Source organism: Streptococcus sp. 2_1_36FAA, from assembly GCF_000161955.2.
In the GTDB taxonomy this organism is placed as follows: domain Bacteria; phylum Bacillota; class Bacilli; order Lactobacillales; family Streptococcaceae; genus Streptococcus; species Streptococcus gordonii.
The window spans coordinates 512,883-568,307 of sequence record NZ_KI391974.1 but is presented as its reverse complement, the minus strand read 5'-3'; the positions used below and the strand labels follow the sequence as shown (position 1 = coordinate 568,307).

The 55,425-nt window shown below is 42.0% G+C and carries 60 protein-coding genes, 2 pseudogenes and 1 other annotated feature (2 of these 63 running past the window's edge); of the genes and pseudogenes, 48 read left to right on the top strand and 14 right to left on the bottom strand.

What is annotated here, in order from left to right:
* On the top strand, nt 1–1,216 hold the 3' portion of the coding sequence (gene rlmD / locus HMPREF0847_RS05225) for a 23S rRNA (uracil(1939)-C(5))-methyltransferase RlmD (RefSeq protein ID WP_020992689.1). Its footprint begins 155 nt before the window's first position; the window shows 1,216 of its 1,371 coding nt (coding positions 156–1,371); the start codon falls outside the window, past its left edge; the stop codon is at nt 1,214–1,216.
* A 184-nt stretch (nt 1,217–1,400) separates the two neighbouring features.
* Here the strand turns inward: rlmD and HMPREF0847_RS05220 are convergent, their stop codons facing one another.
* From HMPREF0847_RS05220 to HMPREF0847_RS05205, 4 genes are all read right to left on the bottom strand, one after another.
* Nucleotides 1,401–2,105: an MIP/aquaporin family protein gene (locus HMPREF0847_RS05220; protein WP_008809147.1), complete on the bottom strand. Its 705-nt coding sequence runs from the start codon at nt 2,103–2,105 to the stop codon at nt 1,401–1,403.
* Nucleotides 2,106–2,172: 67 nt separating this feature from the next.
* Complete coding sequence (glpO, locus tag HMPREF0847_RS05215) at nt 2,173–3,999, bottom strand: type 1 glycerol-3-phosphate oxidase (protein WP_008809146.1); 1,827 nt, start codon at nt 3,997–3,999, stop codon at nt 2,173–2,175.
* Nucleotides 4,000–4,040: 41 nt separating this feature from the next.
* Complete coding sequence (gene glpK, locus HMPREF0847_RS05210; protein ID WP_002896985.1) at nt 4,041–5,549, bottom strand: glycerol kinase GlpK; 1,509 nt, start codon at nt 5,547–5,549, stop codon at nt 4,041–4,043.
* Between the two features lie 157 nt (nt 5,550–5,706).
* Nucleotides 5,707–7,134 carry a helix-turn-helix domain-containing protein gene (locus tag HMPREF0847_RS05205; protein WP_008809145.1) on the bottom strand — a complete coding sequence of 476 codons (1,428 nt, stop codon included), beginning with the start codon at nt 7,132–7,134 and terminating at the stop codon, nt 5,707–5,709.
* A gap of 255 nt (nt 7,135–7,389) precedes the next feature.
* On the opposite strand from HMPREF0847_RS05205, the gene HMPREF0847_RS05200 reads away from it, so the two are divergent.
* The 11 genes from HMPREF0847_RS05200 to HMPREF0847_RS05150 all read left to right on the top strand — a co-directional run bounded on the left by HMPREF0847_RS05200 (nt 7,390) and on the right by HMPREF0847_RS05150 (nt 16,636).
* A complete protein-coding gene (locus HMPREF0847_RS05200) occupies nt 7,390–7,620 on the top strand; it encodes a DUF1858 domain-containing protein (RefSeq protein ID WP_008809144.1) in 231 nt (76 codons plus the stop codon).
* Nucleotides 7,621–7,622: 2 nt separating this feature from the next.
* A complete protein-coding gene (locus HMPREF0847_RS05195; protein WP_008809143.1) occupies nt 7,623–8,984 on the top strand; it encodes a DUF438 domain-containing protein in 1,362 nt (453 codons plus the stop codon).
* Between the two features lie 26 nt (nt 8,985–9,010).
* Nucleotides 9,011–9,265, top strand: a complete 255-nt coding sequence (locus tag HMPREF0847_RS05190) for a DUF1912 family protein (protein WP_002899692.1) — start codon at nt 9,011–9,013, stop codon at nt 9,263–9,265.
* Between the two features lie 244 nt (nt 9,266–9,509).
* Nucleotides 9,510–10,097 (top strand): flavin reductase family protein, encoded by a 588-nt coding sequence (locus HMPREF0847_RS05185; RefSeq protein WP_008809142.1) that lies wholly within the window; start codon nt 9,510–9,512, stop codon nt 10,095–10,097.
* Nucleotides 10,075–10,638, top strand: a complete 564-nt coding sequence (locus tag HMPREF0847_RS05180) for a GNAT family N-acetyltransferase (protein WP_020992688.1) — start codon at nt 10,075–10,077, stop codon at nt 10,636–10,638. Before HMPREF0847_RS05185 ends, HMPREF0847_RS05180 begins: the two co-directional genes overlap by 23 nt.
* A gap of 59 nt (nt 10,639–10,697) precedes the next feature.
* Nucleotides 10,698–11,999: a hypothetical protein gene (locus HMPREF0847_RS05175; RefSeq protein ID WP_008809140.1), complete on the top strand. Its 1,302-nt coding sequence runs from the start codon at nt 10,698–10,700 to the stop codon at nt 11,997–11,999.
* Nucleotides 11,999–14,647: a valine--tRNA ligase gene (locus HMPREF0847_RS05170; RefSeq protein WP_008809139.1), complete on the top strand. Its 2,649-nt coding sequence runs from the start codon at nt 11,999–12,001 to the stop codon at nt 14,645–14,647. Before HMPREF0847_RS05175 ends, HMPREF0847_RS05170 begins: the two co-directional genes overlap by 1 nt.
* A 70-nt stretch (nt 14,648–14,717) precedes the next feature.
* A complete protein-coding gene (locus HMPREF0847_RS05165) occupies nt 14,718–15,473 on the top strand; it encodes a DUF3883 domain-containing protein (RefSeq protein ID WP_008809138.1) in 756 nt (251 codons plus the stop codon).
* Nucleotides 15,474–15,508: 35 nt separating this feature from the next.
* The gene (locus HMPREF0847_RS05160) at nt 15,509–15,895 is read left to right on the top strand and encodes a hypothetical protein (RefSeq protein WP_008809137.1); all 387 of its coding nucleotides are present in this window, start codon (nt 15,509–15,511) and stop codon (nt 15,893–15,895) included.
* Nucleotides 15,896–16,134: 239 nt separating this feature from the next.
* Nucleotides 16,135–16,359 carry a type II toxin-antitoxin system RelB family antitoxin gene (relB, locus tag HMPREF0847_RS05155; protein WP_008809136.1) on the top strand — a complete coding sequence of 75 codons (225 nt, stop codon included), beginning with the start codon at nt 16,135–16,137 and terminating at the stop codon, nt 16,357–16,359.
* Nucleotides 16,352–16,636 (top strand): type II toxin-antitoxin system RelE family toxin, encoded by a 285-nt coding sequence (locus HMPREF0847_RS05150; protein ID WP_008809135.1) that lies wholly within the window; start codon nt 16,352–16,354, stop codon nt 16,634–16,636. The genes relB and HMPREF0847_RS05150 overlap by 8 nt, the downstream gene beginning before the upstream one ends.
* An 81-nt stretch (nt 16,637–16,717) precedes the next feature.
* Here HMPREF0847_RS05150 and HMPREF0847_RS05145 read toward each other — a convergent pair whose 3' ends face one another.
* From HMPREF0847_RS05145 to HMPREF0847_RS05130, 4 genes are read right to left on the bottom strand one after another with little or no spacing between them, the layout of a single operon-like run.
* The gene (locus tag HMPREF0847_RS05145) at nt 16,718–17,011 is read right to left on the bottom strand and encodes a DUF5960 family protein (RefSeq protein ID WP_008809134.1); all 294 of its coding nucleotides are present in this window, start codon (nt 17,009–17,011) and stop codon (nt 16,718–16,720) included.
* On the bottom strand, nt 16,989–17,363 hold the full coding sequence (locus HMPREF0847_RS05140) for a hypothetical protein (protein WP_008809133.1): 375 nt from the start codon (nt 17,361–17,363) through the stop codon (nt 16,989–16,991). Before HMPREF0847_RS05140 ends, HMPREF0847_RS05145 begins: the two co-directional genes overlap by 23 nt.
* On the bottom strand, nt 17,360–18,775 hold the full coding sequence (locus HMPREF0847_RS05135; RefSeq protein ID WP_008809132.1) for a Y-family DNA polymerase: 1,416 nt from the start codon (nt 18,773–18,775) through the stop codon (nt 17,360–17,362). Before HMPREF0847_RS05135 ends, HMPREF0847_RS05140 begins: the two co-directional genes overlap by 4 nt.
* Nucleotides 18,776–18,778: 3 nt before the next feature.
* Nucleotides 18,779–19,456, bottom strand: coding sequence for a helix-turn-helix domain-containing protein (locus HMPREF0847_RS05130; protein WP_008809131.1), 678 nt, complete (start codon nt 19,454–19,456; stop codon nt 18,779–18,781).
* Nucleotides 19,457–19,639: 183 nt separating this feature from the next.
* Between HMPREF0847_RS05130 and HMPREF0847_RS05125 the strand changes: the two genes are divergently transcribed.
* The 16 genes from HMPREF0847_RS05125 (at nt 19,640) to trpA (ending at nt 33,027) form a co-directional block, all read left to right on the top strand.
* Nucleotides 19,640–20,128, top strand: coding sequence for a YcxB family protein (locus HMPREF0847_RS05125; RefSeq protein ID WP_008809130.1), 489 nt, complete (start codon nt 19,640–19,642; stop codon nt 20,126–20,128).
* A gap of 72 nt (nt 20,129–20,200) precedes the next feature.
* Nucleotides 20,201–20,749, top strand: coding sequence for a 16S rRNA (guanine(966)-N(2))-methyltransferase RsmD (gene rsmD, locus HMPREF0847_RS05120; protein ID WP_172858974.1), 549 nt, complete (start codon nt 20,201–20,203; stop codon nt 20,747–20,749).
* Nucleotides 20,739–21,233, top strand: coding sequence for a pantetheine-phosphate adenylyltransferase (coaD, locus tag HMPREF0847_RS05115; protein ID WP_008809128.1), 495 nt, complete (start codon nt 20,739–20,741; stop codon nt 21,231–21,233). Before rsmD ends, coaD begins: the two co-directional genes overlap by 11 nt.
* Nucleotides 21,220–22,263, top strand: coding sequence for a SepM family pheromone-processing serine protease (locus tag HMPREF0847_RS05110; protein ID WP_008809127.1), 1,044 nt, complete (start codon nt 21,220–21,222; stop codon nt 22,261–22,263). The genes coaD and HMPREF0847_RS05110 overlap by 14 nt, the downstream gene beginning before the upstream one ends.
* 167 nt (nt 22,264–22,430) lie before the next feature.
* Nucleotides 22,431–22,967 (top strand): YutD family protein, encoded by a 537-nt coding sequence (locus HMPREF0847_RS05105; RefSeq protein WP_020992687.1) that lies wholly within the window; start codon nt 22,431–22,433, stop codon nt 22,965–22,967.
* Nucleotides 22,968–22,976: 9 nt separating this feature from the next.
* The gene (rlmN, locus tag HMPREF0847_RS05100) at nt 22,977–24,065 is read left to right on the top strand and encodes a 23S rRNA (adenine(2503)-C(2))-methyltransferase RlmN (RefSeq protein ID WP_002911938.1); all 1,089 of its coding nucleotides are present in this window, start codon (nt 22,977–22,979) and stop codon (nt 24,063–24,065) included.
* Nucleotides 24,052–24,591 carry a VanZ family protein gene (locus tag HMPREF0847_RS05095; RefSeq protein WP_008809125.1) on the top strand — a complete coding sequence of 180 codons (540 nt, stop codon included), beginning with the start codon at nt 24,052–24,054 and terminating at the stop codon, nt 24,589–24,591. The genes rlmN and HMPREF0847_RS05095 overlap by 14 nt, the downstream gene beginning before the upstream one ends.
* Before the next feature lie 75 nt (nt 24,592–24,666).
* Nucleotides 24,667–24,896 (top strand) — a binding site (T-box leader).
* Nucleotides 24,897–24,958: 62 nt separating this feature from the next.
* Nucleotides 24,959–26,140, top strand: a complete 1,182-nt coding sequence (gene trpB / locus HMPREF0847_RS05090) for a tryptophan synthase subunit beta (RefSeq protein WP_008809124.1) — start codon at nt 24,959–24,961, stop codon at nt 26,138–26,140.
* Between the two features lie 307 nt (nt 26,141–26,447).
* On the top strand, nt 26,448–26,759 hold the full coding sequence (locus HMPREF0847_RS05085; RefSeq protein ID WP_011074524.1) for a chorismate mutase: 312 nt from the start codon (nt 26,448–26,450) through the stop codon (nt 26,757–26,759).
* 8 nt (nt 26,760–26,767) lie between these two features.
* Nucleotides 26,768–28,129, top strand: a complete 1,362-nt coding sequence (trpE, locus tag HMPREF0847_RS05080; protein WP_008809123.1) for an anthranilate synthase component I — start codon at nt 26,768–26,770, stop codon at nt 28,127–28,129.
* A complete protein-coding gene (locus HMPREF0847_RS05075; protein WP_008809122.1) occupies nt 28,126–28,689 on the top strand; it encodes an aminodeoxychorismate/anthranilate synthase component II in 564 nt (187 codons plus the stop codon). Before trpE ends, HMPREF0847_RS05075 begins: the two co-directional genes overlap by 4 nt.
* A gap of 10 nt (nt 28,690–28,699) precedes the next feature.
* A complete protein-coding gene (gene trpD, locus HMPREF0847_RS05070) occupies nt 28,700–29,704 on the top strand; it encodes an anthranilate phosphoribosyltransferase (RefSeq protein ID WP_008809121.1) in 1,005 nt (334 codons plus the stop codon).
* A complete protein-coding gene (gene trpC, locus HMPREF0847_RS05065; RefSeq protein ID WP_008809120.1) occupies nt 29,701–30,468 on the top strand; it encodes an indole-3-glycerol phosphate synthase TrpC in 768 nt (255 codons plus the stop codon). Before trpD ends, trpC begins: the two co-directional genes overlap by 4 nt.
* Complete coding sequence (locus tag HMPREF0847_RS05060; protein WP_008809119.1) at nt 30,455–31,042, top strand: phosphoribosylanthranilate isomerase; 588 nt, start codon at nt 30,455–30,457, stop codon at nt 31,040–31,042. Before trpC ends, HMPREF0847_RS05060 begins: the two co-directional genes overlap by 14 nt.
* On the top strand, nt 31,032–32,255 hold the full coding sequence (gene trpB, locus HMPREF0847_RS05055; RefSeq protein ID WP_008809118.1) for a tryptophan synthase subunit beta: 1,224 nt from the start codon (nt 31,032–31,034) through the stop codon (nt 32,253–32,255). The genes HMPREF0847_RS05060 and trpB (HMPREF0847_RS05055) overlap by 11 nt, the downstream gene beginning before the upstream one ends.
* On the top strand, nt 32,248–33,027 hold the full coding sequence (trpA, locus tag HMPREF0847_RS05050; protein ID WP_008809117.1) for a tryptophan synthase subunit alpha: 780 nt from the start codon (nt 32,248–32,250) through the stop codon (nt 33,025–33,027). Before trpB (HMPREF0847_RS05055) ends, trpA begins: the two co-directional genes overlap by 8 nt.
* On the opposite strand, the gene HMPREF0847_RS05045 is transcribed toward trpA, so the two are convergent.
* Nucleotides 32,996–33,658 carry a prepilin peptidase gene (locus HMPREF0847_RS05045; protein ID WP_008809116.1) on the bottom strand — a complete coding sequence of 221 codons (663 nt, stop codon included), beginning with the start codon at nt 33,656–33,658 and terminating at the stop codon, nt 32,996–32,998. The two genes, trpA and HMPREF0847_RS05045, sit on opposite strands and share 32 nt — an antisense overlap.
* Before the next feature lie 168 nt (nt 33,659–33,826).
* Here HMPREF0847_RS05045 and HMPREF0847_RS05040 point away from each other — a divergent pair, with 168 nt between their 5' ends.
* The 3 genes from HMPREF0847_RS05040 (at nt 33,827) to HMPREF0847_RS05030 (ending at nt 35,119) form a co-directional block, all read left to right on the top strand.
* Nucleotides 33,827–34,342, top strand: coding sequence for a Dps family protein (locus HMPREF0847_RS05040; protein WP_008809115.1), 516 nt, complete (start codon nt 33,827–33,829; stop codon nt 34,340–34,342).
* 178 nt (nt 34,343–34,520) lie between these two features.
* Nucleotides 34,521–34,745 (top strand): YqgQ family protein, encoded by a 225-nt coding sequence (locus HMPREF0847_RS05035; RefSeq protein WP_020992685.1) that lies wholly within the window; start codon nt 34,521–34,523, stop codon nt 34,743–34,745.
* Nucleotides 34,733–35,119, top strand: coding sequence for a rhodanese-like domain-containing protein (locus tag HMPREF0847_RS05030; protein ID WP_008809113.1), 387 nt, complete (start codon nt 34,733–34,735; stop codon nt 35,117–35,119). Before HMPREF0847_RS05035 ends, HMPREF0847_RS05030 begins: the two co-directional genes overlap by 13 nt.
* A 166-nt stretch (nt 35,120–35,285) precedes the next feature.
* Here the strand turns inward: HMPREF0847_RS05030 and HMPREF0847_RS05025 are convergent, their stop codons facing one another.
* On the bottom strand, nt 35,286–36,011 hold the full coding sequence (locus HMPREF0847_RS05025; RefSeq protein ID WP_008809112.1) for a 16S rRNA pseudouridine(516) synthase: 726 nt from the start codon (nt 36,009–36,011) through the stop codon (nt 35,286–35,288).
* A gap of 181 nt (nt 36,012–36,192) precedes the next feature.
* Here HMPREF0847_RS05025 and typA point away from each other — a divergent pair, with 181 nt between their 5' ends.
* The 14 genes and pseudogenes from typA to ileS all read left to right on the top strand — a co-directional run bounded on the left by typA (nt 36,193) and on the right by ileS (nt 51,099).
* Complete coding sequence (gene typA / locus HMPREF0847_RS05020; RefSeq protein ID WP_008809111.1) at nt 36,193–38,040, top strand: translational GTPase TypA; 1,848 nt, start codon at nt 36,193–36,195, stop codon at nt 38,038–38,040.
* Nucleotides 38,041–38,063: 23 nt separating this feature from the next.
* On the top strand, nt 38,064–38,342 hold the full coding sequence (locus HMPREF0847_RS05015; RefSeq protein WP_008809110.1) for a DUF3165 family protein: 279 nt from the start codon (nt 38,064–38,066) through the stop codon (nt 38,340–38,342).
* A 244-nt stretch (nt 38,343–38,586) separates the two neighbouring features.
* On the top strand, nt 38,587–39,939 hold the full coding sequence (gene murD / locus HMPREF0847_RS05010; RefSeq protein ID WP_008809109.1) for a UDP-N-acetylmuramoyl-L-alanine--D-glutamate ligase: 1,353 nt from the start codon (nt 38,587–38,589) through the stop codon (nt 39,937–39,939).
* A 1-nt stretch (nt 39,940) separates the two neighbouring features.
* Nucleotides 39,941–41,011 carry a UDP-N-acetylglucosamine--N-acetylmuramyl-(pentapeptide) pyrophosphoryl-undecaprenol N-acetylglucosamine transferase gene (locus HMPREF0847_RS05005; RefSeq protein WP_008809108.1) on the top strand — a complete coding sequence of 357 codons (1,071 nt, stop codon included), beginning with the start codon at nt 39,941–39,943 and terminating at the stop codon, nt 41,009–41,011.
* Nucleotides 41,008–42,204, top strand: a complete 1,197-nt coding sequence (locus HMPREF0847_RS05000) for a cell division protein FtsQ/DivIB (protein ID WP_008809107.1) — start codon at nt 41,008–41,010, stop codon at nt 42,202–42,204. Before HMPREF0847_RS05005 ends, HMPREF0847_RS05000 begins: the two co-directional genes overlap by 4 nt.
* Before the next feature lie 120 nt (nt 42,205–42,324).
* A pseudogene (gene ftsA / locus HMPREF0847_RS04995) lies at nt 42,325–43,530 on the top strand (cell division protein FtsA); the annotation flags it as partial.
* A pseudogene (locus tag HMPREF0847_RS11575) lies at nt 43,510–43,704 on the top strand (cell division protein FtsA C-terminal domain-containing protein); the annotation flags it as partial. The pseudogenes ftsA and HMPREF0847_RS11575, both read left to right, overlap by 21 nt.
* Nucleotides 43,705–43,720: 16 nt before the next feature.
* Nucleotides 43,721–44,980 (top strand): cell division protein FtsZ, encoded by a 1,260-nt coding sequence (gene ftsZ / locus HMPREF0847_RS04990; RefSeq protein WP_008809105.1) that lies wholly within the window; start codon nt 43,721–43,723, stop codon nt 44,978–44,980.
* A gap of 2 nt (nt 44,981–44,982) precedes the next feature.
* Nucleotides 44,983–45,654: a YggS family pyridoxal phosphate-dependent enzyme gene (locus HMPREF0847_RS04985; protein WP_008809104.1), complete on the top strand. Its 672-nt coding sequence runs from the start codon at nt 44,983–44,985 to the stop codon at nt 45,652–45,654.
* Between the two features lie 9 nt (nt 45,655–45,663).
* Nucleotides 45,664–46,233: a cell division protein SepF gene (locus HMPREF0847_RS04980; RefSeq protein ID WP_008809103.1), complete on the top strand. Its 570-nt coding sequence runs from the start codon at nt 45,664–45,666 to the stop codon at nt 46,231–46,233.
* 1 nt (nt 46,234) lies between these two features.
* Nucleotides 46,235–46,501, top strand: coding sequence for a YggT family protein (locus tag HMPREF0847_RS04975; protein ID WP_008809102.1), 267 nt, complete (start codon nt 46,235–46,237; stop codon nt 46,499–46,501).
* Entirely contained in the window at nt 46,498–47,292 is a 795-nt protein-coding gene (locus tag HMPREF0847_RS04970; protein ID WP_008809101.1) for a YlmH family RNA-binding protein, read from the top strand. The genes HMPREF0847_RS04975 and HMPREF0847_RS04970 overlap by 4 nt, the downstream gene beginning before the upstream one ends.
* A gap of 9 nt (nt 47,293–47,301) precedes the next feature.
* Nucleotides 47,302–48,042, top strand: coding sequence for a DivIVA domain-containing protein (locus HMPREF0847_RS04965; protein WP_008809100.1), 741 nt, complete (start codon nt 47,302–47,304; stop codon nt 48,040–48,042).
* Between the two features lie 264 nt (nt 48,043–48,306).
* Nucleotides 48,307–51,099 (top strand): isoleucine--tRNA ligase, encoded by a 2,793-nt coding sequence (gene ileS, locus HMPREF0847_RS04960; protein WP_008809099.1) that lies wholly within the window; start codon nt 48,307–48,309, stop codon nt 51,097–51,099.
* Nucleotides 51,100–51,237: 138 nt separating this feature from the next.
* Here ileS and HMPREF0847_RS04955 read toward each other — a convergent pair whose 3' ends face one another.
* Entirely contained in the window at nt 51,238–51,693 is a 456-nt protein-coding gene (locus HMPREF0847_RS04955) for a MarR family winged helix-turn-helix transcriptional regulator (RefSeq protein WP_008809098.1), read from the bottom strand.
* A gap of 22 nt (nt 51,694–51,715) precedes the next feature.
* On the opposite strand from HMPREF0847_RS04955, the gene HMPREF0847_RS04950 reads away from it, so the two are divergent.
* Nucleotides 51,716–52,153 (top strand): GNAT family N-acetyltransferase, encoded by a 438-nt coding sequence (locus HMPREF0847_RS04950; protein ID WP_008809097.1) that lies wholly within the window; start codon nt 51,716–51,718, stop codon nt 52,151–52,153.
* A gap of 36 nt (nt 52,154–52,189) precedes the next feature.
* On the opposite strand, the gene HMPREF0847_RS04945 is transcribed toward HMPREF0847_RS04950, so the two are convergent.
* Together HMPREF0847_RS04945 and HMPREF0847_RS04940 are read right to left on the bottom strand one after the other, a co-directional pair.
* Nucleotides 52,190–52,489 carry a DUF1827 family protein gene (locus HMPREF0847_RS04945; RefSeq protein ID WP_008809096.1) on the bottom strand — a complete coding sequence of 100 codons (300 nt, stop codon included), beginning with the start codon at nt 52,487–52,489 and terminating at the stop codon, nt 52,190–52,192.
* A gap of 98 nt (nt 52,490–52,587) precedes the next feature.
* On the bottom strand, nt 52,588–53,040 hold the full coding sequence (locus HMPREF0847_RS04940) for an NUDIX hydrolase (RefSeq protein ID WP_008809095.1): 453 nt from the start codon (nt 53,038–53,040) through the stop codon (nt 52,588–52,590).
* Between the two features lie 159 nt (nt 53,041–53,199).
* On the opposite strand from HMPREF0847_RS04940, the gene HMPREF0847_RS04935 reads away from it, so the two are divergent.
* Together HMPREF0847_RS04935 and HMPREF0847_RS04930 are read left to right on the top strand one after the other, a co-directional pair.
* The gene (locus HMPREF0847_RS04935) at nt 53,200–54,090 is read left to right on the top strand and encodes a helix-turn-helix transcriptional regulator (RefSeq protein ID WP_008809094.1); all 891 of its coding nucleotides are present in this window, start codon (nt 53,200–53,202) and stop codon (nt 54,088–54,090) included.
* A gap of 59 nt (nt 54,091–54,149) precedes the next feature.
* Entirely contained in the window at nt 54,150–54,755 is a 606-nt protein-coding gene (locus HMPREF0847_RS04930) for a GyrI-like domain-containing protein (RefSeq protein ID WP_008809093.1), read from the top strand.
* Nucleotides 54,756–54,806: 51 nt separating this feature from the next.
* Here the strand turns inward: HMPREF0847_RS04930 and HMPREF0847_RS04925 are convergent, their stop codons facing one another.
* On the bottom strand, nt 54,807–55,425 hold the 3' portion of the coding sequence (locus tag HMPREF0847_RS04925; protein ID WP_008809092.1) for an ATP-dependent Clp protease ATP-binding subunit. Its footprint extends 1,643 nt past the window's final position; the window shows 619 of its 2,262 coding nt (coding positions 1,644–2,262); its start codon lies off the right edge, out of view; the stop codon is at nt 54,807–54,809.

Here is a 55,425-nt window from a genome sequence, read left to right as displayed (position 1 = left end):
TTTCATCGAGGCCAAGCTCTTGACAATTAACAAACGGTCGAAATTTCGGGTGGAGGCGCCTTGTGAGATTTATGATAGCTGCGGGGGCTGTCAAATCATGCACCTCCACTATGACAAGCAGTTAGAGTTTAAGGAAGATTTGCTGCGTCAGGCCTTGAAAAAATTTGCGCCAGCAGGCTATGAGAACTATGAGATTCGTCCGACTATTGGTATGCAGGAGCCACTCTATTATCGGGCTAAACTGCAGTTTCAGACTCGGAAATTTAAGGATGAGGTCAAGGCGGGGCTTTATGCCCAGAATTCCCACTATCTGGTCTCGCTGAAAAACTGTCTGGTTCAGGACAAGGTGACGCAACAGATCATAAATAAGGTGGCTCGGCTTTTAGGCAAGTACAGGCTGCCTATTTATGATGAGAGGAAGACTGCTGGAGTACGTACCGTTATGATTCGCAGGGCCAGAAAGACGGGACAGGTGCAGATGATTTTTGTGACAGGGCGCAAGCTAGACTTTTCTCCAGTCGTCCGAGACCTGGTGGCTGAATTTCCTGAGTTGGAAACAATAGCAGTCAATTATCATACGAGCAAGTCCAGTGAGATTTATGGGGATAAGACAGAGATTATCTGGGGCGAGAAGGCCATCCAAGAAGGAGTGCTGGACTATGAGTTCTCCCTATCGCCTCGAGCTTTCTATCAGCTCAATCCTGAGCAGACAGAGGTGCTCTACGGGGAGGCGGTTAAGGCGCTGGATGTGACGAAAGAAGACCATTTGATTGATGCCTATTGCGGAGTGGGGACCATTGGTTTTGCCTTTGCTAAAAGGGTCAAGTCTCTGCGGGGTATGGATATCATCCCTGAGGCCATTGAAGACGCTAAGCGTAATGCGAAACGAATGGGATTTGATAATACACTCTATGAGGCTGGGACGGCAGAGGAGATTATTCCTCGCTGGTATACTGAGGGTTTTCGGGCGGATGCCTTGATTGTCGATCCGCCACGAACTGGTCTGGACGATAAGCTGCTGGAGACAATTGTCCGCTATGCACCTGAGAAGATGGTCTACGTTTCCTGCAATGTCTCAACTCTGGCTCGGGATTTAGTCAAGCTCTCTCAGGTCTACGATGTTCACTATATCCAGTCGGTTGATATGTTTCCGCATACCGCTCGGACCGAGGCAGTGGTGAAATTATCCAAGCGAGATAGCTCTCGTTCGAGTTAATCGTAAGCAGCTCGCAAGAGCTAACAAAATCATTCTAAAAAGGACTTAGTTTTCTCTAATACAGGACTAAGTCTTTTCTTTTGTCAAAATTGCAATGGTTTTATAGGAAGATTAGTCCACACCTAATTAATTAGTCATAAAAAGAGAACACTCGTTAAGTGTTCTCCAATGGCAATCAGTTATATTAGAATAAACCGAAGACTAGGACTGCAAGGACGGCACCGATGATTGGTCCGATAACTGGAATCCAAGCATAGCTCCAATCACCATCACCTTTATTTGGAATGGGAAGAAGACTGTGCATGATGCGAGGTCCTAAGTCACGAGCTGGGTTGAGGGCATAGCCTGTTGTTCCACCAAGTGAAAGACCAATCCCGACAATCAATGTTCCGACTGCAAAAGTGCCAATGCCTGCTTGTAGCTTATAAAGTCCAAGAGCGAAGATAGTCAGCACTAGAACAAAAGTTCCAAGGATTTCGCTAATCAGGTTAGAGAAGGTATCTTTGATAGCTGGGCCTGTGCTGAATGTGCCCAAAACGTTAGCTGGATTTTCTTCAGCCAAATAGTGAGGTTTGAACTGTAGGAAGACGAGGAACTGTCCGACCATAGCTCCTGCAAATTGAGCAAGGATGTAAGGAAAAACAGATGCCCATGGCAAATCACCTTTCAGAGCGACTCCGATAGTTAGGGCCGGATTCAGATGGGCTGGGCCAAGGTTGCCAGATACAAAAGCAGCGATGGCAACAGCGATCCCCCATCCCATGGTAATCACAATCCAACCTGAATTGTGGCTCTTAGTTTTGGGAAGAACTACACCTGCAACTACGCCATTTCCCAAAAGGAGCAAGAGCAGTGTTCCTAAAAATTCGCCAAATATTTCTTTCATCATCTATATTACTCCATTTAAAAGAAGGGGTGGCTGACAGTTCTTGGTCTACCGCCTCTTCTCGTATTTTCTATTTTTTTAATTCTTCTAAATCGTTATTTGCAAGGGCAGCTTGAACATCATTTCGATAAGCTGCTTTTTCATCTTCTGTCCAGTCGTAGAATCGTCCCATTTCATCCAGAACAGGTTCTACAATAGCATCTAAACTATCTCGCATAAAGAGCATGTGATTTGTCCGGCGAAGCAGGAAGTCAACTGGGCTGAGAGCTAATTCATTACGCATAGCATAATGCAGTGACAAGGTATCCGCTAGGCTAAGACCTGGTGCTTGTTCAATGCTGTGAGCGAGGGCATAGACTTTAGGAGCATTTGATCCGTAAAGGTTTGCAAGATAGAAGGCTTCTTTGCTGTCTAAGCCGCGTGAGACACCAAGTTGAGCAAAAGCTTCGATTTCGGAATCCACATTTGCTGGATTGAGCTCTCCGCCTGAAACAGGGTAGGTCTTCGAATTGATGAGTTTGAAGCTGCGGTCAAATTCTGCTCTGAGGATGTCAACGACACGCTCCATAGCACCTTCCGCCATCTTACGATAGTCTGTGATTTTACCGCCAGCAAGAGTCAAGAGACCATTGTTATCACGTTCCAGGCTGGAACCACGTGAAACTGCAGATGGGTCCAAGTGTTTTTCAGAAGTGCTGCTTTCGAGTTTGGTAACAGCCGCTTCGACATCCTCACGGGATTTTTCTTTGGCAAGATAGCTTTCAACAGTCGCAATCAGTGCATTGAAACTTTCGTCGCTAATGGTACCGTTGTTTCCGCCGTTGTAGTCAGAAGCACTGTTTCCAGCAATCAGAGGACGCAGACCTGCCCAACTGCTTTCGATGTCGTCAATTGTGATGTTTGCTTCTGGGAAGCGATTATTGACAATGCCCAAGAGGTAATCCACATCTTCCTGAGTCACTTTTGGATGCTCTAGGTCGCCAGTGTAGTCAGTGTCTGTCGTACCAAAGTAGGTTTTATTTTCACGTGGAAGGACAAAGACCATCCTGCCGTCTCCCAAGCCTGTATCAAAGTAGACTGGCTGAGAAACCTTGATCTTGCTAGAGTCAACTACCAAGTGGACACCCTTGGTTGGACGCATTTGAGAATATTTCTCACCGTCATTTGACAGATTGCGTACCTTGTCGCTCCAAGGTCCAGTTGTGTTGATGACCAAGCGAGCCTTGATTTCAAAGACTTCATCCGTCAAGAGGTCACGCGCAACAACGCCTGTAATCTTTCCAGAATCGTCAAAGAGGAAGCCTTCTGCCTTGACATGGTTGGCAATGAGAGCACCGTCTTGATTGGCACGTTTGATGTTTTCGATCACGAGACGCGCATCGTTGTTACGGAAGTCAAGATAGACACCGCCACCAACCAGACCTTCCTTCTTGAGTTCAGGTTCCCGTTCTAGCACTTCCTCCTTGCTTAAAACTTTGTTGGCAGCAGGAGTGTTGTTGACACCGGCCAAGAGGTCATAGAGGTCCATAGCCACTTTGAGGCGGAAGAGACTGAAAGTAGCGCCCTCTTCTTCATAAACAGGAAGTAGCATAGGATCTGGTTTTGGAATATGAGGGGCAATTTGCTGTACCACGGCACGCTCAGAAACTGTATCTGAGACCACTTCTACGTCAAATTGTTTGAGGTAACGAAGGCCACCATGGACCAATTTGGTAGAGCGGCTAGAAGTCCCTTCAGCAAAGTCCTGCATTTCAATCAGACCAGTCTCCAGGCCACTTGCAGCTGCTTGTAAGGCTACACCAGCACCGGTAATCCCCCCACCAATAATCAGGAGGTCCAAGGTGCGTTCCTGCAATTTTTTAATCGATAATTCACGTGTTTTCTTTGAAAATTCCATATTTACACACTTTCTAATTAAGTCGCGTTATTCTTTCAGTATTAGTCGTCGATTTCTGCAAAGACTTGAGTTGCTTTAACGGCTTTTTTCCATCCTTTGTAGAGCTGTTCCTTGCGAGATTCATTCATAGACGGCTCAAAGAGTTCTCCAGTTTCATTGAGAGTACGGAGTTCGTCTAAGTCTTTCCAGTAGCCTACTGACAGACCTGCCAAGAAGGCTGCACCGAGAGCAGTTGTTTCTAAGTTTTTAGCACGGGCAATATCGATTCCCAAAATGTCAGCCTGGAACTGCATGAGGAAGTTGTTCATAGCAGCACCGCCGTCGACTTTGAGGACTTGAATAGCAGTCTTGGCATCCACCTGCATGGTATCAATGATGTCGCGTACTTGGTAAGCGATGGATTGCAGAGTAGCCTTGATAAAGTCTTCCTTGCTGGTTCCGCGGGTCAAACCAAAGACAGATCCACGTGCATTTTGATCCCAGTAGGGAGCGCCCAGACCTGTAAAGGCAGGTACGACATAGACTTCGTCATTGTTGTGAGAATCTAGGGCATATTTTTCAGATTCTGGTGAATTTTCAACCATCCGAAGACCGTCGCGCAGCCATTGAATGGCACTTCCGGCAATGAAGATAGAACCTTCTAAAGCATAGTAAACCTTGCCGTTGATACCGTAGCCGATGGTTGTCAAGAGGTTGTTTTCAGACAGCTGCATCTCTTCACCGGTGTTCATGATGATGAAGGAACCAGTTCCGTAAGTGTTTTTGACCATACCAGGCTCAAAAGCTAACTGTCCAAAGAGAGCTGCCTGTTGGTCACCAGCCATACCAGAGATTGGAACTTCTCCACCGTAGAAATGGAATGGAGCAGTCTTGCCGTAGATTTCAGAGTTGGAACGAACTTCTGGAAGCATAGCTTTTGGAATGTTAAGGATTTCCAAAATCTCGTCGTCCCATTTGAGTTCCTTGATGTTATAGAGCATGGTACGGGCTGCATTTGAGTAGTCGGTCACATGAGCCGCACCGTCAGTCAATTTCCAAACCAGCCAGGTATCAATAGTACCAAAGAGCAATTCACCCTTTTCAGCTCTTTCTTGCGCTCCCTCTACATGATCCAAAATCCAGCGAACCTTGGTAGCAGAGAAATAAGCATCAATGATCAAACCAGTCTTTTCATGGAATTTTTCCACATAGCCTTGGCTTTTCAGCTGTTCAGCCAGAGGAGCAGTCTGGCGAGATTGCCAAACGATAGCATTGTAGATAGGAAGACCTGTATTTTTATCCCAGACGACAGTTGTTTCACGCTGGTTGGTGATTCCGATGGCTTCGATTTGGTTAGGTTTGACTCCACTTTCGATGAAGGCACCGGCGATAACGGACTGCACAGAGTTCCAAATTTCATTGGCATTGTGCTCAACCCATCCAGCTTGAGGGAAAATCTGAGTAAATTCTTTTTGACTGGAGCTAACTTTTTCTCCTTTTTTATTAAAGATGATGGCGCGTGAACTAGTTGTTCCTTGGTCGATGGCCATGATGTATTTTTCTTGTGACATGAACTGTCCTCCTAGTAAAAATCTTGAGGATGTTTCCTCTACAGTAACTAGTATATAAAATAAAACGCTTTCTTTTTCATCAACTTTTTTTAAATTTTTAAAAAAATTGAGGAGATTGTGCGAAAATCACAAAGAAACCTGGATTTCTCCAAGTTTCTCAATGAAATATCATGTGACGGATTTGAGCCAAATCTTCCAAATCCAAGTCATTTTTTAAATAATAGATGGGAACTTGCTGGGCCTGATGAATAGGATTGTTGGTGATGATGAGGTCATAATTTCTGGTAAGATCGTAGGATTCAATCGTAATAAAGCGATTGTACTCTAAATACCGTCTTAAAATGGCCGTCATACTGGAAACAACGATAAAGCTATCTATCAAGTCCATGCCTATCTTGATGACTTGACCGTCGTTTTCAGCAATGTACTCCATCAGCTGGAGCCATTCCCACAAAACCTTTTTATCCAGAGATGTTCCCTGCTGAAAAATAGGCAGTTTGCTAAAAATAGTGTCTGCTACTTGTCGATAATCGTATTCGCTCCACAAGTATGGGTGGCGCAATTCCAAGTTGTGCTTGTATTTGTCTTGCAATAGATAGCCTTTGAAAAGAAAGTCACTGGCGCAGAGCTGGCTTAGTTCGTAGGTCACCTGATCCTCAATATAGTCCCCTAGCAAGTTCTGGCCCTTCATCTCTTGAATCAGTTGCGTAATCAGACTGGCAATTTCACCGCCAAAGCCCAGAATATACTCCATGGTGTGCAAGGGTAGAACCCGATGGGAAAGCAGAAATGAAAAGAAAATCATCATTTCCCCGTCTTCCTGACTCAGAGTGATGTGCTGTCCAGCAAAGAAATCATTTGTCCTGCGATGCAAGCGCTGGTAGAAGATATTTTCAAAATAGCCCTGCATTTTCTGCTCAATGTCTTTGAATTGACAGGCATTGACTCTTAGGCGCTGTTGGGTGATATGTGTCCAAAGGGCCAAGTCCAATCGCTGGCCTTGAGAGAGCTGGGCTCCGCAGAGTTCTTCTAAGACGACAACTTCCTTCCTTCTTTCTGGTTTTTGAAGTTCTTTCTCCCAATCTTGGCTGGACCAGACCTTGCGAAAGAGGCAGAAATATAAGTAGCGGATCTGGTGCTCAGGTCCTTTCAAGCGGCCATTTTGGATAGATAGTTCAAACTCTGATAAAATCTGATTTAGACCAGATATATGACGGCCGAGTGTTGCTTCACTGATCATGAGCTCTTGGGCTAATTGATGGGCTAAAAACTGCTGATGGTAGAGCAGGTAGTCTAAAATCTGGTATTTGACAGCATTGCCCAAGAAAAGTCTGCGAATGTCACGACCTTTGGTATCAGGTCCGACGGATAGACCGAGCGTTTCGTCCTGAAGCTGGATGGATAAGGCTACTTGATGGTCGCTAGCCTTGTCATTTATCAGGCTAATGTACTTGGTCAAGGTTGCTTTTGAGAAGCCTGTTTCAGACATAACGTCCTTCAAACTGGATGTAGAATGTTGCTGTAAATAAGATAGGACAATAAACTGTCCCGCTTCACTCTTTTCCATTAAGTCTGCTAGATACATACGAAAACCCTTTCAATTCACTAGTCTTAGCTTAACACAAAATAGGAAAAAGAAGAAACAATGTGCTTCAATTTTTCTTATCGTTGCCTGGGTCAATAATGGAAGGCAGAAGTCTGTCATTATGTCTATCTTAATTCGCTATTCCATTTCTTTTGAACAAGCGTAAGAGGAGCAGACACTCCTGCTTTTTTTTGCTTTGAGTCTGATAGCTTTTTTATGGTATAATTGTAGAAAAATGACGATGAAGGAGCAGTTATGGATAATGCGATTGATTTGTCTATCCCAGTGGCAGAAGTGATTGAGAAGCAGCCTGAGGTTTTGGATGTTTTGGTCGAGTTGGGCTTTACGCCTCTGGCCAATCCCGTTATGCGCAATACAGTCGGGCGCGTGGTTTCTATCAAAAAAGGCGCTGGTATGAACGGCATTGACCTTAATAAAATCAAGCAAACCCTAGAATTAAATGGCTATGAAGTGGTGGGGATTTAGACATGGCTACTGAACGCATTGAAGTCCTCAAGTCTATCTTGCTGGACCTACATAACGGAGCTTCTGCAGAGTCTGTTCAGGAGCTCTTCAATGAGCATTTTGCGGGTGTGTCCGCTATCGAAATCAGCCTGATGGAGCATGAGCTGATGAACTCGGATACGGGAGTGACCTTCGAAGATGTCATGTCCCTCTGTAACGTCCATGCCAACCTCTTTAAAGGTGTCATTCAGAATGTAGAGGTGGCGGATACCGACCATCCAGGTCATCCGGTTCAAGTCTTCAAGCAGGAAAATCTAGCGTTGCGGGCTGCCCTCATGCGAGTTCGCAGGCTCCTATCTACCTATGAAAGTACAGAAGATGAGGAGCTTCTTCCAGAAATCCGTAAGGGACTCCAGCGCCAGCTGAGTTTGGTGGGACAGTTTGATGTCCACTATCAGCGCAAGGAAGAGCTCATGTTTCCCATCATGGAGGGCTACGGTCACGATTCGCCGCCCAAGGTCATGTGGGGGGTAGATGATCAGATTCGAGCCCTTTTCCAAGAGGCTAAGATTGCTGCAGAGCAGCTGCCAGATACTTCTATTGAAGAAGTCAAGGACAAGTTTGAGACTTTTGCGGCTGAGTTTGAAGCTATGATTTTCAAGGAAGAGTCTATCCTTCTAATGATTCTCCTTGAGTCCTTTCATCAGGATGACTGGCTCAAGATTGCTGAGGAGAGCGATGCTTATGGCTATGCCATCATCAAACCAACGGAAAAATGGATTCCTGCGCGGCACTCATTCTCGGAGGAGGAAGCTGGGGCTGCTGATGATGAAGGAAGCGAAGCGCCAGCCAGCATAGAACAGGCTAGTGATGGCAGATTTCAGCAGGTCATTGATACGCCGGATGGTCAGGTCACTATTTCCTTTAAGCCCAAGGAAAAGAAGGAGCAAACCTTTAATCGGGACTCCCAGCAGCCTTTTGGTCATGGCTACCTGTCGGTGGCGGAGGCCAATCTGATTTTGGACCATCTGCCCATGGAGATTACCTTTGTCAATAAGGACGATATTTTTCAGTATTATAATGACAGTGTGCCGGCGGATGAGATGATTTTCAAGAGGACGCCGTCCCAGATAGGGCGCAATGTCGAGCTCTGTCACCCGCCCAAGTTTTTGGATAAGGTTCGGCGGATTTTCAAGGCTCTGCGCGAGGGAGAGAGGGGCAAGTTTGAGATGTGGTTCAAGTCGGAATCGCGTGGTAAGTTTGTCCATGTGACCTATGCGGCAGTGCGAGATGAATCTGGTGAATTTCAGGGGGTGCTGGAGTATGTGCAGGACATTCAGCCCTTCCGTGATATTGACAGTGATTTTTACCGAGATTTGGACTAGGTATTTGCAGTTAGAAAGTGAGAAAAATGAGTTACGAACAAGAATTTTTACAGGAGTTTGAAGCTTGGGTTAAGACCCAGGTCATGATTAACGAGATGGCCCTCAAGGAGAGTCAGGCGGTCTACGAGGCGGACCAGGATGAGCGGGCCAAGGAAGCGGCTATTCGCTATGAGAGTCGTCTTGATGCCTACCAGTTCCTTTTGGGGAAATTCGCCAACTATCAGGCGGGCAAGGGATTTCACGACCTGCCAGATGGACTTTTGGGTGAGAGAAATTATTGATTTTTCGCTTGAAAGGTGATAGAATAGGTTCATCAGAGGTGTTTTGAGTCAAGCATTTTACAGAAAGTGGCGATGCTGAGAAGTCCACAAATGTGTCAAAACTGGTTGCTGATGGATGAAAAATTGAAATAAATAAAGCAGCGGGCCTGGCCCGAAACTGGGTGGTACCGCGGATAAACACATTCGTCCCTGTCATGGATATGGCAGGGGCTTTTATTTTGCATCTTAGTCAAAGGAGGTTGTCATGAAGCAATCCTTTAAAACAAGTAAGCTCTATTATGGCTTTCCCATTTTTATTCTTGGTTACCAGGATCAGACCTTTGGGTATAATATCACAACTTGCAGTTCCTCTTATAGCCTGGGTGATTGGCTAGTTATCGGAGTTGGTGCTGAGGAAAATGCTGCGGAGCAGATTAAGTATTATCAGAAATTTACCGTGAACATCCCTGATGAAAACCTCATGCTCGAGATGGAGCAGGCGGGTTTTATCAGCCATCGGGAGAAATTGGAATACTTAGGGCTAGACTATAAGATTTCTGAACGGACTCAAGCTCCTATTTTAGAAGCATGTCCACTTGTTCTAGAATGTCAAGTCAATAGGATTATTGAAGAAGATGGTATCTGCCATATCTTTGCCAAGATTCTTGAGCGACTTGCTGATTCTGATTTCCTAGATGACAAGGGACATTTTAAAAATGATCGTTTTGCTCCGACCTACTTTATGGGAGACGGTAACCAGCGCGTTTATCGCTATCTAGATGACCGAGTCGACCCCATGGGAAGCTTTATCAAGAAAGCGAGGAAGAAGGATGACAAGAGCAATATTACCTGAGCGAATCGAAACGGAGCGACTTATCTTGCGAGTCCGTACAGTGGCTGATGCTGAGGATATCCATGCCTATGCGAGTTTGCCAGAAGTCTCCTATCCAGCAGGCTTTCCGCCCGTCAAGACCTTGGAAGATGAGATTTATTATCTGGAGCATATCCTTCCTGAGCGTAATCAAAAGCAAAATCTCCCAGCAGGCTATGGAATTGTTGTCAAAGGGACGGATAAGGTCATTGGTTCCGTTGATTTCAACCATCGACACGAAGACGATGTACTGGAGATTGGCTATACCTTGCACCCAGACTATTGGGGACGAGGCTATGTCCCAGAAGCAGCGCGTGCCTTGATTGACCTAGCTTTTAAAGAACTGAATCTACATAAAATTGAATTGTCTTGCTTTGGCTATAATCTTCAAAGTCAACGAGTCGCTGAGAAACTTGGCTTTACCCTCGAAGCTCGCATAAGAGACCGCAAAGATGCCCAAGATAATCGCTGTGATGATTTGCGATATGGCTTGCTTAGGAGTGAGTGGGATATACCAAACTAGTGTTAGATTGGGGGGAATGATTGAAATTATTGCATTATTTTAAGACTGGTAGTAGGTTGATGAGTATTTTTGTTCAAGTTTGGAAAATACTTTTGAACGCGCTAGCTTATTTTCCAATACTATCCCTTGTATCTGTTTTAGGTATAGCACTTCCCGCATTTTTGTTAAGCTTATTTTTTAGCGAGATTACTTTACGTTATATTTTAGAGATAATTATTTGTTTATTACTGATAGGTTTTTATCTTAAATTATTGTCTAAAAGAAGTATTTCTAAAATTAGCCTTTCGATTTATTGGTTTATTTCTATCTCGACTTTATTTTTATTCTTTTTAACCGATTTTAAATTTGTTATAATTTTTCAGTTTGCATTGATACTGATATATGCATTTAAATATATAAATCGATTTAATAAATTTAGAGATTTTCTTACTAAGAGTACGGAAGCCTTGGCTTTCATAAATGTGTTTGATGGGATCTTTTGTGGAGTGTTGATTTATTTTCTATATAATCCAAATCTAGTTGAATCAACTGTAAGCAAAAAACAAATAAATAATTGGATTGCTATTCTATTACTCTTAATACTACCATCTATATTATCTACTATAAAAAGTATAGTATCAATTAAGATATTTAAAAAAGTTAATAAAGTAGATGTTCCTAAGGGAAGGACACTATGGAATGTATATGCTACGATGTTTATTACTTCGTTTTTGTGGTATTATATCTATCTTTATTACTTTTTTTCTAAAGCTATGCATTCCGAGACTGTTTTAGTAATTGACATTCTTACATTCATTTTATATATAGTACTTTATTCATTCTTTTGGTGGCAAATTTATAATATGATTGGATATGGTGCAAGAGATATAAAAGAAGTGATTGCTTCATGGCTAATTGGAACAATATGTATATTATTGTTAGCAGTATTCAATCAAGTTGAAAATGAATTAATTAATGCTCTAAGCTGGTTTTTACCAATATTAATTCCTAACCTAATAGGGGAAATAAATTCTCAGTTTGATATAAATAAATATAAGAAAAAACCAATAAGAACTGATAAAATGGATAGACACCTCTATCGAATTCAAATCTATGGTTTTCTTACCTTATTAATGTTGAGTATTATTCCAAAGTTAATTGAAATTATATGGGGACTGAAGATCAAAGTAGAGTTGGCCAAACTTATAAATTCGTCATCTGATTGGATGTCTGAATTTCTTGCCTCAACCATAATTATTTTCTTTTGTTTCATATTATCATTAATTATTGGAGGAGGCCTGATTTGGTTGTTAAAATATTTCTATTTAGATCCACCAAAAAGATATTATAAATTTGAAAAAAATAAAAGGAGATTTTACTAATGAAAGAACTTTCACCTAAATACAATCCAGCCGAGGTTGAGGCTGGTCGTTACCAAAAATGGCTTGATGCCGATGTTTTCAAGCCTTCAGGCGATCAAAAAGCTAAGCCTTATTCAATCGTCATTCCACCACCAAACGTGACTGGTAAACTCCACCTTGGTCACGCTTGGGATACGACTCTGCAAGATATCATCATCCGTCAAAAACGCATGCAAGGTTTTGATACGCTTTGGCTTCCAGGTATGGACCACGCAGGGATTGCGACTCAGGCTAAGGTCGAGGAGCGCTTACGTGGTGAGGGCATTAGCCGTTACGACTTAGGTCGTGAAAAATTCCTCGATAAGGTTTGGGAATGGAAAGACGAGTATGCCACTACTATCAAGCAACAATGGGGTAAGATGGGGCTCTCTGTAGACTATTCTCGTGAGCGTTTCACCCTTGACGAAGGGTTATCAAAAGCGGTTCGTAAGGTCTTTGTAGAGCTTTACAAGAAGGGCTGGATCTACCGTGGTGAATTTATCATCAACTGGGATCCGAAAGCTCGTACAGCCCTTTCTGATATCGAGGTTATTCACAAGGATGTGGAAGGTGCCTTCTACCACATGAACTACATGTTGGAAGATGGTTCACGTGCCCTTGAAGTAGCAACAACTCGTCCTGAAACCATGTTTGGGGATACTGCCGTAGCGGTTAACCCAAATGATGACCGTTATAAAGACTTGATTGGTCAAAATGTTATCTTGCCAATCTTGAACAAGCCAATTCCAATAGTTGGGGACGAACACGCAGATCCTGAATTTGGTACCGGTGTGGTTAAAATCACTCCTGCCCACGACCCTAATGACTTCTTGGTTGGTCAACGTCATAACTTGCCACAAGTCAACGTTATGAACGATGATGGTACCATGAATGAATTGGCTGGTGAATTCAATGGCATGGACCGCTTTGAAGCTCGTAAGGCTGTTATCAAGAAGTTAGAAGAAATTGGTGCCCTTGTTAAGATTGAGAAGATGACCCACTCAGTTGGTCACTCAGAGCGTACAGGTGTGGTGGTTGAACCTCGCTTGTCTACGCAATGGTTCGTCAAGATGGACCAATTGGCTAAGAATGCCATTGCCAACCAAGACACAGAGGACAAGGTAGAATTCTACCCACCTCGTTTCAACGATACCTTCCTCCAATGGATGGAAAATGTCCATGACTGGGTAATCTCACGTCAGCTCTGGTGGGGCCACCAAATCCCTGCTTGGTACAATGCTGAGGGTGAAATGTATGTCGGTGAAGAAGCTCCTGAAGGTGATGGTTGGACTCAGGACGAAGACGTCTTGGATACTTGGTTTAGTTCTGCCCTTTGGCCATTCTCAACTATGGGCTGGCCTGATGTCGACTCAGAAGACTTTAAACGTTATTATCCAACATCAACTTTGGTGACTGGTTATGATATTATTCCGTTCTGGGTGTCTCGGATGATTTTCCAAGGTTTGGAATTTACTGGCAAGTCGCCATTCAAAAATGCCTTGATTCATGGTCTCATTCGTGATGAGCAAGGACGCAAGATGTCTAAATCTCTCGGTAACGGGATTGATCCAATGGATGTTATTGATAAGTACGGAACAGATAGCCTTCGTTGGTTCCTTTCAAACGGTTCTGCACCAGGGCAAGACGTGCGCTTCTCTTACGAGAAAATGGATGCTTCATGGAACTTCATTAACAAGATCTGGAACATCTCTCGCTACATCCTCATGAACAATGAAGGCTTGACCCTTGAGCAAGCAACTGCCAATGTCGAAAAAGTTGCAAACAAAGAAGCTGGAAATGTCACAGACCGCTGGATTCTGCACAACCTCAATGAAACGATTGGCAAAGTCACTGAAAACTTTGACAAGTTTGAGTTCGGTGTGGCGGGACACATCCTCTACAACTTCATCTGGGACGAGTTTGCGGACTGGTATGTTGAGTTGACCAAGGAAGTCCTTTATAGCGATAACGAAGAAGAGAAAGTCATCACACGTTCTGTTCTCCTTTATACCTTGGACAAGATCCTTCGTCTCCTTCACCCAATCATGCCATTCGTGACAGAGGAAATCTTTGGACAAATCTCAGAAGGCTCTATCGTTACAGCGGAATACCCAACTGTCAACCCAGCCTTTGAAGACCTTGCTGCCCACACTGGTGTGGAAAGTCTTAAAGACTTGATCCGTGCTGTTCGGAATGCGCGTGCGGAAGTAAACGTTGCACCAAGCAAGCCTATCACCATCCTTGTTAAGACAAGCGATAGCGACTTGGAAGCCTTCTTTAACAGCAATGTCAACTACATCAAACGCTTTACAAATCCAGAACACTTGGAAATCGCATCAACTATCCCTGCACCTGAACTCGCAATGTCAAGCGTCATCACAGGAGCAGAAATCTACCTGCCACTGGCAGACCTCCTCAATGTCGAAGAAGAACTGGCTCGTCTCGACAAGGAACTGGCTAAATGGCAAAAAGAACTGGATATGGTCGGTAAGAAGCTCTCTAACGAACGCTTCGTAGCCAACGCCAAACCAGAAGTCGTCCAAAAAGAACGCGACAAACAAGCTGACTACCAAGCCAAATACGACGCGACCGTAGCACGTATTGATGAGATGAAGAAACTCGTGAAATAAACACAGAAACACGGCTGAATGCCGTGTTTTTTTGGTATAATGAAATCAATATCTATTGATGGAGAAAGTGATGTCTAAACACCCTCATTATGAATTGTTAAATTTACTTGGCTACGGTCTTGCCAAGTTTGACAAACTTTTTATAAAAGAATTTCAATGTGCTAGTAAATCTGAGTTTTATCGCTATATAGTTTCTTTAGGTATCGCAGAAACAACTGGTGTAGTCAAAAATAGAATGGATTTATTCGACCCATATTTTGAGAACAATCGAAAAGGTTGGTGGCAAAAAGCTGAGGTATACCGTTTTAGAAAAGATCTAATTGACATGATGTTTGGGAACGAAGATGTTCACAGTTATGCAGAAATAGTTAAAATGCTGCTTGCAAGCGAAGGAAAGAAAACAGGTATAACCATCATTGAAAAGCCAATAGTCCGAACTAAATTCAAACGACTACAAGAAACTGGAATGGAAGCAGAGAATTATTTTATACTCCATTATGATAAAGAAGAAAAATTTCAAGGTGGACAATTGACCGATGCCCGTCTTTATGGTGATGGATATGATTTCCAAGTAGATGTTCAAGAACATTCTTACCTTGCTGAGGTTAAAGGGATTCGAAAATCTAAGGGACGTGTTCGTTTGACAGCCAGAGAATTTGAGAAAGCAAAAGAGTTTCAATCAGATTTTGTATTATCCTTGGTCACCAATCTAGATGACATTCCAAAGTTAGTATTAATCGATAATCCTTTGAAGCATTTTGAATTTGAAAAAAATATTGTCAAAAGTGAAATCATAGAATATAGAAGTTTAGAAGACTTGTACTAGTCGTTTAATATTTATAGATTTATAAGCATAGAAATATGGCTGGTTATCGTATGATATTAAATCCTCAAATCCTAGGGAAATCAGTATCTCTTCACAGGGAAGTACATGATGCTCTGTACTTTGAGTATAATTTCAATTTAACTTTTATCTTACAGTATCGGTATAGAATTCATAGACTAGGTCTAGAAGATAATCAATATACTAGATATTATTACTTGCAAACAAAATCCGAACCAGCTGATAGTGGTGATGCGGGATATATAGACGAGAAAATTTATTCAAAATTAAAGAAGAAAGAAGAAATTATGTATAATGCTATTGATAATGGCGATTTAAAAATAGAATTTTCTCAAAATGAGATAGATGAAGCAATTGATATTATTGATGAGGAACGGAAGCGTATTATAAAAAATGTAAATTAAGGTATTACAGACCCTAAAAAGTTGGCCAATTAAACTTCGGAGCACAGATACATTTCTCTCCTATTCTTGTTTCACCCAAAAATTTCACACATCTAAAATATCTTCAAAGGATGTTTAGTTATACTTGGTTTTTCTAGTTATTTACGAATTATAAGATAGATCTATCCAACTTGTTTTTTATTCCAGTGTGTAGTAAAATATAACTACATAAGAAAACCAATTTTAAAAGGAGTAATTTCATGGCTGTACCAACTTCAGTCCGTTTATCAGATGAGTTAAATGAAAAGCTGACTTTATGGACGAGTTCCCACAATATCTCTAAGTCGGAGTTTATTGCTCAGGTTTTGGCAGAAAAGTTAGAGGATCTTTATGATATCCAAGAAGCTGATCTGGCGATGCAGGAGTGGCTTGATAATGGCCAAGAGACTTATTCTCATGATGAGATGATGAAGCGCTATGGCTAAATATCAAATTCGTTATGCTTCAACTTTTTTCAAAGCTATGGATAAATTGGATAGAGGGACACAGAAGGTCATCGCTAAGTGGATTGATAAACATCTGGTAAATGTCGACTTTCCTAGGGCGCCAGGGAAATATTTGTCAGGCAACCTTTCGGGTTATGTGCGCTTTCGTGTGGGATCTTATCGGATTATTGCTAAGGTTGATGATGAAGATTTCGTGATTCTGAATATTCATGTAGCGAAACGTTCGGAAGTATATAACTTTACAGGAAAAGATTAATACTTAATTTTAGTAAGGCAAGATTATTTATATCATGCTGATTAGCCCCATATCATAAGCTCCCAGACTTCGCTTGGGAGCTTATTGCTTTATATCTTCTGTTTGGCCTTGATAGTGGTAAATGCAGAGTCGCTTTGCTTGGTCTGGTCGACTGACGGTAAAGTGGAAGTAATGGTCTTTCTGATCTAAACTTTTGGTTTTAGAGAGTTTGAAATAAGTGACCTGGCGACTGGCCATGTGGAGTAGGATGTCATCTTCCATGACCATCAGAGGCTGGGGAAGATTGGAGAATTGATAAAAATCCTCTTGAAATTGATAGTAGTTCTGGGAAAAATAGTCAAATTGAAGTTCCTCATGTACATTCTGAGTAGTCATCTGCGCCTCCTAGGGCTTGTATCGAAAGAATCTGGTGAATAGCAAGGACTTTGTAATGGTCACCTTCCTGCAGGAGAACCTGTTTGCTGTCCAGATGAGAGACTGTAGCAACAACATCAGTCAGCTTGCCCTGATTGAGAAAGGTGATTCGGATAGGAACTTGCTGAGTGTGGGCTTGGTTAAGCAGGTGGAATTTCTCCTGTCTGTCAAGCTGGGGCAGACGACTGATATCTAGTTCTTTTTTGGCCAGAGCAGTGCTATGTTCAGAGAGAAAAAAGCCAGCCCACTTAGCCATACCCCGATCCTGAAAGTCACGAGCAGACTGATAGGGGAGATAAGAGCGGTCGGTCATGATAAGCCCTCCAACCCTCCAGCTGAATGGCCACCTGTTAGCTTGCTTCGAGCGATAGCACGGGAGGAGTCCAGCAAGGCCGATCCCTTAAGCAAAGAGGCGAAACCGAAGCGATCTCTGATGTGGTCGATTGTCAGCTGGAGATCTTCTTCTTTTTGAATTTGCAAGGGATTATCAAAGAGAGAAATCAGACTATATCCTTGATCGACAAAGTCACTGTAAAAAACGCCAATCTGTCGGATAGCCCCACCCTGATATTTGGAACGAAAAAGCTGAACGACGTTTTGGGTCAGTCGATCGCTGTTATTGGTAGGCTCAATTTTTTTCTGTGTATGAATGGAAGGCAAGAGTTCCTGCTTGGAATAGCGGGCATAGATGGAGACACGCTGGCATTTCTTACCAGAGCGTCTGAGCCGAATCGCGACCTGTTCAGCCATTTCTCGAAAAACCAGCTCAATATCTGCCTGCTGTCTATAATCACGGGGGAGAATTTGCGAATTCCCTAGTCCATGCGACTTGACCTGATAAGGCTTGTGAACATTGCTTTCATCAATGCCGTGAGCATGAAACCAAAGCTGCAGGCCCATGACTCCCATTTCTTTTTTGAGAATGTCGGGGTTAAAGTGAGCTAAATCATAAATAGAATGGATGCCTAGTTTCTTAAGACGGGTGGCTGTTCGGTGGCCGATGCCCCAAAAATCAGTCATGGTCGGAATAGTCCAGACCTTGCTGGGTACATCCACGTAGGACCAGTTGACCCGCATCTTTTTTGTATGTTTAGCTTCTATATCCAAGGCTAGCTTGGCGAGAAGAGGATTGGCGTTGCTCAGGCCGATAGAGGCATAAATCCCAGTCTTCTTCCAGATAGCCTGTTGAATGCGGGCAGCCAGCAGGTCCAGTTTGGTCCTGCGGTCCAGCGTCTGATCTGGAATGAAGTAGTTGATAGAGCTTGTCAAATCTAGGAAGCCCTCATCAATTGAGTAGGGGAAAATGTCATCGGGAGCTGCAAAATCCTGGAAAATCTTTTGGATTTCCATATTTTTCTGGATGTAGTAGTTCATCCGAGGTGGGACCAGTAGTGTTTTTTGGGCAGCGTCTTCGATAAAGCGCACATAATCTGCTGTAATAGGCAGTCCCTGCTTGCGGGCAGCAGCATAGTTGAACTTACGGGTGTGGACATCAAAAGGAAGATTATAGCTTCGGCTGACATTCTGGCTACCGAAATTCTTTTTAAAAAGAGGGGTGGCAGCTAGTATCAGTCCAGCGGAATTTTCAATTCGGCTCATGACACAGAGCGAGGTTTTTAAAGGGTCAAGGCCAAGAGCAATGCATTCGCAAGAGGCATAAAAACTTTTCATATCCACAAAAGCGATGTCTGAACGGGGCTCGCGTGAATAATCAAATAGGACCATCACTTACACCTCAATCGGCAGGAAATGTCCGACTACGATACCAACAATAGTAGGCTGGTCTTCATAGGGAGCAAAGAGATCCTCGTAGTCAGGATTGATAGACTCTAAGCGTAGGCCTTCAGCTTCGCGGTAGACTTTTTTGATATAGGTCTTGCCATTCCACATAAGAGCATAGACCGCCCCATCGTAGTCAAATCCCGTCTGTTTCATAAGGGCAACAGAGCCATTGGGATACATAGGCTCCATCGAATCCCCAGAGACCCAGGATGCAAAGTCGTGCTGGATATCTTGATCAAAGTAGACAGTTTCGTAGTCTGTTTCATTGTCATAGTAGCTGTGACCGCGACCCGCAGCCAGCTCAACAGATAGAACCTTATAAGATGTAAGGGAGCTAACTTTACGCTGTCTCTCTAGGAGCCGACTAGCGAACTGGTCTACTTCTTTTTTATGTGGTAGAGTTAGTAAAGGGTAGGTGTAGAGCGCGCTGGTCTCATCCACAAAGTAGTTCTCTTGGACCTTGAGACAGGTGGCCAACCTCCTGAGATTTTTGGCGTGGGGTTCTGCTAGACCATTTTCCCAAGCAGAGTAAGTCTTTCTGGAAATCCCAAGCTCTTGGTAAATGGAAGACTGAGTCAGATTAAGTTCCAGCCGGCGTTTTTTTAATTTTTCATGCGAAAACATATCACACCTCCTGTGTAACGTTTTAAAAGTTACGTTTAGTATAACAGATGAAATCGAGAAAAGCAAGTTCTTTATCATGGAAAATTAGGAGTAAATCTAAGATAGGATTTGTCAGTATTAAGATTGCTATCTCCGCAAAGTTTGTGGTAAACTAGAAAAAAAGATTGATTTGTAGGTAGAGAGATGTTTCCTATGACAGCAAAAACGACCATGACAGAAGAAGCTTACCGCCGTTTCGCTTGGGCCAACTTTTGGTATCGAAAGACAGGGCTCTTTCCTCTGATCATTGGTGAAGTGGCTTTGTTAGCAGTAGGATTGGTCTGTCTATTTTTTAGGGAGCCTTTGCCAGCTATTGGTATTTTCATTTTCATGCCGATCATGCCTTTTTTACTTTATCGTTCTTTTAACCAACAATTCCTCAAGCTCTATAAGGATAATCCTCTCTGGCATGATTTGGAGCAGGAGTTTAGCATCTATGAGACAGACTTTCAAGTCCTTAATCGCAATCATACCTCCCGATATAACTATCAGGATATTGTGGCGATTCTGGATAAGCCGGAGAGTTTTTACATCATGGTTGGCCGGTCAATGGGACTAATCTTGAATAAGGCAGATTGTCAGCCTGAATTAATTGATTTTTTACTGAAACTAAAAGAAAACAGAAGTCTCTAATGTTGGGGTGCTTCTGTTTTTTATCTGCTTAATTTTTAAAAGATTGGCCTGCTAGAGGCTAGTTATGTTATAATACTCTTTATGAGAGTTGTTGCAGGTAAATACGGGGGTAGGCCCCTCAAGACTTTGGACGGCAAGAAGACCAGGCCTACGACTGATAAGGTCAAGGGGGCAATTTTTAATATGATTGGTCCCTATTTTGACGGCGGTCGGGTGCTGGATCTCTATGCTGGAAGCGGGAGTTTGGCCATTGAGGCTATTTCGCGAGGTATGGAGGAAGCTGTCTTAGTTGAAAAGGATCGCAGAGCTCAGGTTATTATTTCAGAAAATATTCAGATGACTAAGGAGTCCACACGTTTTGACTTGCTCAAGATGGAGTCTGGCCGAGCCTTGGAAATATTGACGGGAACTTTTGACTTAGTTCTCTTGGATCCGCCTTACGCTAAGGAGCAGATTGTGGCAGACCTTGAGAAGCTAGAGGAGCGTCAGCTCTTGAGTCAGGATGTCCTAGTAGTCTGTGAGACAGACAAGGAAGTTGAATTACCTGAGGAAATTGCTGGCCTAGGCATTTGGAAGCAGAAGATATATGGAATTTCAAAGGTGACGGTGTATGTCAGATAAGATAGGATTATTCACAGGGTCTTTTGATCCTATAACTAAGGGGCATGTGGACCTGATTGAGCGGGCTAGTAGGCTCTTTGATAAACTCTATGTAGGAATTTTCTATAATCGGGAAAAGTCTGGTTTTTTCATCATTGAAGCCAGAGAACGGATAGTCAAAGAAGCACTGCAGCATTTGGATAATGTTGAGGTCATCACCTCTCAGAATGAGCTGGCGGTAATAGTGGCTAGAAGACTGGGAGCAAAGGCTTTTGTGCGTGGGCTTCGTAATAGCCAAGATCTAGATTATGAAGCTGATATGACCTTTTTTAATCGCGAGTTGGCAGGAGAGCTGGAAACGATTTTCTTGCTCAGCAAACCAGCCTATCGGCATATCAGTTCATCACGTATTCGTGAACTGATTGCTTTTCAGCAGGATATCGCGGCCTATGTGCCCCAAAGTGTAATCAAAGAATTAGAAAGAAGAACTTATGAAAAAAATTAGTGTTTATAAATGGCCCATTATTATTTTTTCAAGCTTGATTTTGCTTGCTGCATCTTTGACTGTTCCTTTACCATACTATATTGAAGTTCCTGGCGGTGCAGAGGATATTCGAAAGGTCTTGCTGGTTGATAATAAGGAAGATAAGGAAGCTGGATCTTACGAGTTTGTAACAGTTGGAGTTCAACGAGCAACCTTTGCTCATCTGGTTTATGCGTGGTTGACTGATTTCACAGATATCTACTCTGCTGAAGAAATGACTGGTGGATCATCGGACCAAGAATTTATTCGAATCAATCAGTTTTATATGGAAACATCCCAAAACATGGCCAAGTATCAAGGCTTGAAAACGGCTGGAAAAGATATTAGCATGAAATATCTGGGCGTCTATGTTTTGCAAGTCGCAAAAGATTCGACTTTTAAGGGAATTTTGAATATTGCGGACACGGTAACGGGAGTTAATGACAAGACTTTTGACAGTTCAGAAGAATTGGTGAAATATGTTAATTCGCAGAAATTAGGAGATAAGGTTAAGGTCACTTACCAGGAAGATGGTCAAGAAAAATCAGCGACTGGAAAGATTATTAAGCTAGAAAATGGTAAAAACGGAATTGGTATTAGCTTAATTGATAGAACAGAAGTTACTAGTAACATTCCAATTGAATTTACTACAGAAGGCATTGGAGGACCTAGTGCGGGTCTCATGTTTAGCTTGTCAATCTATACACAACTTGCAGATCCAACCTTACGAGATGGACGTGTGATTGCAGGTACAGGAACTATCAATCGTGATGGAGAAGTTGGTGATATTGGAGGGATTGATAAGAAAGTCGTCTCAGCTGCTAAAAGTGGTGCCAGCATCTTCTTTGCTCCCAATAATCCTGTAACAAAAGAAATGAAAAAAATCGATCCAAAAGCAAAGACAAACTATGAAACTGCAGTTGAGGCTGCTAAAAAGATTAAAACAGATATGAAAATTGTTCCTGTTAAAACCTTACAGGATGCCATTGATTATCTTAAGAACAATAAATAATAAAGCTGAGGTCAAGTAGCCTCAGTTTTTTTGATGGAAGTCTTGTTTGTCAAATTAGAGAAATTATCTGACTTTTCTCAGAAATGACTTTTTAAGGGTAAAAGCTTAAAATCTGCCTGTTTTTGTAGTATAATAGAGGAGTTATCTAGATAGAAGTGAGAAAATATATGCGCAAAGAAATTGCTCCAGAGCTTTATAATTACAATAAATTTCCTGGTCCTGAGTTCAAACAGATTGGTTCACAGGTCTTAACGGAGGAGATTGAGTTTAATTTGGTAGAGAACTACCGAGAAGCCTTTGATGTGACAGCTTTTAACCAACGCTTTTCAGAAATTTTGACCAAGTTTGATTTTATTGTCGGTGATTGGGGCAATGATCAGCTACGGTTGCGAGGCTTTTATCAGGATGAAAAAGCTAAGGAAAGCGACTTTAAAATCAGTCGTTTGGAAGATTATTTGCTGGAGTACTGTAATTATGGCTGTGCCTACTTTGTATTAGAAAATCTTCAGCCTAAGCGAGCTTCCTTTGATAAAAAATCTCGCAGTAAACGGGAGCAAGAACAGAATTCTGGCTCAGCTTCAAAACGCTCACGTTCTAGACGCTCAAGACGTCGGAATGACCAGAGTCGCGATAATCGTCAAAATAAACCAAAAGAAAAAGTCGCAAAAGAAGCCAATCGTCACTTTGTCATCCGTCAAAAATAAAGGAGAAACATGAAACCATCTATTTATAGTTTAACACGTCAGGAAATGATTGAATGGGCGGAAGCTCAGGGAGAAAAGAAATTCCGTGCTGCCCAGATTTGGGAGTGGCTCTATCGCAAGCGGGTCCAGTCTTTTGAAGAGATGACCAATCTGTCCAAGGACTTGATTGCCAAGCTAAATGATCAGTTTGTCGTCAATCCGCTTAAACAGCGCATCGTCCAAGAGTCTGCTGACGGTACGGTCAAATACCTCTTTGAGCTGCCAGATGGTATGCTGATTGAGACAGTACTCATGCGCCAGCACTATGGGCTTTCTGTCTGTGTGACCACCCAAGTAGGTTGTAATATCGGCTGCACCTTCTGTGCTTCCGGCTTGATTAAAAAGCAACGCGACCTCAATAACGGTGAGATTGTCGCTCAGATTATGCTGGTTCAGAAGTATTTTGATGAGCGTGGTCAGGATGAGCGGGTTAGCCATATCGTGGTTATGGGAATCGGCGAGCCATTTGATAACTATGACAATGTGCTCAAGTTTGTCCGGACGGTAAATGATGACAAAGGTTTGGCTATCGGTGCCCGCCATATCACGGTTTCAACTTCAGGGTTGGCGCATAAGATTCGCGATTTTGCCAATGAAGGTGTGCAGGTCAATCTAGCTGTATCGCTCCATGCTCCGAATAATGATCTGCGGACCAGCATCATGCGGATTAACCGGTCCTTCCCTATTGAAAAGCTTTTTGCAGCTATCGAATACTATATTGAGACGACCAACCGCCGGGTGACCTTTGAGTACATCATGCTCAATGAAGTCAATGACGGTGTAGAGCAAGCCAAGGAACTGGCTGAGCTGCTCAAGAACATTAAGAAGCTGTCTTATGTCAATCTCATTCCCTATAACCCCGTTAGCGAGCACGACCAATACAGCCGCAGTCCCAAAGAGCGCGTGATGGCCTTCTACGATACCCTCAAGAAAAATGGAGTCAACTGTGTGGTCCGTCAGGAACATGGAACGGATATTGATGCAGCCTGCGGTCAGCTGCGTTCCAATACTATGAAGCGTGATCGCGAGAAAGCATTGGTAGAAAATGTTCAGCCTTAAGAACTATCTGACTTCAGACGGTGAGCCGACAGCCAAGGGGCGGAGATTGCTAGCAGGGGGAAGCTGGCTCTATTTCTTGATGCTTTGCATTCTGTGTTTTATTCCTCAGGTTCCAGAGCCGGGAATGGAGACGCCGGGAATCCAGTATTTTGGCCGAATAGTGGTTTTGTTAATCCCTTTTAATTCCTTTGTCAATATTGGAGAGATTACTTCTTGGATCCAGCTGGCCAAGGTCTTTATCCAAAATCTAGCCAATATCTTCTTACTGTCGCCCTTAATCTTTCAATTGCTTTGGCTCTTTCCGAAGTTGCGGAAGACAAAAAAGGTTGTATGGTTGAGCTTTGGGATGAGTCTGTCTATCGAAGTGACCCAGATTCTGCTGGACCTTCTCATCAACGCCAATAGAGTCTTTGAGATTGATGATCTCTGGACCAATACTTTGGGTGGTTATCTGGCTTGGCGGGCATTTCAGCTTGGTCAGAAAATCTGGAAAAATCGTCAAGATGACGCTTTCAAAAGAGATTAACAAGAGAAAGGTTCGGATTTAGGTTGAAAAATTAAATTTTTTCTTGACAAGAAAAAGGGAAAGGCCTATAATAAAATAAATCATCAGAAAAGTAATAATTTTTTCTGCTTTCAGGGAGCCTGTGGTTGGTGGAAACAGGCAGTGGAAGATTATGAAGTGGGCTGATGCAAAAAATGAATTTGAAGCAATAAAAATTCGGTGAGCACACCTTACAGTGCAGCTTGTTGTTAGACAAGACAGAGATATGGAGGCAGTCTATACTTTGCTCCATAATTGAGGTGGCACCGCGATTTTACGCCCTCACACAGAGTTTTTTCTGTGTGTGGGCTTTTGTTTTGCTTGAAAATAAAGAAATGAGGCAATCAAGATGGTAGAAACTAAAGGATATTTTGGACAATTCGGAGGCTCTTTTGTACCGGAGCCTATCCAAACCTTGCTGGATGAATTGGAAGTGACTTTTGAGAAGTATAAGAATGATCCAGAATTTTTAAATGAATACCGACATTATTTGGCGGATTATTCGGGCCGGGAGACTCCGCTCTATTTTGCGGAAAGTCTGACCCAGCATCTGGGCGGGGCTAAGATTTATCTGAAGCGGGAAGATCTCAATCATCTGGGCTCTCACAAGCTCAACAATGTTTTGGGGCAGATTCTTCTAGCTAAGCGTATGGGCAAGACCCGAGTCATCGCTGAAACAGGAGCTGGCCAACATGGTGTGGCAACTGCGGCAGCCGCAGCTAAATTTGGTATGAAGTGCGATGTCTACATGGGTGCAGAGGATGTAGAGCGCCAGCGCCTCAATGTCTTCCGCATGGAAATGATGGGAGCGACTGTTCACGCAGTGGAAACAGGAACCAAAACCCTCAAGGATGCAGTTGATGCAGCTTTTGGAGCTTGGATGAGTGATTTGGAAGCCTTCTATGTTTTGGGATCTGCTGTCGGTCCACACCCTTATCCGACGATTGTCCATGAGTTCCAAAAGGTGATCAGTGAAGAATCTCGCCGTCAGATTTTGGACAAGGAAGGCCGCTTGCCAGACTATGTCATTGCCTGTGTAGGTGGTGGGTCCAATGCTATCGGTGCTTTCTCTCAGTATGTGGCGGATGAAGAAGTTAAGTTAGTGGGGGTTGAAGCCGCCGGGCGTGGTCTTGATACAGACCAGCACGCAGCGACCATGACCAAGGGAAGTGTAGGAGTAGTGGATGGTATGAAGACTTACGCTGTCTTTGCTGAAGATGGTCAGGTGGCGCCGGTTTACTCGATTTCAGCAGGCTTGGACTATCCTGGAGTTGGTCCTGAACATGCTTTCTTTAAAGATTCTGGTCGAGTAGAATATGTAGCAGCGACAGATGATGAAGCTGTGGATGCCTTGCTCCTCTTGACACAAAAGGAAGGAATTTTGCCAGCGATCGAAAGCTCTCACGCCATTGCTGAAGCCATCAAGCGAGCTCCAAAATTGTCATCTGACCAAATCATCATTATCAATGTATCTGGTCGTGGAGACAAGGATGTGGCAGCCATTGCCGACTATCTAGAAAAACGAAAATAAAACACCCAGCAGAAGAGTAGTAACATCCCTCCTTTCAGAGAGTCTGTGGTTGCTGTAAACAGGCAGGAGAAGTTATGAAATGGGCTGCTGGAGTCAACATTTAGTCCTTTAGTTGAACTTTTATCACTTTGTTAGCTTACTTTGCCATAAGCCAGTATGCTGCCTTGTGCTAAAAGGGATCTAAATGACTGCAAATAGGTAAATGAGATGTGGAGCTTGAAAACTCCATAACTGAGGTGGCACCGCGATGATACGCCCTCACACAGATTTTCTGTGTGAGGTTTTTTGTTATCTTCATTCAATTTTAATGCAGGTGATAATTATGACAAGTATCCAGAATCTGAGAAATCAAATTGATCAGTTAGATCATCAATTATTAGTTCTATTAGCGCAACGTCAGCAAATTGTTGAAAAGATTGGTCAGCTAAAACCTATCAACAGTCAAGCAGCTGTCACTGCTCCTGATCGAGTGAAACAAGTCCTTTTAAATAGACAGCAAGAGGCAGAAAAGCTCGGTCTATCACCAGATGTTGCTCTGGCTATTTGGCAAACGATGATTGAGGCTTTCACAGCTTTAGAGCTAAAAATTAATAGCAATCATGATCTAAATAGAAAGTGAGACTGAATATGAAAAAGAAGATATTGAGTGCTGATATTTTGACCCCAATCCTTGCTTACATGCGGATTCAGGGCGACCACAAGGTGATTTTGGAAAGTATTCCGAGAGATAGCGAGACAGCTCGCTTTTCTATCCTAGCTTATAACCCAGTCTTTGAAGTTCGCTATGAAAATGGCCAGTTAACAAAGAATGGACAAGTAATTGAGGCAGATCCATTGGACTATCTGCATGAGTTGGCAGTAAAAAAAGATCATCATTCAGACCTGCCTTTTGGTGGTGGAGCTATTGGCTTTGTCGGCTATGATATGATTTCCCTCTATGAGGAGATTGGTCAAATTCCAGCTGATGTGATTGGAACGCCAGATATGCACTTTTTCGTCTATGAGAGTTACATGGTTTTTGACCATAAAAAAGACAAGGTCTATATCGTTGAGGAGGCCCTCTACAGTAATAGAAGTGAAGCAGAATTGACTGCTAGTCTGGAGCATATCATGACTGAGCTGGCGCAGCCAGCGACAGATGAATTTTCACCACTGGAACTGTCCAGTTTGAATTTCCAGAGCCATATCGAGCAGGCAGCTTTTGAAAAAATGGTGGAAGAAGCGCGCAGCTTGATTCGGCAGGGAGATATGTTCCAATGTGTGCTCAGTCAGCGTTTTTCAGCAGAGTATTCTGGTAGGCCACTGGATTACTATCGCAATCTGCGTGTGACCAATCCTTCCAACTATCTCTACTTTTATGATTTCGGAGATTATCAGATTATAGGAGCCAGCCCAGAAAGTCTGGTGTCTGTCAAGCAGGGGCAGGTTACGACCAATCCTATTGCTGGAACCAGACCGCGAGGGAAGGATGAAAGAGAAGATAAAGCCTTGGCAGAGGAGTTGCTGGCTGACGAGAAGGAAGTGGCTGAGCACCGTATGTTAGTTGATTTGGGACGTAATGATATCGGTAAAATTGCCCAGAATAACAGCGTGGAAGTCACTAAGTACATGGAAGTGGAGTATTTCCGCTATGTCATGCACCTGACTAGTGTAGTTCGTGGTCAGCTTCTGCCCCAACTGACAGCCATGGATGCCCTCAAGTCAACCTTGCCGGCCGGCACTGTTTCGGGCGCGCCTAAGATTCGAGCTATGAAGCGAATTTATGAGCTGGAGCAGGAAAAACGTGGCGTTTATGCGGGGGCTATCGGCTATCTGTCTGCGACAGGTGATATGGATTTTGCCATCGCTATTCGGACCATGATTTTGAAAAATGGCAGAGCTTACGTTCAAGCTGGAGCGGGTATTGTTTATGACTCGATTCCTACTAATGAATACCAAGAAACCATCAATAAGGCCAAATCAATGACCAAGATAGGAGAGATGCAATGATTTTATTGATTGATAATTATGATTCTTTTACTTACAATTTAGCCCAGTATATCGGCAATTTCGCAGAAGTTAAGGTCTTGCGAAATGATGATGCAGGACTTTATCAAGTGGCAGAAGAAGCAGATGCTTTGGTTCTTTCTCCGGGTCCAGGCTGGCCAGCAGATGCAGGACGGATGGAGGAAGTTATCCGTGATTTTACTGGTAAAAAGCCGATTTTGGGGATTTGCTTGGGGCACCAAGCTATTGCAGAAGTATTTGGCGGAAAGCTAGGATTGGCTCCTAAAGTCATGCACGGCAAGCAAAGTATTCTGCGCTTTGAGGGCAAATCTCCTATCTATCAAGGGATAGAAGATGGGCAACCGGTCATGCGCTATCATTCGATTTTGATTGAAGAGATGCCAGAGGACTTTGAAGTGACGGCTCGGGCGGCTGATGACAACTCGATCATGGCTATCCAGCACAAGAGCCTGCCTATCTATGGTTTTCAGTATCATCCTGAAAGTATTGGCACGCCGGACGGCTTGTCGTCTATCAAGAATTTCATTGACTTAGTAAAGTAAAGGAGGATGTATGAAAGAGATTATTGCAAAACTAGCTGATTTTAAGGATTTAAGTAGCGCTGAGATGACAGATGTGATCGAGCGTATTGTCACTGGACAGGTGACAGAGTCCCAAATTGCAGCTTTCTTGCTGGGGCTTAAGATGAAGGGGGAGACGATTGAGGAACGAACTGCTTTGGCTCAGGTAATGCGAGGCCATGCTAAGCAGATTCCGACCACTATTCGCACTGCCATGGACAATTGCGGTACAGGTGGGGACAAGTCTTTCAGCTTCAATATTTCAACTACGGCAGCTTTTGTACTGGCAGGTGGCGGGATTAAGATGGCTAAGCACGGCAATCGCTCCATTTCTTCTAAGTCGGGCTCAGCTGATGTGTTAGAAGCTCTGGGTATCAATCTAGACTTGGATGCTGCTAGCTTGGGCAAGGTTTTTGAGCAGACAGGTATCGTCTTTCTCTTTGCAAAGAATATGCATCCAGCTATGAAATACATTATGCCAGCTCGTCTTAGTCTTGGTATTCCCACCATTATGAACCTAACTGGTCCGCTCATCCATCCCATGAGTCTAGAAACTCAGCTTTTGGGGACCAGCCGGCCGGATATGCTAGAGAGTACGGCAGAGGTTTTGAAAAATATGGGCCGTAAGCGTGCAGTAGTTGTGTCGGGGCCGGATGGTCTAGATGAGGCGGGTCTTCATGGCCGTACCCAGTATGCTCTGCTGGAAAATGGGCAAATCAGCCTGCACAGCTTTCTGCCGTCAGATATTGGCATGAAAGAGATACCTCTTGAAGCGATTCGTGGGGGTAATGCCAAGAGAAATGCAGAAATTCTGCTATCTGTTCTGAAAAATCAAGCCAGTCCCTATCTAGAAACGGCAGTGCTGAATGCGGGATTGGGCTTCTATGCTAATGGGAAATCAGACAGCATAGAAGAAGGAATAGCTTTGGCCCGCCAAGTGATCGCTAGTGGCGCAGCCTATGAAAAACTCAAGCAACTACAGGAGTATCAGAAATGAGCAAAGAATTTCTCCCAACCATTCTAAAGCAAAAAGAGCAGGAAGTGGCAGCCATGTCCTATGAAGAACTGCAACCCCTGCGCTCGACCTATTCCCTCTATAAGTATCTCAAAAGCCAGTCCCAAGAGCTGCAGCTGATTGCTGAGGTCAAAAAAGCCAGTCCAAGTTTGGGAGATATTAATCTTGCTGTGGATATTGTGGAGCAGGCTCGCACTTATGAACGATGCGGTGCAGCTATGATTTCGGTCCTGACAGATGAGATTTTCTTCAAAGGACATCTGGATTACCTGAGAGAGATTTCCAGTCAAGTTACTATTCCGACCCTCAATAAGGACTTTATCATTGATGAAAAACAGATTGTTCGCGCTCGTAATGCCGGAGCGACAGTTATTCTTCTGATTGTGGCTGCCTTGTCTGAAAAGCGGCTGCAAGAACTCTATGATTTTGCGACGGGTTTAGGCTTGGAAGTTTTGGTCGAAACCCATAATCTGGCGGAGCTGGAAATTGCCCATAGAATAGGAGCACAGATAATCGGTGTTAATAACCGCAATCTAGTTACTTTTGAGACAGATATCAATACCAGTCTCCAACTGTCTGCTCATTTCAAAGATGACAGGGTTTACGTATCAGAGTCCGCTATATTTAGCAAGGAAGATGCTGAGCTAGTAGCTCCTTATTTCCATGCGGTGTTAGTCGGAACAGCCCTGATGCAGGCTGAGGATGTAGCAGAAAAAATCAAGGAGCTGAAAATTGACAAAGGTTAAGATTTGCGGCTTATCAACGGCCAGCGCTGTGGAAACGGCATGCCAGGCTGGTGCGGATTACATTGGATTTGTCTTTGCTGAGAGCCGTCGGAGGGTCAGTTTGGAGCAAGCTCAGAAGCTAGCTGCCTTGGTGCCATCTACTGTCCGAAAGGTAGGAGTTTTCGTCTCTCCGAGTTTGGCAGAGCTGCAGGAAGCTATTTCAGTGGCAAATCTGGATTTGGTGCAGATTCATGGCGATTTTAATGAAGAGCTTCTGACTGAGGTCGGCCGGCCAGTTATTCGAGCTTACCAAGTCAAGGGAGCGTTAAAAGGAGTCAGCCAACAAGTGGACTACCTGCTCTTTGATGCCCCACTTGCTGGTAGTGGTCAGACCTTTGACTGGCAAGTTTTTGATAAAGGTCAAATCCACCAGCCCTTCTTTATCGCCGGTGGTTTGAATGTAGAAAATGTCCGAGAAGCTATTCAGCACTTTGCCCCTTACGCAGTTGATGTCTCTAGCGGGGTCGAGACTGACGGCCAGAAGGACTTAGAAAAGATAAAAGAATTTATAGAAAGAGTGAAACATGGCATATAATCAACCCAATCAAGAAGGATTTTATGGTGAGTTTGGTGGACGTTTTGTTCCAGAAACGCTGATGACAGCAGTTTTAGAGCTAGACAAAGCCTACCGTGAGAGTAAAAAAGACCCAGCCTTTCAGGCTGAGCTGGACGAGTTGCTAAAGCAATATGTAGGGCGGGAGAATCCTCTCTATTTCGCTAAAAATCTGACAGCCTATGCTGGCGGTGCTAAGATTTATCTGAAGCGGGAAGACCTCAACCATACTGGGGCCCATAAAATCAATAATGCCCTGGGTCAGGTCCTGCTAGCTAAGAGAATGGGCAAGAAGAAAATCATTGCAGAGACTGGTGCGGGTCAGCATGGAGTAGCTACTGCCACAGCTGCAGCCCTTTTCAACATGGACTGTACTATCTATATGGGCGAAGAAGATGTTAAGCGCCAAGCTCTCAATGTCTTTCGAATGGAACTTTTAGGAGCTAAGGTAGAGTCAGTGACCGATGGCTCTCGAGTCCTCAAGGATGCAGTTAATGCTGCCTTGAGAGCTTGGGTGGCTCAGGTTGATGATACTCACTATATTATGGGCTCAGCCTTAGGTCCCCATCCTTTCCCAGAGATTGTCCGAGATTATCAGAGTGTGATTGGGCGTGAGGTCAAGCGCCAGTTTGCTGAGCAAAATGCAGGTGCCTTGCCAGATGCTTTAGTGGCCTGCGTTGGCGGTGGTTCAAACGCTATTGGGCTCTTTTATCCCTTTGTTGACGATAGCACAGTTGCCATGTATGGAACAGAAGCAGCTGGGCGAGGCATCGATACAGATGAACATGCTGCGACCTTAACCAAGGGCCGGCCAGGTGTTTTACATGGTGCCTTGATGGATGTCTTGCAGGATGAGCAAGGCCAGATTCTGGAAGCTTTTTCTATCTCTGCCGGGCTGGACTATCCGGGCATCGGTCCTGAACATTCTCATTTTAATGCTATAAAGCGTGCCACTTATGTCCCAGTCACGGACGAAGAAGCCTTGGAAGCCTTCCAGCTCCTGTCTCGTATTGAAGGGATTATTCCTGCTCTAGAGTCTAGCCACGCTATTGCTTACGCAGTTAAGCTGGCTAAGGAGTTGGGACCGGATAAATCAATGATTATCTGCCTATCCGGCCGTGGTGACAAGGATGTCGTTCAGGTAAAGGAACGCTTGGAAAATGAAGCGTCTCAAAAAGGAGGTGCCCATGACTAAAACACTCACTCAGCATTTAGAAGCCATCAAAAAAGCAGGCAAGGGAATTTTTCTTCCTTATATCATGGCTGGTGATCACGAGAAAGGTTTAGCAGGTTTGCCAGAAACTATCGCATTTTTGGAAAACTTGGGTGTGTCAGCCATTGAAATAGGCCTGCCATTTTCAGACCCTGTTGCAGATGGGCCGGTTATTGAAGAAGCCGGTCTGAGAAGTCTGGGTCACCATACTTCCGCCAAGTCTTTAGTCGCAAGCTTGCAGAAGTTGGACACTCAGCTGCCTCTCATCATCATGACCTACTTCAATCCTATTTTCCAGTACGGTCTCAAAGATTTCGTCAAGGACTTAGCTACAACACCGGTTAAAGGATTGATTATTCCGGATCTGCCCTACGAACATAGAAATTTCATCTTGCCTTTGCTGGAAGATTCAGATATCGCTCTAGTTCCTTTGGTGAGTCTGACGACTGGACTAGAACGTCAGCAGGAGCTGATCAAGGAAGCTGAAGGTTTTATCTACGCTGTAGCTATCAACGGTGTGACGGGTAAGAGCGGAAGCTACCGCGATGATTTGGACCAGCACTTGAGCAAGCTTCGTGATATTGCAGAGATTCCAGTACTGACGGGCTTTGGCGTTTCGACTTTAGAGGATGTTGACCGCTTCAATCAAGTCTCAGATGGAGTTATTGTTGGATCTAAGATTGTCAAAGCTCTTCATGAAAAGGATGACAGTATAGCAGACTTTATCCAAGAAGCAGCAGCTTATAAGAAATAAGAACCACCACACCAAACAAAAGACAGGGTACAAATGCCAGCCTGTCTTTTTTCTTTTTAAAGCAGAAACATGCGAGGCCAGAGAAGCTAGCAATTTGAATAAGAATGAGAATTTCTGTTAGGCTGAAAATGGCTGAGCAGGAAGCAAGGAAAAGAAAGTCACCAGCACCAATACGAAGATTATAAAAGAAGGCTAGAAGTCCTAGGGCTAAAAAGAAGAGCATGAGAAGATTGATGCCTGCTGTCACCATCAGCAAGAGCTGAAAAATTAACCAGACCATCAAGGGATACTGTTGATCTCTTTGATCGTAGATAGCTAAGGTTAAGCCCATGGTGACTACCAATAATTGACTAATGGAAAGAATGCTCAGAGAAGTTGCCAGAAAAAGACCGCCCAAGAGACATTCAAAAAATAAATAGCGTAAGGGAATCTTGTCTCCGCAGAAGCGGCAGCGAAGCCGGTTCATGACTTGGGAAACAATAGGAATCAAATCACGCGGTGCCAATCTTTTCCCGCAGGCATTGCAATGGCTAGCTGGAGCGATGATAGACTGCTCTGGGAAGCGGTCGATGACCAAGCCTAGGAATGAGGCAAAGACGGTACCAACAAGAAAAAAGTATAGGTGAATCATACTTATTTATTCGTAATTTTAAACAGAAAAATTCTGAAATTTTGCAACTTTTCTAATAAAGTCTTTTTTTGAATCTTTTGTCTTGACTTTATTATTTAGAAGCATTATAATTAAACCATAATCTAAAAAGATTAGAATGATTATAAATAAAATAAGCGAGGTAAGAATATGACTCAAGTAAAAAATGCCGCTGCAACTGATGTAGCAACTTTTGTAAACCAAAACTCTTTGCCAAAAACTAAGGCTGTATTAAACCAAGTGGTGGCAGATCTTTATACTGCTCATATTGCTCTTCACCAAGTTCACTGGTATATGCGTGGTGCTGGTTTCATGGTTTGGCATCCAAAAATGGATGAATACATGGAAACTTTGGATGCAACTTTGGATGAAGTTAGCGAACGTTTGATTACTTTGGGTGGTAAACCATACTCTACTTTGACAGAATTTATCCAACATAGTAAGATCGAAGAAAAAGCTGGTGAATTTAGCAAAAACGTAGAAGAAAGTTTAGCGCGTGTAATTGAAATCTTCCGCTATTTGACAAATGTATACCAAGAAGCACTGGATGTGACTGACGAAGAAGGTGACGATGTAACCAATGATATCTTTGTTGGAGCTAAAGCAGATTTAGAAAAGACAATCTGGATGTTAACAGCTGAAATTGGTCAAGCACCAGGATTGTAAAAAAATTAAAGAAGAAGTTAAATTCTAAAATATGATTAGAGTTTCATATAGAGAAATTTAATTTTAGAATGATACGTATTTTTTATCACCCCTCTTTGAAAAAGCAGCTGATACAGCTGCTTTTTCTATTTATTTTTCCATCTTGAAAATATGTGCAAATTCTGGTACAATAAGGCACATGAAAACACTTTATGATGTTCAGCAATTTCTTAAAAGTTTTGGCATCGTAATCTATATGGGCAAGCGATTGTATGATATAGAACTGATGAAGATTGAGTTAGAGCGAATTTACGATGCGGGCTTGATGGACAAACTAGAATATTTAGAGGCTGATGCAGTCTTGCGCCGTGAACATCAGTTAGAGTTGAAATATATTGAGAAGAATGGAGAATGGAAGAAATGACCTGGATTTTGATGGCGATTATGGCTGGTATACTGGCTTGGATGGGCTTTAACTATTTTAGATTGCGTAGAGCAGCAAAAGTTGTTGAAAATGCTGAATTTGCGAGCCTAATCCGTCAAGGTCAGCTTGTGGATTTACGGGAACCTGTTGACTTTCATCGGAAACATATCTTGGGGGCTCGAAACATTCCCTCAACACAGTTAAAAGGAAATTTGGGAGCACTTCGTAAAGATAAGCCAGTCTTGCTCTATGAAAATGCTCGCGGTCAACGAGTAATGAATGCAGCCCTTCTTTTAAAGAAAAATGGTTTTTCTGACATCTATATCCTGTCTTATGGCCTGGATAGCTGGAAGGGAAAAGTTAAAACAAGTTAATTTAGCTTTAAACATATTATATATAAAAGGCACAGATTTTATCTGTGCCTTTTATTATGTGATTTTTTGCCTATCTTGCTCCGTAAGGTACATAGACGGGTGGTTATGATTTGATCGTTTAGTCAAGAAGCATGGCCAAGTATTAAAGATAGAAAAAATATATAATCTATCGACTTAGTTCTAGATAGTTCTTGATAAGCTTCAGCTCATCTTGATTTAAAGAACGATAGTCACCCTCATCCAAATTGGGATCGAGTTGAAAATCTCCCAAATGAGTTCTTTTGAGATAGGTAACTTTCACTCCTATTGCTAGGAACATTTTCTTTACTTGGTGAAATTTTCCCTCTGAGATAGTTACAGAAGCTGTGCTTAAAACAGGGGTAGCAGAATGGATTATGAGTTGAGCCGGCTTACAAACCTTGCCATCTAAGAAGCGAACGCCTTGTTGGAAGGCTTCAATAGCTTGATTGTCCAGAAGTCCATTGACTTGAACGAAATAAGTTTTATCAACATGATATTGAGGATGAAGTAGTTGAAAGCCAAGAGGACCGTTATCAGTAATTAAGAGGAGTCCAGTCGTATCTCTGTCTAAGCGACCAATAGAGTATAGTTCCTCACTAAAGTCTTCCTTTTGAATAAGATCAATTACTGTTGCTTTGCTGGCATCGGAATTGGCTGTTATATAGCCTCGCGGTTTATTCATCATAAAATAACGATGAGCAGGAGCAGAAATCTTCTGTTTGTAGAAGAGGATGTCTTGTAGCCCAGTATCTACATTCTGGCTAAGATTTCTAGCAGGGGTTTGATCTACCAGAATAGCTCTTCGGAGCAAGGCCTGTTTCATGGATTTTCGGCTAATTGATGCTTGAGCTAGCAAACGGTCTAATCGCATAATTCTTCCTTTCAATGATCTTATGATTAATTATAAAATTTCAATGTAAGAAATGCAAACGAGTGCGAGAGGAGCTGATTTTTCAATGAAAACATTTACACTTAGCTGAACTGTGATTTTTGAGTGAGACTGTGGTATAATTGTTCAGTTAGAAATAAAAATTTAAATATTAGAGGAAATCATGACAAAATTAAGAGAAGATATCCGTAACATTGCGATTATCGCCCACGTTGACCACGGTAAAACAACCCTCGTTGACGAATTATTGAAACAATCTGAAACTCTTGATGCACGTACAGAGTTGGCAGAGCGTGCGATGGACTCAAACGATATCGAAAAAGAGCGTGGAATTACCATCCTTGCTAAGAATACAGCCGTTGCCTACAACGGAACTCGTATCAATATCATGGACACACCTGGACACGCGGACTTCGGTGGAGAAGTTGAGCGTATCATGAAAATGGTTGACGGTGTTGTCTTGGTGGTAGATGCCTACGAAGGAACCATGCCACAAACTCGTTTCGTATTGAAAAAAGCCTTGGAACAAGACCTTGTTCCAATCGTGGTTGTAAATAAAATCGACAAACCATCAGCTCGTCCAGCAGAAGTAGTAGACGAAGTATTGGAACTCTTCATCGAGCTTGGTGCAGATGATGACCAGCTTGATTTCCCAGTTGTTTATGCATCAGCGATCAACGGAACTTCTTCCTTGTCAGACGATCCAGCTGATCAAGAAAAAACAATGGCACCAATCTTTGATACCATCATCGACCATATCCCAGCTCCAGTGGACAATTCAGATGAGCCTTTGCAGTTCCAAGTGTCTCTTTTGGACTACAATGACTTCGTAGGTCGTATCGGTATCGGACGTGTCTTTCGTGGTAGTGTGAAAGTCGGTGACCAAGTTACCCTTTCTAAACTAGACGGCACAACCAAAAACTTCCGTGTTACAAAACTTTTCGGTTTCTTTGGTTTGGAACGTCGTGAAATCCAAGAAGCTAAAGCAGGTGACTTGATTGCCGTTTCAGGTATGGAAGATATCTTTGTTGGTGAAACCATTACACCGACAGATGCCATTGAACCTCTTCCAATCCTACACATCGATGAGCCAACGCTTCAAATGACCTTCTTGGTAAACAACTCACCTTTTGCAGGTCGTGAAGGAAAATGGGTGACTTCTCGTAAGGTGGAAGAACGCTTGCAAGCAGAATTGCAAACAGACGTTTCGCTTCGTGTTGACCCAACGGACTCACCAGATAAATGGACTGTTTCAGGACGTGGAGAATTGCACTTGTCAATCCTGATCGAAACAATGCGCCGTGAGGGTTATGAGCTACAAGTATCTCGTCCAGAAGTTATCGTAAAAGAGATTGATGGCGTTAAGTACGAACCATTTGAGCGCGTCCAAATCGACACACCAGAAGAATACCAAGGTTCTGTTATCCAAAGCCTTTCAGAACGCAAGGGTGAAATGCTAGATATGGTGGCTACTGGTAATGGACAGACTCGTTTGGTCTTCTTGGTTCCTGCACGTGGTTTGATTGGTTACTCTACTGAGTTCTTATCTATGACTCGCGGTTATGGAATTATGAACCATACCTTTGATCAATACCTGCCAGTGATTCCTGGTGAAATCGGTGGTCGTCATCGTGGTGCCCTTGTTTCCATTGATGCTGGTAAGGCTACAACATACTCTATCATGTCTATTGAAGAACGTGGTACTATCTTTGTCAACCCAGGTACTGAGGTTTATGAAGGAATGATCATCGGTGAAAACTCTCGTGAAAACGACTTGACTGTGAATATCACCAAAGCTAAACAGATGACTAACGTTCGTTCAGCTACCAAGGACCAAACAGCTGTTATCAAGACACCTCGTATCTTGACGCTAGAAGAATCTTTGGAATTCTTGAATGATGATGAATACATGGAAGTAACACCAGAGTCTATCCGTTTACGTAAGCAAATTCTAAACAAGGCAGAGCGCGAGAAAGCCAACAAAAAGAAAAAATCAGCTGCAGCTGAATAAGTAAAAGGGAAAGGAGTAGCAAGATGGTTTATTTAATAATTGGAATTTTGATACTCTTATATTACCTTTTTGCTGCTCCTCAGAGCATTAAAGGCACCTTTAATGTCTTATCAGTTGTATTGGTCTTGGTTTTGTTTATCATTCTCTTGGTATTAGCAGCGTTTAGGATTTTTCAAATGCCAGGAGAGTTATTTGTCGGGGCTGCTATGCTTATTTTGGCTTATTTTGCCTTACGTGACATTGCTCGATTAGATAAGAAACCTGGTTTGTTTGATTTTTTAGACGATAAAAGCAAAGATTAAAAATTGGCTTAAGAACTAAAATTTGATTTAGTTCTGGGCCTTTTTTTATAGATTGTGAAATGAAAGGAGGATAAGAGTTAAACTCTGATAACTTTTAGAATTCTATTACAAATCATTGCAAATCAGAAAAAATATCACATTTTTTTCACAAGTTAACAACAGACGTAAATAAAGCGCATCTATGACTTTTTTATTTCTTTAAAAAAGGGTAAAATAGAATGAAGTACAATTAAAGAGGTTTTTTATGAAGAATATAGCAAGTTTTGCTAACAAGAAAGTCTTGGTTTTAGGTTTGGCTAAGTCAGGTGAATCTGCTGCTCGCCTTTTAGATAAATTAGGAGCCATCGTGACAGTTAACGACGGTAAACCTTTCGAGGAAAATCCTGCTGCTCAATCCTTGCTAGAAGAAGGCATTAAAGTGGTGACAGGAGGCCATCCTCTGGAGTTGCTGGATGAAAACTTTGAATTGATGGTTAAAAATCCAGGTATTCCTTATAATAATGCTATGGTTATTCGGGCTCTGGAGAAGGAGATTCCTGTTATCACTGAAGTTGAGTTGGCTTATCTGATTTCTGAAGCTCCAATTATTGGTATTACGGGATCAAATGGCAAAACGACGACCACAACCATGATTGCGCAAGTCTTGACGGCTGGTGGTCAAAATGGTCTTTTGTCTGGTAATATCGGTTTTCCTGCCAGTCAAGTAGCCCAATCAGCTAGTGGCAAAGATACACTGGTCATGGAACTGTCTTCCTTCCAGTTGATGGGGATTGAGGCTTTTCATCCACAGATAGCTGTGATCACCAATCTCATGCCGACTCATCTGGACTACCATGGCTCTTTTGAGGAATATGCAGCTGCCAAGTGGAATATCCAGAAAAACATGACAGCTGATGATTATCTTGTTTTGAATTTCAATCAAGATTGGGCCAAGGGAATGGCTAGCCAAACTCAGGCTACTGTTGTTCCTTTTTCAACAACTGAAAAGGAGGATGGTGCCTATCTTGATGGTGATGTCTTGACCTTCCGTGGAGAAGCGATTATAAAGGTGGCTGAAATCGGTGTTCCTGGCAGTCACAATGTCGAAAATGCTCTGGCTACTATTGCAGTAGCTAAACTTCGTGGTATTGATAATCAGACGATCAAAGAAGTCTTGTCAGCTTTTGGAGGCGTTAAGCATCGTCTCCAGTATGTGGGGCAGGTAAATGAGGTTGCCTTTTACAACGACAGTAAGTCTACCAATATCTTGGCAACCCAGAAAGCTCTATCTGGCTTTGATAATAGCAAGGTGATTCTGATTGCAGGTGGCTTGGACCGTGGCAATGAATTTGACGAATTAGTTCCTGACCTCAAAGGGCTCAAGAAAATGGTCATCTTAGGGCAATCAGCTCCGCGTGTAAAGAGGGCAGCTGATCAGGCCGAGGTTTCTTATCTGGATGCGACTGATGTCCGGGATGCAGCTCATAAGGCTTTTGCTCTAGCAGAGCCAGGAGATATTGTCTTGCTCAGTCCTGCCAACGCCAGCTGGGATATGTATAGTAATTTTGAAGTTCGAGGCGATGAATTTCTCGCTGCATTTGAAGAATTAAAAGGTTAAAATGAAAAAGATTATATTTACAGGCGGAGGAACGGTTGGGCATGTAACCCTCAACCTTCTCCTGATTCCGAAATTTATCAAAGAAGGCTGGCAGGTCCATTATATTGGCGATAAGAATGGGATTGAGTATCAGGAAATCCAAAAGTCTGGATTGGACGTGACCTTCCATTCGGTAGCTACGGGTAAGCTTCGTCGCTACTTTTCGTGGCAGAATCTGCTGGATGGCTTTAAGGTCATTTGGGGCATTTTCCAGTCGCTGGGCATTATGCTCAAGGTTCGGCCGCAGGCCCTCTTTTCTAAGGGAGGCTTTGTATCCGTTCCGCCTGTGATTGCAGCTCGGCTGTCTGGGGTGCCCGTCTATGTTCATGAGTCGGATCTATCCATTGGCTTGGCTAATAAAATCGCCTATAAGTGTGCGACCAAGATGTATGCGACCTTTGAGCAACCTTCCAGTCTGACTAAGATTGAACATGTCGGAGCTGTGACTAAGGTTGGTGGCACAAAGTCAGACCTACCGCAGGAACTAGAAGAAATCCGTCAATATTTTGATAAAGAACTGCCCACCCTGCTTTTTGTCGGTGGTTCTGCTGGCGCCAAGGTCTTTAATGATTTTGTCAGCCAGAATCAAGCTACGCTGACTGAGCGCTACAACGTTATCAATCTGACTGGTGATGCAAGTTTGGATGTTCTGTCGAATCGCCTCTTTCGAAGAGCCTATGTGACGGACCTCTACCAGCCTTTGATGGACCTGGCAGATGTAGTAGTGACACGTGGCGGATCTAATACTATCTTTGAGCTTTTGGCTATGGCTAAGTTGCATATCATCGTTCCTTTAGGACGCGAAGCCAGCCGCGGCGATCAGATTGAAAATGCGGATTATTTTGTGAAAAAAGGCTATGCTGTGAAGCTGGAAGAAAAGCAGCTAACTTTAGAAGGGCTGGAAGCTTCTGTGGAGCAGGTTCTAAGGGATAAAGAATCATATTATCAAGCGATGAAAAATTCTCATGAAATCAAGTCAGTAGAAGATTTTTATGCTGTATTGAAGAATGATATTAACAAAGGGAAAAAATGACGACAAAAGATAAAGGTGACCAAAAAGAACTCCAGAAATATTTATCTGCATGGCAAAAGCGTCATCAGGAGTACTTAGAAAAAAAATCTCAAGAAAAAGCCTCTGAAACTGATGAAGAAGAGCGTAACGATGAGACTTTTGAAACTTCAGAGTCTACTGAAACAAACGAAACAGATAGTAGTGAAGAAGAAAAAGAAGTTCAAGATCAAGATTCAGATGACGATGAGGTGACTGAGTCTGAAGAGTCAGAAGAGGTAGAAGAACCCTCAGAAGACGATGAAGAGTCTGATAAAGAAAACACCGAAGAATCAAGTGATGATTCAGTAGATCGAACTGAAAATTTTATTGGTCAAGCTGATATAGGAATAGAAAAAGAAGCTAAGCCAGATAAACCTAGAATCGAAAGAATTCATCTATACAGGGCTCTACCAGTTCTGGTCATCAGCTCTCTCTTGATTCTTCTGTCACTCTACTTTATCACTCCTTTAGGTAGCCTTAAAAATTTAGTAGTTACAGGAAATGAGCGTGTAACTCAAGATGAAATTATCAAAGCTACCCAAATTGATAGTCGAGATTACACTTTAACAACGTTTTTAAATCGTAATCAGTATGCTAACAACTTGAAAAAAGCGAATTCTTGGATCGAAAAGGCTGAAATTTCATATCAGTTCCCAATTACATTCAAAATCCAAGTTACAGAATATAAGATTCTAGCCTATGAAGCTTCTACTGGAAATATCTATCCAGTCATCAGCAATGGAACCGTGATTAATCAGCCAGTAAAGAAAGAAGCTTTGCCTGAAAATTACATGCGTCTTAATCTATCTGATAAAGCTAAGGTTAAGAAACTTATGCAAGAATTATCAGATGTACCGGATAGTATCAAGAATGAAATTCAAACTGTTGACTTGACTCCAAGTAAGGCTACAAAAGATTTATTAACTTTAACAATGAGAGATGAGCATAAGATTATTGTCCCTCTTTCAGATATTCATAAGAAATTGCCATACTACAGTCGTGTGCATCCATTGTTGACAGAACCTAGTATTGTGGATATGGAAGCAGGAATCTTTAGCTATTCTGCTAGTCTTGCGCAAAAAGAAGAACAAGAGAAAAACGAAAGTTCAGAAGAAACTGAGCAAAGTGAAACAGAGGCAGCACCGTCAGATGTTACTGATGAAACAAATAACTAAAGAAAACGAAGAAAAACTCTCCACTTTTGCTAATTTTGTGTTATAATAGGCAATGGATAACTGTATTTTTTAGAGTTGTCGATAAAGTAGGAAACTCGGATGATAGAGAGGAATGATGTAATGGCTAGAGACGGCTTCTTTACAGGATTAGATATAGGAACTAGCTCCATTAAAGTATTAGTGGCTGAGCACATCAATGACGAAATTAATGTAATTGGTGTTAGTAATGCCAAAAGTGCTGGTGTAAAAGACGGAATTATTGTAGATATAGAGGCAGCAGCTGCTGCTATTAAAACAGCAATTGCTCAAGCAGAAGAAAAAGCGGGGATTTCAATCAAAGTAGTTAATGTAGGCTTGCCTGCGAACTTACTACAAATTGAGCCTTCACAAGGAATGATTCCTGTTACAAATGATGCCAAAGAAATCACAGATATTGATGTAGAAAATGTTGTTCGGTCAGCTTTGACGAAGAGTATGACCCCTGATCGGGAAGTAATCACATTTATTCCAGAGGAATTCATCGTTGATGGTTTCCAAGGAATTCGCGATCCTCGCGGTATGATGGGGATTCGTTTAGAAATGCGTGGTTTGCTCTATACTGGTCCGCGTACTATTCTTCATAACTTACGTAAAACTGTGGAACGTGCAGGGGTTCAAATTGAAAACATTATTATTTCACCACTTGCAATGACAAAATCAGTTTTAAACGAAGGTGAACGTGAATTTGGCGCTACAGTCATCGATATGGGTGGAGGCCAAACAACAGTAGCTTCTGTTAAAAATCAAGAACTTCAATACACCAATATCTACCAAGAAGGTGGCGATTATGTCACAAAAGATATTTCTAAAGTTCTTAAGACTTCTCAAAAACTAGCTGAAAGTTTGAAGTTCAACTATGGTGAAGCTTATGTGCCAGAAGCTAGTCAAGAAACATTCCAAGTTGAAGTCATTGGTGAAGTTAATCCAGTTGAAGTAACAGAAAGTTACTTAGCTGAGATTATTTCAGCACGTTTGAAACATGTCTTTGAGCAAATTAAGCAGGATCTAGAAAGAAGACACTTGTTAGATTTGCCAGGTGGAATCGTGATCATCGGTGGTGGCGCTATCTTACCAGGTGTTGTGGAATTGGCTCAAGAAATTTTTGGAGTTCCAGTTAAACTTTATGTTCCAAATCAAATTGGAATTCGAAATCCAGCCTTTGCTCATGTGATTAGCTTGTCTGAATATGCTGGAAACTTGACGGATGTTGATGCTTTGGCTCAGGCAGCCGTTCAAGGTAATGAGATGCTGCGTCAGCAACCAAGCAATTTTGCACGTCCGCTTCAAACGCAGTCTATCAGTCCTTCTCGTATTACAACAAATAGAGATCCACTACCTCAGGTAGAAGCTGAAACTAGAGTTGAACCTGCGATTGAAGTGGCGCAAAGCCAAGAACAAGAAACAAAGACAGAAAAATTAACAGATCGTGCCCGTAACTGGTTAGGCAATCTGTTTGATTAAAGGAAAGGGTTTAAATATGACATTTTCATTTGACACAGCTGCGGCTCAAGGCGCAATCATAAAAGTAATTGGTGTCGGCGGTGGCGGTGGTAACGCTATTAACCGCATGATTGACGAAGGTGTTGCTGGCGTTGAGTTTATCGCTGCCAATACGGATGTTCAAGCGTTGAGTAGTACAAAAGCTGAAACAGTTATCCAGCTTGGTCCAAAATTAACACGTGGACTTGGTGCTGGAGGACAGCCTGAAGTAGGTCGTAAAGCTGCTGAAGAGAGTGAAGAAGTATTGACAGAAGCTCTTTCAGGAGCAGATATGGTCTTCATTACGGCTGGTATGGGCGGAGGTTCCGGTACTGGAGCCGCTCCGGTTATTGCTCGCATTGCAAAAGGTTTGGGAGCTTTGACTGTTGCAGTTGTAACTCGCCCATTTGGCTTTGAAGGAAGCAAACGCGGTAATTTTGCAATTGAAGGAATCAATGAGCTTCGCGAGCATGTCGATACTCTGTTGATTATTTCAAATAATAACTTACTTGAGATTGTCGATAAGAAAACACCTCTTCTTGAAGCTTTGAGTGAAGCTGATAATGTTCTTCGCCAAGGTGTCCAAGGGATCACTGACTTAATTACTAGCCCTGGTTTGATTAATCTTGACTTCGCAGATGTTAAGACTGTCATGGCTGATAAGGGTAATGCCTTGATGGGTATCGGTATTGGTAGTGGTGAGGAGCGTGTGATTGAAGCAGCTCGTAAAGCAATTTACTCACCACTTCTTGAAACAACTATTGATGGTGCTGAAGATGTGATTGTCAACGTAACTGGTGGTTTAGATATGACATTGATTGAGGCTGAAGAAGCTTCTGAGATTGTAAATCAAGCTGCTGGACACGGAGTAAATATCTGGTTGGGTACTTCAATTGATGAAAGTATGCGTGATGAAATTCGCGTGACTGTTGTTGCCACAGGTGTTCGTCAGGATCGTGTTGAAAAAGTTAGCGGTATTCGTTCGCCAAAACGTTCACACGACGAGCCTGTTCGCGAAACTCGTAGTCATCATTCTTATGATAGAAATTTCGATTTGACTGAAACAGTTGAAATTCCAAAAACTACTCGCCAACAGCCAGAGAAAAAACAAACCTCAGCTTTCGGTGAGTGGGATTTGCGCCGTGACAATATTGTCCGTGAAACTCAAGGTGGTTCTAAGCCAGCTGTAGAAAGATATACAGATAGTTCATCTGATGATGATGAATTAGAAACACCTCCGTTTTTTAGAAATCGCTAAAAATGGATTTACAAAAAAATAAGGATCAAGTTTTTGCAGCAGTAGCTGAAGCTACTAAAAAGGCAAATCGTCCTGAAAATTCAGTAAGTATTGTAGCTGTCACCAAATATGTTGACAGCTCTACTGCTAAAGAGCTGGTAAAAACAGGAGTAAACCATATCGGTGAAAACCGAGTAGATAAATTCCTAGAAAAATACCAGTATTTAAAGGACGAAGAGTTGACTTGGCATTTAATAGGGACGCTTCAGCGTAGAAAAGTTAAGGAAGTTATTAATTTTGTTGATTATTTCCATGCTTTGGATTCCCTAAAACTAGCCGAGGAAATTGAAAAGCGAGCAGAACATACTATCAAATGCTTTTTGCAGGTCAATGTATCAGGCGAAGAAAGCAAGCATGGATTTGCAGTTGATGAGATAGAAGCTGTTTTACCTGCTTTAGAAAAACTTGAACATCTTGAAATAGTGGGGATTATGACTATGGCTCCCATAGATGCTGGAGAAGAAGATTTAGAAAAGATATTCCAAGCGACCCACGAACTTCAGAAAAAATTACAAGATAAACAAATAACTAATATGCCCTTTTCTGAGATCAGCATGGGAATGAGTCGAGATTTTGCAACTGCAATTGCTAACGGGTCAACATTTGTGAGAATAGGGACATCATTTTTTAAATAGGGAAGAACCATGTCATTAAAAGATAGATTCGATAAATTTATAGAATATTTTACAGAAGACGGAGATGACGTACAGGTTGCAGAATCTAGAGTTCAGCAACAAGCAGTAAAGCCATCTAATTCACGTCCTGCTCAGCAGGAACCGGTTAGAGATATTAAACAGCCTCGTTTAGTGTCTAGCTCGTCTCAACATGTGACTAATACACCGTCATCTAATGAGAATATTACACGTTTGCATGCTCGTCAACAAGAGTTGGCTCAAAACCATTCAGTTGCGACTTCAGAAAAAGTAACGATTGATGTTCGTTATCCTAAAAAATATGAAGATGCACCTGCAATTGTAGATTTGCTTCTCGCAAATGAAAGTGTTTTGATTGATTTCCAATATATGACAGAAGTGCAAGCGCGTCGCTGTATTGATTACTTGGATGGCGCTAAGCAAGTCCTGATGGGGAATCTCAGAAGAGTTTCTGGCACTATGTACCTCTTGACTCCAGTAAATGTCGTCGTGAATATCGAGGATATTAAATTGCCTGATGGCGTGCATAGTGAATTTGATTTTGACATGAAGCGCAGATAAGATGTTATTTATTATAAACTTTATCTTATTATCAGCGAGAATTCTTTCGCTGATTCTTGTTGCATATGCTCTTATGTCATGGTTCCCTGGTGCTTATCAGACGTCTCTAGGACAACTCGTTCTAAGAATTTCAGAATCTATCTTGAAACCTTTCCGTCGTCTACCACTTCAGTTTGCTGGTTTGGATTGGACAGTTTATGTTGCTGTACTCTGTATCCATTTCGGTAGTCAGTGGCTTGTTCAGATTTTGCTCTCGGTACTTGCATGACAAGGGAACATAAAGAAATCTTTCAACACTATTCTACGGAAGATCATGCTTTCCTAGATAAAAGTTTGGAATTGATTCAGCGGGTTGAGGATACATACAGTTTAGAGGTTACTCATTTTATTAATCCTCATCAGGCTAAAATTCTTGAAAGTCTTGCGAACAAATATCAATTACAAACTTTTGTCAGTAGTGACTATTTTCCTAGTGAATGGGTCAGGGTAATAATTGCACCTTCCTATTACCAATTAGATAAAGAAGATTTTGATTTGACCTTGCTTGAAATAGTCTATCCTAGTAAATTTCAGCAACTAACTCATTCTCAAATCTTTGGGACTTTGATGAACCGATTAGGATTGGATCGTCGAACTTTTGGTGATATTCTGGTGGAAAAGGATAGGGCTCAGGTTCTAGTAGATAAAAGGTTTACTCAATTTTTTATAGATCATATCTCTAAAATTGCTAAAACTCCTGTTAAACTAAAAGAAGTTGGCTTTGAGAGGCTTTTACGAGTGCAAGAGGCTCAGGTTTCTAAAGAGATTCTTGCTTCGAGTATGAGATTGGATAAATTGATTGCTAGTAGCTTTAAACTATCTCGGAGTGATGCCTCCCAGTTGATTTTCGGGAAACACGTGAAAGTAAACTATTCTATTATTGATAATCCCAGTTATTTAGTTGGGTTAAATGATTTGATTAGTGTCCGTAGATTTGGAAGATTTAAAATAGTAAAAGAAAATGGCTTCTCTAAGAATGGGAAGCATAAATTAACGATTCAAATACAATCTAGTAAATGAGGAAAAAATATGGCTCTTACATCATTAGAAATTAAAGATAAATCCTTTAGTACGAAATTTAGAGGTTACAATGTTGAGGAAGTAGACGAATTTCTTGATATTGTAGTTCGCGATTATGAGGACTTGGTTCGTGAAAATCATAATAAAGATGCACGCATTAAGAACTTAGAAGAGCGCTTAACTTATTTTGATGAGATGAAAGATTCTCTTAGTCAGTCTGTTTTAATAGCACAAGACACTGCTGAAAAGCTTAAACAGGCTTCTCAAGAAAGATCTGATAATATCATGCGCCAGGCTGATCAAGAAGCGCAACATCTTTTAGACCATGCTAAGTTCAAGGCAAACGAAATTTTACGCCAAGCAACTGATAACGCTAAAAAAGTTGCAATAGAAACAGAAGAGCTGAAAAATAAGGCTCGTGTCTTCCATCAACGCCTTAAGTCAACAATTGAAAGTCAATTGAGCATTGTTGATTCATCTGAATGGGAAGAAATTCTTCGTCCTACAGCAACTTATCTCCAAACAAGTGATGATGCCTTCAAAGAAGTTATTCAAGAGGCACTTGGTCAAACAATGACGCCTTATGTAGATGACGAATCTGAAGTAACTCGTCAATTCTCACCTGAAGAAATGGCTGACTTACAGCAACGAATTGCTGAGTCAGATGGTGACTTGTCTGAGACGAGAGTTATGGAGGCTGTTCCAGAAGCAACAGAAGAAAAAACTTCTGAACCTGTTGATATCCTATAAGAAAGAACTGTAAAAACACAAATTAACCAATATATTCCTAGCGAGCAAGTGACGGTGTAAGACTTGCAATCCCTATTAGTTGATTTATCATTTTACAATATCGTATTTGAAATTAGTAAAATGCGACGTTTCTTCCACGTTACGGAAAAAGAGGGATAGTAATAGTAGTGGCTATTTTCTATCTGAACAAAGGTGGTACCACGATTTTCGTCCTTTTTGCGAATCGTGGTTTTTATTTTGTCAATTTAAATTAAAGGAGTAACAATGAAACTTAAAGAAACCCTCAATCTAGGGAAAACAGACTTTCCTATGCGTGCTGGTCTTCCAACTAAAGAACCAGTTTGGCAAAAAGAATGGGAAGAAGCAAAACTTTACCAACGTCGTCAAGAATTGAACCAAGGAAAACCGCATTTCACCTTGCATGATGGACCTCCGTATGCAAACGGAAATATCCACGTTGGACACGCTATGAACAAGATTTCTAAAGATATTATTGTTCGTTCTAAGTCTATGTCAGGATTTTACGCCCCTTATATCCCAGGTTGGGATACTCATGGTTTGCCAATCGAGCAAGTCTTGGCAAAACAAGGTGTTAAACGCAAAGAAATGGACTTGGTTGAGTACTTGAAACTTTGCCGTGAGTATGCTCTTTCTCAAGTTGATAAACAACGAGAAGACTTTAAACGTTTGGGTGTTTCTGGTGACTGGGAAAATCCCTATGTGACTTTGACTCCAGACTATGAAGCAGCTCAGATCCGTGTCTTTGGTGAGATGGCTAAAAAAGGCTATATCTACCGTGGTGCCAAGCCAGTTTACTGGTCATGGTCTTCTGAGTCAGCCCTTGCTGAAGCGGAAATTGAGTACCATGACTTGCTTTCAACTTCCCTTTACTATGCTAACCGCGTCAAAGACGGAAAAGGTGTCCTAGATACAGATACTTACATCGTTGTGTGGACAACTACGCCATTTACCATTACGGCCTCTCGTGGTTTGACAGTTGGAGCGGATATTGATTACGTATTGGTACAACCAGCTGGTGAATCTCGTAAGTTTGTAGTTGCTGCAGAATTGTTGAATAGTTTGTCTGAGAAATTTGGTTGGGCTGATGTGCAAGTCTTGGCGACCTATCGTGGTCAAGAATTGAGCCACATTGTGACAGTCCACCCATGGGATACAGCTGTAGATGAGTTGGTAATCCTTGGTGACCACGTTACGACTGACTCTGGTACTGGTATTGTCCATACAGCCCCTGGTTTTGGTGAGGACGACTACAATGTCGGTGTTGCCAATGGTCTTGAAGTTGCTGTAACAGTTAACGAACGCGGTATCATGATGGAAAATGCTGGTCCTGACTTTGCAGGTCAGTTCTATGACAAGGTTGTTCCAACTGTTATCGAAAAACTTGGCGATTTACTCCTTGCTCAAGAAGAAATTTCTCACTCATACCCATTTGACTGGCGTACCAAGAAACCAATCATTTGGCGTGCAGTGCCACAATGGTTTGCCTCTGTATCTAAATTCCGTCAAGAAATCTTGGACGAAATTGAAAAAGTGAAATTCCACTCAGAATGGGGTAAAGTTCGTCTTTACAACATGATTCGCGACCGTGGCGACTGGGTTATCTCTCGTCAACGTGCTTGGGGAGTTCCCCTTCCTATCTTCTATGCTGAAGACGGAACGCCAATCATGACAGCTGAAACGATTGAGCACGTGGCTCAACTCTTTGAGGAACATGGATCTATCATTTGGTGGGAGCGTGATGCTAAGGATCTCTTGCCAGAAGGATTCACCCATCCAGGTTCACCAAATGGCGAGTTCAAGAAAGAAACAGATATCATGGACGTTTGGTTTGACTCAGGTTCATCATGGAATGGAGTAGTAGTTAACCGTCCAGAACTCAAATACCCAGCAGATCTTTACCTAGAAGGCTCTGACCAATACCGTGGTTGGTTCAACTCATCACTTATCACATCAGTTGCCAACCATGGCGTTGCTCCTTACAAACAAATCTTGTCACAAGGTTTTGCTCTTGATGGTAAAGGTGAGAAGATGTCTAAATCCCTTGGAAATACTATTGCTCCAAGTGATGTTGAAAAACAATTTGGTGCGGAAATCTTGCGTCTCTGGGTAACAAGTGTTGACTCAAGCAACGACGTGCGTATCTCAATGGATATCTTGAGCCAAGTCTCTGAAACTTACCGTAAGATCCGTAACACTCTCCGTTTCTTGATTGCTAATACATCTGACTTTAATCCGGCTGAGGATACAGTCGCTTACGATGACCTTCGTTCCGTTGATAAGTATATGACCATTCGCTTTAACCAGCTTGTGAGAACAATTCGTGATGCTTACGCTAATTTTGAATTCTTGACAATCTACAAGGCTTTGGTGAACTTTATCAACGTTGACTTGTCAGCCTTCTACCTTGACTTCGCTAAAGACGTTGTTTACATTGAAGGTGCCAAATCACTCGAACGCCGTCAAATGCAGACTGTTTTCTATGATATTCTTGTGAAAATCACCAAACTCTTGACACCAATCCTGCCTCACACAGCGGAAGAAATCTGGTCATATCTTGAGTTTGAAGCAGAAGACTTTGTTCAATTGTCAGAATTGCCAGAAGCGGAAACTTTTGCTAATCAAGAAGAAATCTTGGATACATGGGCAGCCTTCATGGACTTCCGTGGACAGGCTCAAAAAGCCTTGGAAGAGGCACGTAATGCCAAAGTAATCGGTAAATCACTCGAAGCACACTTGACAGTTTACCCAAATGAAGTGGTGAAAACTCTTCTTGGAGCAGTGGACAGCAATGTAGCTCAACTCTTGATCGTGTCTGAATTGACCATCGCAGAAGGACCAGCTCCAGAAGGAGCAGTAAGCTTTGAGGATGTTGCCTTTACAGTTGAACGCGCTGCAGGTGAAGTATGTGACCGTTGCCGTCGCATCGATCCAACTACTGCAGAACGTAGCTACCATGCAGTCATCTGTGATCACTGTGCAAGCATCGTAGAAGAAAACTTTGCGGATGCAGTTGCAGAAGGATTTGAAACAAAATAAGTAATTTCTTTAAAAGAATAAAAACGGCTTTGCCTTTAAATGGCAAGCCGTTTTTATATAAACTAATCCTATTTTATATTGTTGGATAATGGAATAAAACAAATGGTTGCATTTGCAACTATAGTGTGCTATACTAGATTATAATCTAGGAGTGCTTATTTTAGATAAAATGTTTTGGAGCTGAAAGAGTTCAGAAGAGGTCAGTTGCTGCAGTGCCTGACTGACGTAGCTATTTTCAAAGCCAATCAGTTGGTCATAGAATTTGAGAGCCTGACTACTAGGATAGAGCTCTTTGAATTTCTTATTTTGAGCTTTGGTCTTTTTGATAATAAGCCCTCGATCTTCCAACTTTTGTAAAGATCTGCTAAGGGTTGTTTTATCAATCTGGACAATTTCTGCTAGTTGAGATTGTGTCATCCCTTCATTCTCGACGATGCGAATCAGAAGTAGAAACAGATTATTCTCAAGCCCGTAGTTACTAGCTTCCTGATTCATTTTCATCATGGCCTGTCTTGAAATGAAACCCATTTGTCTGAAAAGTTGACGGTAATCCATAGGAACTCCTTTGTAGTTGCATTTGCAATTATTATACATTAAAAAGATAGAGGAAACAAGTATGTGGTTTAGGAAAAAATTAACAGAGCTGAATCCGATAGAATTTTATCAAATCCTAAAACTGCGCATCGATACCTTTGTGGTGGAGCAGGAGCGAATCTACCATGAATTAGATGCGAAGGATCTAGAAGCAGTACACGTTTTTCATACTAATGAAGGCGGAGAAATTGACGCTTATGCTCGTGTCTTTGTGGAGGGTGAACATCTAGTCTTTGGTCGAGTTGTTACAGCCAAATCTAGTCGAGGAAAAGGCTTAGGAGGACAGCTTATCAGAGAAATTCTGAGTTTCTGTGCCGAAAAATGGCCAGGAAAGGAAATTAAAATTGAGGCACAAGAACAAGTTGTTGAACTCTATGAGAAATACGGCTTTGAGGCAGTTGGTCAGCCCTTTCTATTTGAGTCAACACCTCACCTTACCATGGTTTATAAGGCAGATTAAGTTGTTATAAAAGAATAAAAAAATAAGCTTAGAAGCTTATTTTAATGGAATTGAAATTTCAATGAGTTTGTCAGCATAGATTGTTTGAATACCGGCAGTATCAATCGCTTTTGTATCTATTTTTCTTTTGAGGAAGAAGTCACGAATTTTTTCAATTTCTTGTTCACGCACTGCACGGTGTGTATTTGCAATCAGTATTTCATAATGCTTGGGTGCTTGGGTAAAGACAACATCGGTATTGCCAGCTGAGTAAGTCTCAACTAAAGTAGCATCAGTACTTTCAAGCTGACTTTGAATGAGAACCGCATGGCTATTAGTTGTATTGATAAGCTTCATAAGATCTCCTCCTGTATGATGATCTACTATTAATTATAACACTTATGAGATAAATTGTGAAATATCCTACGAAGTTAGACATGAAAAAATTGGCAAAATTATTTTACTTGATGCTCCATTTTCCACATCTCTACGCCCCATTTATGGCTGCCTCTTTTTAGTTTTTCAATTGCTTCATCGATTGGAAACCAAGCAAGTTGATTGAAGTCTTCTAGTGGTTTTTGAGACTGCTCAAATGAAGTGATTTCGTAAATGTAAGCTGGATTGTAGAAGTATCGGTCTCGATGTCTTGAGTAAAAATATTCATCCGCTTGACCATAATATTTTCCAACTTTAGCGGTAAATCCCAATTCTTCTATTAATTCCCGCTCTAAGGCAGATAGGTAATCTTCACCTGCTTCAATTTCTCCTCCTGGAAGAAACCAAGCCCCATTAGGAGCCTGAACAAGGATGATTTTATCATTTTCTTGGTTAGGAATGACTGCGTAAACGCCATATCGATGACTGTATTCAACGCCTTCTTTTTTTTGTCCAAATGTCGCTATTGTCATATTGAATCCTTCCCTTCTTTTACTAATATCATAAAGCAGAAAGCGCTGTCTGTCAAGGTTTACTGCATAGGAAAGTTAAAAAGAAAGTAGCCGGAATATTTTATTTTAATCTCTTACTTGAGATGTGTTACAATAGGTTTAAGGTAAGGAAGTGAAATTATGACAACTCATCGTTTATTTAGAATTTTATATTGTTTATTAGAAAAAGAGAGAGTCACTGCCCCAGAACTTGCTCAGAAAATGGAAGTATCAGTACGTACAATTTATCGAGATATAGACCGTCTAAGTGGAGCAGGTGTCCCAATATATTGCAACCCGGGAAAAGGTGGAGGAATTTTTCTAATGAACTCTTTCGTTTTAGATAAAAGCCTGTTATCAGAAGCAGAAAGAGAGGATGTACTCTTATCACTTCAGGGATTGGAGGCTTTAAAAGGTGAAAGCCAAGCTCTAGAGAAGTTAAAAAGTCTTTTTCAAGCGAACACAGAAAATTGGATTCGTGTTGATTTTACAGATTGGCGAAATCAAAAATATCAAGCAGATCTTTTTGACATAATTAAACAAGCGATTTTCCAAAAATGCTTGATCAGTTTCCTCTATAGGGGGCAGGAGAAAGAAGAAACTCGAATGGTTGAGCCTCTGCAATTGGTCTTTAAAAGTCAAGCTTGGTATCTATATGGATTTTGTAGGAAGAAGCAAGATTTTCGCCTTTTCAAACTAAGCAGAGTCAGTCAATGTCAGATATTGTCGGAAACATTTGAAAGAAAAGCAGTCCAACTGGCCATCAATAAAGAGAAGGTGAAGGAAGAACTTGTTAGTCTTACATTAAAATTCGACAAAAGTCAGGCTTTTCGTGTCTATGAAGAATTTTCTGGTCAAATTAGCCAGGATCCCGATGGCAATTTACTAGTAGAAACGGAATTTCCAAAACACAGTAGTTTGTACTCTTATCTTTTATCCTTTTTGGATAGTGTTGAGGTGTTAGAGCCACTTGAAGTTCGGCAAGAGCTTGCCCAAATTGTTAAAACTATTTCACAAAAATACAAAACCTGACAGATCCTGTCAGGTTTTTCTTGCTATACTATAGATAGAAAGAAGAAAGGAGTAAACATATGAAATACGAATGGAGAAAAGCAGAGAAAAGCTTATACGGTGTGAAGGCGAGTCCGAAAGTGGTTGAGGTTCCTGAACAGTCCTTTATCATGCTTGATGGGACCGGGAATCCCAATCTTCCTGGTTTTGCAGAAGAAGTTTCAGCTCTCTATGCTTTGGCTTATGCCATAAAAATGGATTATAAAAAATCTCATGCCAATCAAGAAATTCAAGACTTTACGGTTTACCCTCTTGAGGGGATTTGGCAGCAAAAAGAGCAAGGAGAACTGGTCAAAGAAGAGTTGATTTATACTATTATGATTGCCCAGCCAAGTTTTATCAGCAAAGAAATGGTAAAAGAAGCGCTTGAAAAAGTTAAGGTAAAAAAGCCAAATCCTCATTATGAAAAGATACGTTTTGAGACTGTCAAAGAAGGCAAGTGCTTGACCATGCTTCACCTTGGTTCTTTTGATAGTGAACCCCTTTCTTTTGCAAAAATGGATGAATTTTGTAAAGAAAATTCCCTGAACAGAAGATTTCCTTTTCATAGAGAAATATACTTAAATAATCTTAACAGAACTTCTCCAGATAAGTTGAAAACGATCCTTCGCTACCAGGTAGAATAAAAGAAAACTCCAGCCTAAAATATTAGACTGGAGTTTTTTAATTCTCTATCATCAATCCGAGCTAGTGCTGATGTCACTTGTTTGATCAAGCTCAGCTTTCTGTTTGCCCTTGATTATAATCTTGCCATTGCTAGTCATGATTGCTTTTAAATCCTTATCTGTCGGATGTTCTAGGTAATAGTCCGTAATAGCATCTTCAATATGATCTTGAATAGTTCGGCGAAGTGGTCGTGCCCCCATCTTAGGATCGTAGCCAAGATCAACTAGTTTTTCCTTGACTTTAGTTGTTACATCTAGATGAATATCGTTGCTAGCGAGTCGATTATTAACATCTTCCAGCATTAGATCCACAATCTGTAAGAGATTATCCTTGCTTAATGCCTTGAATTCAATGATGCCATCAAATCGATTCATGAATTCTGGACTAAAGAAGTTACCTAACTCACCTAAGACAGAATTTGTCCGACCTTCTCGAGCAGCACCAAAGCCAACGCTAGCTTCTACTTTGCCAGTTCCTGCATTGGAAGTCATGATAATAATGGTATCTTTGAAGCTGACTGTCCTGCCTTGACCATCAGTCAAACGTCCATCATCTAGGACTTGTAAGAACATATGCATGACATCTGGATGAGCTTTTTCCACCTCATCTAAGAGAATGAGTGAGTATGGA

Excerpts from the sequence above, each read along its gene's own strand:
- HMPREF0847_RS05040 (WP_008809115.1), top strand. The coding sequence starts at position 33,827 with ATGACTCAAGTAAAAAATGCCGCTGCAACTGATGTAGCAACTTTTGTA.
- HMPREF0847_RS05045 (WP_008809116.1), bottom strand. The coding sequence starts at position 33,658 with ATGATTCACCTATACTTTTTTCTTGTTGGTACCGTCTTTGCCTCATTC.
- HMPREF0847_RS05000 (WP_008809107.1), top strand. The coding sequence starts at position 41,008 with ATGACGACAAAAGATAAAGGTGACCAAAAAGAACTCCAGAAATATTTA.
- HMPREF0847_RS05035 (WP_020992685.1), top strand. The coding sequence starts at position 34,521 with ATGAAAACACTTTATGATGTTCAGCAATTTCTTAAAAGTTTTGGCATC.
- HMPREF0847_RS05195 (WP_008809143.1), top strand. The coding sequence starts at position 7,623 with ATGGCTACTGAACGCATTGAAGTCCTCAAGTCTATCTTGCTGGACCTA.
- trpA (WP_008809117.1), top strand. The coding sequence starts at position 32,248 with ATGACTAAAACACTCACTCAGCATTTAGAAGCCATCAAAAAAGCAGGC.
- HMPREF0847_RS05125 (WP_008809130.1), top strand. The coding sequence starts at position 19,640 with ATGTTTCCTATGACAGCAAAAACGACCATGACAGAAGAAGCTTACCGC.
- HMPREF0847_RS05185 (WP_008809142.1), top strand. The coding sequence starts at position 9,510 with ATGAAGCAATCCTTTAAAACAAGTAAGCTCTATTATGGCTTTCCCATT.
- HMPREF0847_RS04965 (WP_008809100.1), top strand. The coding sequence starts at position 47,302 with ATGGCTCTTACATCATTAGAAATTAAAGATAAATCCTTTAGTACGAAA.
- typA (WP_008809111.1), top strand. The coding sequence starts at position 36,193 with ATGACAAAATTAAGAGAAGATATCCGTAACATTGCGATTATCGCCCAC.
- HMPREF0847_RS05170 (WP_008809139.1), top strand. The coding sequence starts at position 11,999 with ATGAAAGAACTTTCACCTAAATACAATCCAGCCGAGGTTGAGGCTGGT.
- HMPREF0847_RS05015 (WP_008809110.1), top strand. The coding sequence starts at position 38,064 with ATGGTTTATTTAATAATTGGAATTTTGATACTCTTATATTACCTTTTT.
- HMPREF0847_RS05095 (WP_008809125.1), top strand. The coding sequence starts at position 24,052 with ATGTTCAGCCTTAAGAACTATCTGACTTCAGACGGTGAGCCGACAGCC.
- HMPREF0847_RS04950 (WP_008809097.1), top strand. The coding sequence starts at position 51,716 with ATGTGGTTTAGGAAAAAATTAACAGAGCTGAATCCGATAGAATTTTAT.
- ftsZ (WP_008809105.1), top strand. The coding sequence starts at position 43,721 with ATGACATTTTCATTTGACACAGCTGCGGCTCAAGGCGCAATCATAAAA.
- rlmN (WP_002911938.1), top strand. The coding sequence starts at position 22,977 with ATGAAACCATCTATTTATAGTTTAACACGTCAGGAAATGATTGAATGG.
- ileS (WP_008809099.1), top strand. The coding sequence starts at position 48,307 with ATGAAACTTAAAGAAACCCTCAATCTAGGGAAAACAGACTTTCCTATG.
- HMPREF0847_RS05140 (WP_008809133.1), bottom strand. The coding sequence starts at position 17,363 with ATGACCGACCGCTCTTATCTCCCCTATCAGTCTGCTCGTGACTTTCAG.
- HMPREF0847_RS04985 (WP_008809104.1), top strand. The coding sequence starts at position 44,983 with ATGGATTTACAAAAAAATAAGGATCAAGTTTTTGCAGCAGTAGCTGAA.
- HMPREF0847_RS05130 (WP_008809131.1), bottom strand. The coding sequence starts at position 19,456 with ATGTTTTCGCATGAAAAATTAAAAAAACGCCGGCTGGAACTTAATCTG.
- HMPREF0847_RS05110 (WP_008809127.1), top strand. The coding sequence starts at position 21,220 with ATGAAAAAAATTAGTGTTTATAAATGGCCCATTATTATTTTTTCAAGC.
- HMPREF0847_RS05075 (WP_008809122.1), top strand. The coding sequence starts at position 28,126 with ATGATTTTATTGATTGATAATTATGATTCTTTTACTTACAATTTAGCC.
- coaD (WP_008809128.1), top strand. The coding sequence starts at position 20,739 with ATGTCAGATAAGATAGGATTATTCACAGGGTCTTTTGATCCTATAACT.
- HMPREF0847_RS05105 (WP_020992687.1), top strand. The coding sequence starts at position 22,431 with ATGCGCAAAGAAATTGCTCCAGAGCTTTATAATTACAATAAATTTCCT.
- HMPREF0847_RS04930 (WP_008809093.1), top strand. The coding sequence starts at position 54,150 with ATGAAATACGAATGGAGAAAAGCAGAGAAAAGCTTATACGGTGTGAAG.
- HMPREF0847_RS04935 (WP_008809094.1), top strand. The coding sequence starts at position 53,200 with ATGACAACTCATCGTTTATTTAGAATTTTATATTGTTTATTAGAAAAA.
- HMPREF0847_RS05030 (WP_008809113.1), top strand. The coding sequence starts at position 34,733 with ATGGAAGAAATGACCTGGATTTTGATGGCGATTATGGCTGGTATACTG.
- HMPREF0847_RS05160 (WP_008809137.1), top strand. The coding sequence starts at position 15,509 with ATGGCTGGTTATCGTATGATATTAAATCCTCAAATCCTAGGGAAATCA.
- trpC (WP_008809120.1), top strand. The coding sequence starts at position 29,701 with ATGAGCAAAGAATTTCTCCCAACCATTCTAAAGCAAAAAGAGCAGGAA.
- HMPREF0847_RS04975 (WP_008809102.1), top strand. The coding sequence starts at position 46,235 with ATGTTATTTATTATAAACTTTATCTTATTATCAGCGAGAATTCTTTCG.
- HMPREF0847_RS05165 (WP_008809138.1), top strand. The coding sequence starts at position 14,718 with ATGTCTAAACACCCTCATTATGAATTGTTAAATTTACTTGGCTACGGT.
- trpE (WP_008809123.1), top strand. The coding sequence starts at position 26,768 with ATGAAAAAGAAGATATTGAGTGCTGATATTTTGACCCCAATCCTTGCT.
- HMPREF0847_RS04980 (WP_008809103.1), top strand. The coding sequence starts at position 45,664 with ATGTCATTAAAAGATAGATTCGATAAATTTATAGAATATTTTACAGAA.
- trpB (WP_008809124.1), top strand. The coding sequence starts at position 24,959 with ATGGTAGAAACTAAAGGATATTTTGGACAATTCGGAGGCTCTTTTGTA.
- HMPREF0847_RS05135 (WP_008809132.1), bottom strand. The coding sequence starts at position 18,775 with ATGGTCCTATTTGATTATTCACGCGAGCCCCGTTCAGACATCGCTTTT.
- HMPREF0847_RS04955 (WP_008809098.1), bottom strand. The coding sequence starts at position 51,693 with ATGTATAATAATTGCAAATGCAACTACAAAGGAGTTCCTATGGATTAC.
- HMPREF0847_RS05025 (WP_008809112.1), bottom strand. The coding sequence starts at position 36,011 with ATGCGATTAGACCGTTTGCTAGCTCAAGCATCAATTAGCCGAAAATCC.
- murD (WP_008809109.1), top strand. The coding sequence starts at position 38,587 with ATGAAGAATATAGCAAGTTTTGCTAACAAGAAAGTCTTGGTTTTAGGT.
- HMPREF0847_RS05205 (WP_008809145.1), bottom strand. The coding sequence starts at position 7,134 with ATGTATCTAGCAGACTTAATGGAAAAGAGTGAAGCGGGACAGTTTATT.
- trpD (WP_008809121.1), top strand. The coding sequence starts at position 28,700 with ATGAAAGAGATTATTGCAAAACTAGCTGATTTTAAGGATTTAAGTAGC.
- HMPREF0847_RS05200 (WP_008809144.1), top strand. The coding sequence starts at position 7,390 with ATGGATAATGCGATTGATTTGTCTATCCCAGTGGCAGAAGTGATTGAG.
- HMPREF0847_RS05005 (WP_008809108.1), top strand. The coding sequence starts at position 39,941 with ATGAAAAAGATTATATTTACAGGCGGAGGAACGGTTGGGCATGTAACC.
- relB (WP_008809136.1), top strand. The coding sequence starts at position 16,135 with ATGGCTGTACCAACTTCAGTCCGTTTATCAGATGAGTTAAATGAAAAG.
- HMPREF0847_RS05175 (WP_008809140.1), top strand. The coding sequence starts at position 10,698 with ATGAGTATTTTTGTTCAAGTTTGGAAAATACTTTTGAACGCGCTAGCT.
- HMPREF0847_RS05220 (WP_008809147.1), bottom strand. The coding sequence starts at position 2,105 with ATGATGAAAGAAATATTTGGCGAATTTTTAGGAACACTGCTCTTGCTC.
- HMPREF0847_RS04945 (WP_008809096.1), bottom strand. The coding sequence starts at position 52,489 with ATGAAGCTTATCAATACAACTAATAGCCATGCGGTTCTCATTCAAAGT.
- HMPREF0847_RS05180 (WP_020992688.1), top strand. The coding sequence starts at position 10,075 with ATGACAAGAGCAATATTACCTGAGCGAATCGAAACGGAGCGACTTATC.
- HMPREF0847_RS04970 (WP_008809101.1), top strand. The coding sequence starts at position 46,498 with ATGACAAGGGAACATAAAGAAATCTTTCAACACTATTCTACGGAAGAT.
- trpB (WP_008809118.1), top strand. The coding sequence starts at position 31,032 with ATGGCATATAATCAACCCAATCAAGAAGGATTTTATGGTGAGTTTGGT.
- HMPREF0847_RS05145 (WP_008809134.1), bottom strand. The coding sequence starts at position 17,011 with ATGACTACTCAGAATGTACATGAGGAACTTCAATTTGACTATTTTTCC.
- HMPREF0847_RS05190 (WP_002899692.1), top strand. The coding sequence starts at position 9,011 with ATGAGTTACGAACAAGAATTTTTACAGGAGTTTGAAGCTTGGGTTAAG.
- HMPREF0847_RS05085 (WP_011074524.1), top strand. The coding sequence starts at position 26,448 with ATGCAGGTGATAATTATGACAAGTATCCAGAATCTGAGAAATCAAATT.
- HMPREF0847_RS05150 (WP_008809135.1), top strand. The coding sequence starts at position 16,352 with ATGGCTAAATATCAAATTCGTTATGCTTCAACTTTTTTCAAAGCTATG.
- glpK (WP_002896985.1), bottom strand. The coding sequence starts at position 5,549 with ATGTCACAAGAAAAATACATCATGGCCATCGACCAAGGAACAACTAGT.
- glpO (WP_008809146.1), bottom strand. The coding sequence starts at position 3,999 with ATGGAATTTTCAAAGAAAACACGTGAATTATCGATTAAAAAATTGCAG.
- HMPREF0847_RS04940 (WP_008809095.1), bottom strand. The coding sequence starts at position 53,040 with ATGACAATAGCGACATTTGGACAAAAAAAAGAAGGCGTTGAATACAGT.